At 73.7% G+C, this 55,087-nt stretch carries 52 protein-coding genes and 2 pseudogenes (2 of these 54 only partly in view); 22 read left to right on the top strand and 32 right to left on the bottom strand.

Annotation, left to right across the window (positions count from 1 at the left end; translation table 11 throughout):
- On the top strand, positions 1-358 hold the final stretch of the coding sequence (locus ACFQ8C_RS01180) for a serine/threonine-protein kinase (protein ID WP_383450857.1). The gene continues 1,163 nt to the left of window position 1, outside the view; the window shows 358 of its 1,521 coding nt (coding positions 1,164-1,521); its start codon lies off the left edge, out of view; its stop codon occupies positions 356-358.
- Between the two features lie 60 nt (positions 359-418).
- On the opposite strand, the gene ACFQ8C_RS01175 is transcribed toward ACFQ8C_RS01180, so the two are convergent.
- From ACFQ8C_RS01175 to ACFQ8C_RS01165, 3 genes are read right to left on the bottom strand one after another with little or no spacing between them, the layout of a single operon-like run.
- Positions 419-1,237 (bottom strand): ABC transporter permease, encoded by an 819-nt coding sequence (locus ACFQ8C_RS01175; protein ID WP_383450854.1) that lies wholly within the window; start codon positions 1,235-1,237, stop codon positions 419-421.
- Positions 1,234-2,787 (bottom strand): ABC transporter permease subunit, encoded by a 1,554-nt coding sequence (locus ACFQ8C_RS01170; protein WP_383450851.1) that lies wholly within the window; start codon positions 2,785-2,787, stop codon positions 1,234-1,236. The genes ACFQ8C_RS01175 and ACFQ8C_RS01170 overlap by 4 nt, the downstream gene beginning before the upstream one ends.
- A complete protein-coding gene (locus ACFQ8C_RS01165; RefSeq protein WP_383450849.1) occupies positions 2,784-3,776 on the bottom strand; it encodes an ATP-binding cassette domain-containing protein in 993 nt (330 codons plus the stop codon). The genes ACFQ8C_RS01170 and ACFQ8C_RS01165 overlap by 4 nt, the downstream gene beginning before the upstream one ends.
- Positions 3,777-3,912: 136 nt before the next feature.
- Here ACFQ8C_RS01165 and ACFQ8C_RS01160 point away from each other — a divergent pair, with 136 nt between their 5' ends.
- On the top strand, positions 3,913-5,172 hold the full coding sequence (locus ACFQ8C_RS01160; protein WP_383450846.1) for an ATP-binding protein: 1,260 nt from the start codon (positions 3,913-3,915) through the stop codon (positions 5,170-5,172).
- Positions 5,169-5,849 (top strand): response regulator transcription factor, encoded by a 681-nt coding sequence (locus ACFQ8C_RS01155; protein WP_383450844.1) that lies wholly within the window; start codon positions 5,169-5,171, stop codon positions 5,847-5,849. The genes ACFQ8C_RS01160 and ACFQ8C_RS01155 overlap by 4 nt, the downstream gene beginning before the upstream one ends.
- 80 nt (positions 5,850-5,929) lie before the next feature.
- Here ACFQ8C_RS01155 and ACFQ8C_RS01150 read toward each other — a convergent pair whose 3' ends face one another.
- A complete protein-coding gene (locus ACFQ8C_RS01150) occupies positions 5,930-7,360 on the bottom strand; it encodes a polysaccharide lyase 6 family protein (protein WP_383450841.1) in 1,431 nt (476 codons plus the stop codon).
- A gap of 236 nt (positions 7,361-7,596) precedes the next feature.
- On the opposite strand from ACFQ8C_RS01150, the gene ACFQ8C_RS01145 reads away from it, so the two are divergent.
- Positions 7,597-8,916, top strand: a complete 1,320-nt coding sequence (locus ACFQ8C_RS01145; protein ID WP_383450838.1) for a hypothetical protein — start codon at positions 7,597-7,599, stop codon at positions 8,914-8,916.
- A 21-nt stretch (positions 8,917-8,937) separates the two neighbouring features.
- Here the strand turns inward: ACFQ8C_RS01145 and ACFQ8C_RS01140 are convergent.
- Positions 8,938-9,168: pseudogene (locus tag ACFQ8C_RS01140) on the bottom strand (MerR family DNA-binding protein); the annotation flags it as partial.
- Positions 9,169-9,385: 217 nt separating this feature from the next.
- On the opposite strand from ACFQ8C_RS01140, the gene ACFQ8C_RS01135 reads away from it, so the two are divergent.
- The 4 genes from ACFQ8C_RS01135 to ACFQ8C_RS01120 all read left to right on the top strand — a co-directional run bounded on the left by ACFQ8C_RS01135 (position 9,386) and on the right by ACFQ8C_RS01120 (position 12,079).
- A complete protein-coding gene (locus tag ACFQ8C_RS01135) occupies positions 9,386-10,198 on the top strand; it encodes an isocitrate lyase/phosphoenolpyruvate mutase family protein (protein WP_383450835.1) in 813 nt (270 codons plus the stop codon).
- A gap of 149 nt (positions 10,199-10,347) precedes the next feature.
- On the top strand, positions 10,348-10,902 hold the full coding sequence (locus tag ACFQ8C_RS01130) for a GNAT family N-acetyltransferase (RefSeq protein WP_383450832.1): 555 nt from the start codon (positions 10,348-10,350) through the stop codon (positions 10,900-10,902).
- Positions 10,903-11,154: 252 nt separating this feature from the next.
- Positions 11,155-11,493, top strand: coding sequence for a hypothetical protein (locus tag ACFQ8C_RS01125; RefSeq protein WP_383450830.1), 339 nt, complete (start codon positions 11,155-11,157; stop codon positions 11,491-11,493).
- 82 nt (positions 11,494-11,575) lie between these two features.
- Positions 11,576-12,079, top strand: coding sequence for a DinB family protein (locus ACFQ8C_RS01120; protein WP_383450827.1), 504 nt, complete (start codon positions 11,576-11,578; stop codon positions 12,077-12,079).
- A 40-nt stretch (positions 12,080-12,119) separates the two neighbouring features.
- Here the strand turns inward: ACFQ8C_RS01120 and ACFQ8C_RS01115 are convergent, their stop codons facing one another.
- Positions 12,120-13,100: a DUF2804 domain-containing protein gene (locus ACFQ8C_RS01115; protein WP_383450825.1), complete on the bottom strand. Its 981-nt coding sequence runs from the start codon at positions 13,098-13,100 to the stop codon at positions 12,120-12,122.
- Positions 13,101-13,268: 168 nt separating this feature from the next.
- Here ACFQ8C_RS01115 and ACFQ8C_RS01110 point away from each other — a divergent pair, with 168 nt between their 5' ends.
- On the top strand, positions 13,269-14,516 hold the full coding sequence (locus ACFQ8C_RS01110; protein WP_383450823.1) for an NADH:flavin oxidoreductase: 1,248 nt from the start codon (positions 13,269-13,271) through the stop codon (positions 14,514-14,516).
- Between the two features lie 22 nt (positions 14,517-14,538).
- Here the strand turns inward: ACFQ8C_RS01110 and ACFQ8C_RS01105 are convergent, their stop codons facing one another.
- The 3 genes from ACFQ8C_RS01105 to ACFQ8C_RS01095 are packed head-to-tail and all read right to left on the bottom strand — an operon-like array spanning position 14,539 to position 16,996.
- On the bottom strand, positions 14,539-15,612 hold the full coding sequence (locus tag ACFQ8C_RS01105) for a sensor histidine kinase (protein ID WP_383450820.1): 1,074 nt from the start codon (positions 15,610-15,612) through the stop codon (positions 14,539-14,541).
- Positions 15,605-16,303 (bottom strand): response regulator transcription factor, encoded by a 699-nt coding sequence (locus ACFQ8C_RS01100; RefSeq protein ID WP_383450817.1) that lies wholly within the window; start codon positions 16,301-16,303, stop codon positions 15,605-15,607. Before ACFQ8C_RS01100 ends, ACFQ8C_RS01105 begins: the two co-directional genes overlap by 8 nt.
- A gap of 9 nt (positions 16,304-16,312) precedes the next feature.
- Positions 16,313-16,996: a VanZ family protein gene (locus ACFQ8C_RS01095; protein WP_383450814.1), complete on the bottom strand. Its 684-nt coding sequence runs from the start codon at positions 16,994-16,996 to the stop codon at positions 16,313-16,315.
- A 214-nt stretch (positions 16,997-17,210) separates the two neighbouring features.
- Between ACFQ8C_RS01095 and ACFQ8C_RS01090 the strand changes: the two genes are divergently transcribed.
- Positions 17,211-17,366 (top strand): hypothetical protein, encoded by a 156-nt coding sequence (locus ACFQ8C_RS01090; protein WP_383450811.1) that lies wholly within the window; start codon positions 17,211-17,213, stop codon positions 17,364-17,366.
- A gap of 24 nt (positions 17,367-17,390) precedes the next feature.
- Here the strand turns inward: ACFQ8C_RS01090 and ACFQ8C_RS01085 are convergent, their stop codons facing one another.
- On the bottom strand, positions 17,391-17,663 hold the full coding sequence (locus ACFQ8C_RS01085; RefSeq protein WP_383450809.1) for a hypothetical protein: 273 nt from the start codon (positions 17,661-17,663) through the stop codon (positions 17,391-17,393).
- A complete protein-coding gene (locus ACFQ8C_RS01080) occupies positions 17,660-17,968 on the bottom strand; it encodes a hypothetical protein (protein ID WP_383450807.1) in 309 nt (102 codons plus the stop codon). The genes ACFQ8C_RS01085 and ACFQ8C_RS01080 overlap by 4 nt, the downstream gene beginning before the upstream one ends.
- Positions 17,969-18,164: 196 nt before the next feature.
- Here ACFQ8C_RS01080 and ACFQ8C_RS01075 point away from each other — a divergent pair, with 196 nt between their 5' ends.
- The 4 genes from ACFQ8C_RS01075 (at position 18,165) to ACFQ8C_RS01060 (ending at position 22,661) form a co-directional block, all read left to right on the top strand.
- The gene (locus ACFQ8C_RS01075) at positions 18,165-18,728 is read left to right on the top strand and encodes a dihydrofolate reductase family protein (protein WP_383450805.1); all 564 of its coding nucleotides are present in this window, start codon (positions 18,165-18,167) and stop codon (positions 18,726-18,728) included.
- 160 nt (positions 18,729-18,888) lie between these two features.
- Positions 18,889-19,998, top strand: coding sequence for a hypothetical protein (locus ACFQ8C_RS01070; RefSeq protein WP_383450947.1), 1,110 nt, complete (start codon positions 18,889-18,891; stop codon positions 19,996-19,998).
- Positions 19,999-20,073: 75 nt separating this feature from the next.
- Positions 20,074-21,423 carry a GH1 family beta-glucosidase gene (locus tag ACFQ8C_RS01065; RefSeq protein WP_383450802.1) on the top strand — a complete coding sequence of 450 codons (1,350 nt, stop codon included), beginning with the start codon at positions 20,074-20,076 and terminating at the stop codon, positions 21,421-21,423.
- Positions 21,420-22,661, top strand: a complete 1,242-nt coding sequence (locus ACFQ8C_RS01060; RefSeq protein ID WP_383450799.1) for an MFS transporter — start codon at positions 21,420-21,422, stop codon at positions 22,659-22,661. Before ACFQ8C_RS01065 ends, ACFQ8C_RS01060 begins: the two co-directional genes overlap by 4 nt.
- Positions 22,662-22,998: 337 nt before the next feature.
- On the opposite strand, the gene ACFQ8C_RS01055 is transcribed toward ACFQ8C_RS01060, so the two are convergent.
- Positions 22,999-23,715, bottom strand: coding sequence for a flavodoxin family protein (locus ACFQ8C_RS01055; protein WP_383450796.1), 717 nt, complete (start codon positions 23,713-23,715; stop codon positions 22,999-23,001).
- 615 nt (positions 23,716-24,330) lie between these two features.
- Here ACFQ8C_RS01055 and ACFQ8C_RS01050 point away from each other — a divergent pair.
- Complete coding sequence (locus ACFQ8C_RS01050) at positions 24,331-24,786, top strand: hypothetical protein (RefSeq protein WP_383450793.1); 456 nt, start codon at positions 24,331-24,333, stop codon at positions 24,784-24,786.
- Between the two features lie 528 nt (positions 24,787-25,314).
- Positions 25,315-26,343 (top strand): LacI family DNA-binding transcriptional regulator, encoded by a 1,029-nt coding sequence (locus ACFQ8C_RS01045; RefSeq protein WP_383450790.1) that lies wholly within the window; start codon positions 25,315-25,317, stop codon positions 26,341-26,343.
- Between the two features lie 14 nt (positions 26,344-26,357).
- Here the strand turns inward: ACFQ8C_RS01045 and ACFQ8C_RS01040 are convergent, their stop codons facing one another.
- The 13 genes from ACFQ8C_RS01040 to ACFQ8C_RS00980 are packed head-to-tail and all read right to left on the bottom strand — an operon-like array spanning position 26,358 to position 38,175.
- Positions 26,358-27,482, bottom strand: coding sequence for an NADase-type glycan-binding domain-containing protein (locus tag ACFQ8C_RS01040; protein WP_383450788.1), 1,125 nt, complete (start codon positions 27,480-27,482; stop codon positions 26,358-26,360).
- A complete protein-coding gene (locus ACFQ8C_RS01035) occupies positions 27,482-28,030 on the bottom strand; it encodes a phage tail protein (protein ID WP_383450785.1) in 549 nt (182 codons plus the stop codon). The genes ACFQ8C_RS01040 and ACFQ8C_RS01035 overlap by 1 nt, the downstream gene beginning before the upstream one ends.
- A 5-nt stretch (positions 28,031-28,035) precedes the next feature.
- Positions 28,036-30,015 (bottom strand): putative baseplate assembly protein, encoded by a 1,980-nt coding sequence (locus ACFQ8C_RS01030; protein ID WP_383450782.1) that lies wholly within the window; start codon positions 30,013-30,015, stop codon positions 28,036-28,038.
- Entirely contained in the window at positions 30,012-30,416 is a 405-nt protein-coding gene (locus tag ACFQ8C_RS01025) for a GPW/gp25 family protein (RefSeq protein ID WP_383450780.1), read from the bottom strand. Before ACFQ8C_RS01025 ends, ACFQ8C_RS01030 begins: the two co-directional genes overlap by 4 nt.
- A 7-nt stretch (positions 30,417-30,423) precedes the next feature.
- Positions 30,424-30,705 (bottom strand): PAAR domain-containing protein, encoded by a 282-nt coding sequence (locus tag ACFQ8C_RS01020; RefSeq protein WP_383450777.1) that lies wholly within the window; start codon positions 30,703-30,705, stop codon positions 30,424-30,426.
- A 19-nt stretch (positions 30,706-30,724) separates the two neighbouring features.
- Positions 30,725-32,566: a VgrG-related protein gene (locus ACFQ8C_RS01015; RefSeq protein ID WP_383450775.1), complete on the bottom strand. Its 1,842-nt coding sequence runs from the start codon at positions 32,564-32,566 to the stop codon at positions 30,725-30,727.
- Positions 32,566-33,372, bottom strand: a complete 807-nt coding sequence (locus ACFQ8C_RS01010; RefSeq protein ID WP_383450772.1) for a peptidase M23 — start codon at positions 33,370-33,372, stop codon at positions 32,566-32,568. The genes ACFQ8C_RS01015 and ACFQ8C_RS01010 overlap by 1 nt, the downstream gene beginning before the upstream one ends.
- 5 nt (positions 33,373-33,377) lie before the next feature.
- The gene (locus ACFQ8C_RS01005; protein WP_383450770.1) at positions 33,378-33,818 is read right to left on the bottom strand and encodes a phage tail protein; all 441 of its coding nucleotides are present in this window, start codon (positions 33,816-33,818) and stop codon (positions 33,378-33,380) included.
- A 17-nt stretch (positions 33,819-33,835) separates the two neighbouring features.
- On the bottom strand, positions 33,836-35,596 hold the full coding sequence (locus tag ACFQ8C_RS01000) for a hypothetical protein (protein ID WP_383450767.1): 1,761 nt from the start codon (positions 35,594-35,596) through the stop codon (positions 33,836-33,838).
- 18 nt (positions 35,597-35,614) lie between these two features.
- Entirely contained in the window at positions 35,615-35,761 is a 147-nt protein-coding gene (locus ACFQ8C_RS00995; protein WP_383450944.1) for a DUF6760 family protein, read from the bottom strand.
- Positions 35,758-36,186: a hypothetical protein gene (locus ACFQ8C_RS00990; protein ID WP_383450765.1), complete on the bottom strand. Its 429-nt coding sequence runs from the start codon at positions 36,184-36,186 to the stop codon at positions 35,758-35,760. The genes ACFQ8C_RS00995 and ACFQ8C_RS00990 overlap by 4 nt, the downstream gene beginning before the upstream one ends.
- On the bottom strand, positions 36,186-36,629 hold the full coding sequence (locus ACFQ8C_RS00985) for a phage tail protein (protein ID WP_383450763.1): 444 nt from the start codon (positions 36,627-36,629) through the stop codon (positions 36,186-36,188). The genes ACFQ8C_RS00990 and ACFQ8C_RS00985 overlap by 1 nt, the downstream gene beginning before the upstream one ends.
- A gap of 10 nt (positions 36,630-36,639) precedes the next feature.
- Complete coding sequence (locus ACFQ8C_RS00980; protein WP_383450760.1) at positions 36,640-38,175, bottom strand: phage tail sheath family protein; 1,536 nt, start codon at positions 38,173-38,175, stop codon at positions 36,640-36,642.
- A gap of 236 nt (positions 38,176-38,411) precedes the next feature.
- Here ACFQ8C_RS00980 and ACFQ8C_RS00975 point away from each other — a divergent pair, with 236 nt between their 5' ends.
- Both ACFQ8C_RS00975 and ACFQ8C_RS00970 read left to right on the top strand, forming a co-directional pair.
- On the top strand, positions 38,412-42,029 hold the full coding sequence (locus ACFQ8C_RS00975) for a hypothetical protein (protein WP_383450757.1): 3,618 nt from the start codon (positions 38,412-38,414) through the stop codon (positions 42,027-42,029).
- 45 nt (positions 42,030-42,074) lie between these two features.
- Positions 42,075-42,773, top strand: a complete 699-nt coding sequence (locus tag ACFQ8C_RS00970) for a hypothetical protein (RefSeq protein WP_383450754.1) — start codon at positions 42,075-42,077, stop codon at positions 42,771-42,773.
- A 3-nt stretch (positions 42,774-42,776) separates the two neighbouring features.
- Here the strand turns inward: ACFQ8C_RS00970 and ACFQ8C_RS00965 are convergent, their stop codons facing one another.
- The 4 genes from ACFQ8C_RS00965 to ACFQ8C_RS00950 all read right to left on the bottom strand — a co-directional run bounded on the left by ACFQ8C_RS00965 (position 42,777) and on the right by ACFQ8C_RS00950 (position 48,217).
- Positions 42,777-44,750, bottom strand: coding sequence for an ATP-binding protein (locus ACFQ8C_RS00965; protein ID WP_383450941.1), 1,974 nt, complete (start codon positions 44,748-44,750; stop codon positions 42,777-42,779).
- A 29-nt stretch (positions 44,751-44,779) separates the two neighbouring features.
- A complete protein-coding gene (locus tag ACFQ8C_RS00960; protein ID WP_383450751.1) occupies positions 44,780-45,364 on the bottom strand; it encodes a DUF4255 domain-containing protein in 585 nt (194 codons plus the stop codon).
- Positions 45,365-45,371: 7 nt separating this feature from the next.
- Positions 45,372-47,444, bottom strand: a complete 2,073-nt coding sequence (locus ACFQ8C_RS00955) for an HYR domain-containing protein (protein ID WP_383450749.1) — start codon at positions 47,442-47,444, stop codon at positions 45,372-45,374.
- Positions 47,445-47,587: 143 nt separating this feature from the next.
- Positions 47,588-48,217 carry a response regulator transcription factor gene (locus ACFQ8C_RS00950; protein ID WP_383450746.1) on the bottom strand — a complete coding sequence of 210 codons (630 nt, stop codon included), beginning with the start codon at positions 48,215-48,217 and terminating at the stop codon, positions 47,588-47,590.
- 222 nt (positions 48,218-48,439) lie between these two features.
- Here ACFQ8C_RS00950 and ACFQ8C_RS00945 point away from each other — a divergent pair, with 222 nt between their 5' ends.
- Positions 48,440-49,786, top strand: a complete 1,347-nt coding sequence (locus tag ACFQ8C_RS00945; RefSeq protein ID WP_383450744.1) for a hypothetical protein — start codon at positions 48,440-48,442, stop codon at positions 49,784-49,786.
- A 3-nt stretch (positions 49,787-49,789) separates the two neighbouring features.
- On the opposite strand, the gene ACFQ8C_RS00940 is transcribed toward ACFQ8C_RS00945, so the two are convergent.
- Positions 49,790-50,659: a DUF4157 domain-containing protein gene (locus ACFQ8C_RS00940; protein ID WP_383450741.1), complete on the bottom strand. Its 870-nt coding sequence runs from the start codon at positions 50,657-50,659 to the stop codon at positions 49,790-49,792.
- 255 nt (positions 50,660-50,914) lie between these two features.
- Between ACFQ8C_RS00940 and ACFQ8C_RS00935 the strand changes: the two genes are divergently transcribed.
- Together ACFQ8C_RS00935 and ACFQ8C_RS00930 are read left to right on the top strand one after the other, a co-directional pair.
- Positions 50,915-51,322, top strand: a complete 408-nt coding sequence (locus ACFQ8C_RS00935) for a YciI family protein (RefSeq protein ID WP_383450739.1) — start codon at positions 50,915-50,917, stop codon at positions 51,320-51,322.
- A pseudogene (locus ACFQ8C_RS00930) lies at positions 51,319-52,462 on the top strand (RNA polymerase sigma factor). The gene ACFQ8C_RS00935 and the pseudogene ACFQ8C_RS00930 overlap by 4 nt, the downstream one beginning before the upstream one ends.
- Before the next feature lie 256 nt (positions 52,463-52,718).
- On the opposite strand, the gene ACFQ8C_RS00925 reads toward ACFQ8C_RS00930, so the two are convergent.
- Entirely contained in the window at positions 52,719-53,021 is a 303-nt protein-coding gene (locus tag ACFQ8C_RS00925; RefSeq protein WP_383450737.1) for a hypothetical protein, read from the bottom strand.
- Between the two features lie 200 nt (positions 53,022-53,221).
- The gene (locus ACFQ8C_RS00920) at positions 53,222-54,067 is read right to left on the bottom strand and encodes a GntR family transcriptional regulator (RefSeq protein ID WP_383450734.1); all 846 of its coding nucleotides are present in this window, start codon (positions 54,065-54,067) and stop codon (positions 53,222-53,224) included.
- 317 nt (positions 54,068-54,384) lie between these two features.
- Here ACFQ8C_RS00920 and ACFQ8C_RS00915 point away from each other — a divergent pair, with 317 nt between their 5' ends.
- Positions 54,385-55,087, top strand: partial view of an extracellular solute-binding protein gene (locus ACFQ8C_RS00915; protein WP_383450731.1) — the 5' portion only. It continues 560 nt past the right edge of the window; the window shows 703 of its 1,263 coding nt (coding positions 1-703); its start codon is at positions 54,385-54,387; its stop codon lies off the right edge, out of view.

Genomic DNA, 55,087 nt, shown 5'->3' with positions numbered 1-55,087 from the left:
CGACCGCCCGCCGGCGCCGGGCCCGTCCGGCAGCACCTCCTCGACCTCGGTCACGTACCGCTCCGGCGCGGCCTCGGCCGACGTCGGCTTCTCCTTCTCCGGCGAGGGCACCCTTCGCCTGGTGGCGGGCGTCAAGCCCCCGGGCGGCAAGGGCTTCGGCTACACCTCCCGCCCGGTACGCCTGGGACCGGCGGGGAAGTCCCTGACGTACCCCGGGGACTTCCCCGGCGCACCGCCCGTCACCTCGAAGGCCGGAGACTGGACGGTGGTCGTCTACCACGCCGCCGACGACGACAGGGCCGGATGGGAGCGCTTCGGCTGCACCGGCTTCCGCGCGGGCTCCTCCCCGGGGACGTAGCCCCCGCCGTCGAGCCGGCCGCGGGCCGGACGGCGGAGGACGGAGGGCGGCCCGGGGCCGCTACGCGTCGCGCCCGCGCAGCAGCAGGCCGCCCGCCAGAAGCGCGGCCGCGGCCCACGCGGCGAGCACGCCCAAACCGCCCCAGGGGCCGATCGGCAGGGTGTCCAGACCGATCGTGGCCTGGACCGCGAGGCCGGCGGGCATCGGCGCGATCTGCTGGAGGAGACGCTGCCAGGCCGGGTCGTGGACCACCTGGGCGACGACCGGGAAGAGGTAGAGCAGCCCCAGCACGAGCCCGATGGCCGTCGCCGCCTCCCGCACCGCCGTCGCCACGCCGAGGCCGATCAGGGCGATCAGACAGAGGTAGAGGACCGAGCCCGCGGCCGCGCGCAGGGTCGGGCCGTCGGCCAGGGAGAGCGGGGCGTAGCCGTGCGCCTCGGTGAAGCCGTTGCCGGGCAGGACGAAGCGGCCGACGAGGACCGAGGCCAGGACGGCGGCCGTTCCCGAGGCCAGGACGACCGCGGTGAGGACCGTCGCCTTGGCGGTGAGGACGGTGAGCCGGTTCGGCACCGCCATGAGCGTGGTCGAGAGCAGGCGGGTGCCGTACTCGCCGCTGACGGCCAGCACCGCGAGGACGGCCACGACCGCCTGCCCGACCGTGACGCCGCTCAGGGTGAGCCTGACGGCGTCCTGGCCGCACCCCGTCTCCGGGCACTTCACCGCCTTGGCGGTGCCGCAGCCGACGGCCACGGTCAGGACGACGGCGAGGAGGAGCAGCCATCCCGTTCCCCCCGCCGTGCGCAGCTTCGTCCACTCCGCGCGCACGGCGCGCCCGAAGTCCCCGCGCCCCGCGCGCCGCGCCGCGCCGAGGGGACTCATACGTCCCTCCCGCGCAGCCGCACCGCGGCCAGACCGATGGCCAGGACGGAGTAGCCGCACAGCACGGCGAAGCCGGCCCACGGAGCCAGCGGGTAGTACCCGGTCGACGGCTCGTACACGCTGAGCACCTGCGGGTGGTACGGCAGGGTCTGCCGGATCGCGAAGCCCGCCGCCGGGGTCAGCCGCAGCAGCCACTCCGACACCCCCGGCGGCAACACGCCGGAGGAGGCGAGGAGGAAGGGCGGCACGATCGACGCGATGACGAGGGCGACCGCCGTGGCGCCGCGCCGCAGCAGTGTCCCCACGCCGAGGGCGAGCACGGCGGTGGCCGCGCAGAGCAGTCCCGTGCCCACCACGACGCGCACCTCGGTCGCCGACGTGACGGGGAAGACGGAGAAGCCCCTCTCCCGCGCGCCGAGTTCGCCGGCCGGGACGGCGACCGCGGCGGCGGCCAGGCCGACCGCGAACGCGACGCCCCCCGCCACGAGGGCCTTGGCACCCAGCACCCTGCCCCGCAGGGGGGTCGCCGCCATCGTCGTGCGCAGCAGACCGCGCTGGTACTCGCCGGTGATGAACAGCGTGCTCACGGCGATCACCACGACGAGCCCCGCGAAGGTGCCGACGAGGAAGTCCTCCATGGCGTAGCCGACGCCCATGACGGGCCCGCCGACGACCGGCGCGATGTCACCGGCCCCGGTCACGGTGAACCCACCGCCGGCCGTCGGCGCGAAGCCGCCCTGGAGGGTGTTCGTGTAGCTGCCGGAGGTGCCGGCGCCGCCGCCCACCTGCGTACCGCTCCAGTCGCCCTCCGACCAGCCGCCGGTGAGGCCGGGACGTCCGAAGGTTCCGGTGGCCACGGCGGGGCTGAAGCCCGCGCCCGCCCCGGTTTCCTCCATGGCCTCCGGCGACGTGGCGAAGAGCCCCGCGCGCACGGTGCGGGGAAGCCCGGGCAGCCTCGCGGAGCCGATCCTCGTGAAGCGCGAGCCGTCGGCGGAGGCGTAACCGGTGAGGGTGTCGCCGGAACGGACCAGGCGCAGCCAGCTCGGCGAACCCCCGGAGACCGCGCCGGCGGGGCCGGCCGTGTCGTGCGTGTAGTCGTACTGCATCCGCACGCCGTGGCCGCCGGTGGCCATCACCGCCGCGTAGGGCGATCCCTGGGCCAGGCTCTCCTTGACGATGATCCCGGCCTTCGCCCAGGGCTGGACCTCCTCGGCCGGCCTGTCGCCGACCCCGGTGGCGGCCAGTCCGGTCAGCGCACGCAGGGGGACGGTGAGGGTGCCGTCGCCGGTGAGCGTCCGGTGGACGAAGTAGAAGCTGTCGTTGACCGCCTCGCCGCCGGGACCCTTCGGGTACGTGACGGTGCCGGGCCCCGCGGGGGCGGCGGTGCCGAGCAGCCCGACCAGGACCGTCAGCAGGAAGGCACCCGCCATGCCGAGGATCCAGCCGCGTACGGTGCGGAACTTGGTCCACTCGGCCCGCACCGTCCGGCGGAGGCCGCCCCGTTCGGCGCGCGCCCCGGCCGGGGGACGGGGGACGGGGGTCGCCCTCATCGCGTGGCCTCCCCGTGCGGGACGCCCCGGTACTCCACCGCGTCCCGGGTGAGTTCCATGTACGCCTCCTCAAGGCTCGCGCGGTGTGCGGACACCTGCGAGAACGGCACCGCGTTCCGGACGAGCAGGCTCACGACCTCCTCGTCCGACAGGCCCAGGACGCCGAGACGGTCCCGGCCGTCGGCGCGCACGGTGGCACCGGCGGCCCCCAGGACCTCGGCCGCGCGCGGAGCCTCGGAGGTACGCAGCACGACCCGGCCGCCGGACGCCTCGGCGAGCAGCTCGCGCACACCGGTGTCGGCCACCACCCGGCCGCGTCCGATCACCAGCAGGTGGTCCGCCGTGCCTTCGAGTTCGCTCATCAGGTGACTGGAGACCAGGACGGCGCGGCCCTGCCGGGCGAGCGACACGAGGACACCGCGCATCCACACGATCCCGTCGGGGTCGAGGCCGTTGAACGGCTCGTCCAGCATGACCGCCGGCGGATCGCCGAGGAGTGCCGCCGCGATCCCCAGGCGCTGGCGCATGCCCAGGGAGAAGCCGCCCGCCCTGCGCCGGGCCGCCGTGCCCAGCCCGGCCTGTTCGATGACCTCGTCCACCCGCCGGGCCGGCAGGCCCTGCGAGTGGGCCAGCCAGAGGAGGTGGTTGCGGGCGGTGCGGTGGGGCTGCAGGGCGGAGGCGTCGAGGAGTGCCCCCAGACGCAGCAGCGGGCGGCGCAGCGTCCGGTACGGAACGCCGCCGACCAGCGCCTTCCCCTCGTCGGGCGCGTCCAGGCCCAGGACGACGCGCATGGTGGTGGACTTTCCCGCGCCGTTGGGGCCGACGAAGGCGGTCACCCGGCCCGGACGCACGGTGAACGTCATCCCGTCCAGGGCCACCCGGGGCCCGAAGCGCTTGCGGAGACCGACGACCTCGATCGTCGCCCGCGTGTCGTGGTCGCCGTTTCGGCGCTCGTGGCCGCCGCTGCCGGCGGCGCTCTCATCCGTCATGGACCCCACCGTGGGGCGACACGGGTCACAGGGGCCGAACGGGCGCTGTCATCTCGCTGTTATGCGCCCCGGCCTAGCCTGGTCACGGGAGCTCGGGGCGCGGCCCCGGGACGAGGCGGAAGAAGGGAGCGGGCGGATGACATGGGGTCCGTCACGACGGCTCAGGGGCCTGACCGCCCGGCTCGGACCGCGTGGGGGGACCGCCCGCGCCCGCTTCACCGCCCTGTACGTCACCCTCTTCCTGCTGTCCGGAGCGGCGGCCCTCGCCCTCGCCGCCGTGGTGGCCTCCGCCGGATCGAGGGAGAGCGAGGCCGCGCCCGGCGGCGGCGGACGGCCCGCCACGGCGGCGCAGGCCCAGGCCCGCGTCGGCGAGCTGGAACGGCGGCTGGCCGAGGCGCACGACACCCGGTCCCAGCAGATCCTCCTCGGGTCCGCCATCGCGCTCGGCGTCATGACGGTGGTCTCGGTCGGCCTCGGCTGGTTCGTCGCCGGCCGCGTGCTGCGCCCGTTGCGCGTGATGACGGAGGCCACCCGCCGGATCACCGCCGACAGTCTGCACGAACGCCTGGCGGTCGCCGGCCCCGGCGACGAGGTGAAGGACCTCGCCGACACCATCGACGACCTCCTCGGTCGCCTGGAAGGCTCCTTCGACGCCCAGCGCCTCTTCGTCGCCAACGCCTCCCACGAGCTGCGCACCCCGCTCACCACGATGCGCGCCTCGCTCGACGTGGCCCTCGCCAAGCCGGGCCCGGTGGCCGAGACCACGGCCACCCTGGCGGCCAGGATCCGCGGTGGACTCGACCAGGTGGACCGGCTGCTGGAGGGCTTCCTCGTCCTGGCACGCACCCAGCACGGCGGGTTCGCCGACTCGGAGCGACTCGCCCCGGGCCGGCTCGCGCGGACGGCGCTGGCCGGACGGGCCGGGGACGTCGACGCCAAGGGCCTGACGGTGCGCGAGGGGACGATCGACGACGCCGCGTGGGTGTGGGGCAGCCGGACCCTGCTGCGCAGGGTCGTCGACAACGTGATCGACAACGCGATCACGCACAACGAGCCCGGGGGCTGGATCACCGTCGCGGTACGGGCGGAAGGAGGCGAGGGGGACGAGGGGGGCGGTTCCGTCTCCCTGGTCGTGGAGTCCGGCGGCCCCCTCCTCGACCCGGCGCGGGTGGCCGAGCTCGCGCGGCCCTTCCGCCGCCTCGCCGCCGACCGTACGGGCGGCGGCCGGGGCAGCGGCCTCGGACTCTCCATCGTCGCGGCCGTCACCGAGGCCCACCACGGTACGTTGGACCTGCGTGCCCGCCGTGACGGCGGCCTGCGCGTCACCATCACCCTCCCCCGCCGGGCCGACGGTCCGGCAGCGGGCCCCGGCACGGAGACGGACGTGACACGGTGAGAGTCCTGGTGGTCGAGGACGCCCGCGACCTGGCCGAGGTCGTCGCCGAGGGACTGCGCGACCAGGGCATGGCCGTGGACGTGGCCCACGACGGCCTTGAGGCCGCGGCCAAGCTGAACGTCAACGCGTACGAGGTCGTCGTGCTCGACCGGGACCTGCCGGGCATCCACGGCGACGTCCTCTGCGGGATGATCACCGAGCGGGACGACCGCGTGATGGTCCTCATGCTGACCGCCGCCGACTCGCCCGGTGACCGGGTCAGCGGTCTGACCCTCGGCGCCGACGACTACCTCGCCAAGCCCTTCCACTTCCCCGAACTCGTCCTGCGGATCCGGTCCCTGGCCCGCCGCCGCCCCGCGGCCCGCTCCCGCGTCCTGCGCGCGGCGGACGTCGAACTCGACCCGACGCGCCGCGCCGCCACCCGCGCCGGTCGCCGACTCGACCTGTCGGTAAAGGAGTTCGCGGTCCTCGAAGCGCTCCTGACCGCGAGCCCCGCCTTCCTCAGCACGGAGGAGCTCCTCGAACAGGTCTGGGACGAGCACGCCGACCCGTTCACCAACACGGTCACGGTGACCATCAGTCGACTGCGCCGCAAACTCGGCGAACCCCCGGTCATCGCGACCACCCCCGGCGTCGGCTACCGGATCACCGGCCCGGCCGCCCCGCCCCGCCCCTGAGCGGGTCGGGGCGGCCGGGCCCGGGGCCGGCGACGCGCCGACCCCGGGCGTCACCGGTCAGGGGGCGAACCGCCGTCGGCTCAGGCCGCGTCCGGCCCGACGTCGGCCGTCGTCAGCGGCGCGCGGACCGGCGCGAGGGTGGAGTACTCGTCGGCGCCGACGTCCCGGGCGGCGGCGCGCGCGTGCCCGTCGGCGTCCTCGGCGAGGGCCAGCGCGGTGTAGGTGGCCGCGTCGACGGCCGGGCTGCCGGCGGTGAGACGGCTGACGCCGTCGGCGTCCTTCCGGAGCCGGGGGTCGACGCGGCGGAAGCCGCCGGACGGGATGGTGCCGTTGGAGGCCGAGCCCCAGAGGATGTTGCCCTGCCAGGTGAAGCCGCTGGTGGCGCCGAGGTCGACCAGGCTGCCGCTGGAGGCGACGAGGATGTTGTCGGCGACGACGACGTCACGGGGCTCGTGGGCCCGGCTCTCGCCGGAGATCGTCGCGGAGTTGCCGACGAGCGTGTTGTGCGCGATGACGGCCCGGTCGCAGGCGTCGTTCCCGCGCCGCTCCTCGGTGCTCTCGCCGGCGTGGTGGTCCCGGGTGGTGCCGCTGCCGATGACGATGCCGCGCGAGGTCGTACCGGAGATGTGGTTGTTCACGACGAGGTGGTCGTTGCCGTACAGGCGGACGCCGTTCTCGCCGCCGAGGACGTGGTTGCCCGCCACCGTACCGGCGTTGCCGTGGCGCAGGACGATGCCGCCCTTGCCGTCCCGGAGGGTGTTGTAGCGGATGGTGTTGCCGGAGGACTTGACCGAGATCGCCTCGGGGTCGCCGTCGCAGCGCTCGAAGAGGTTGTACTCCACGACGGCGTCCGCGGTGGACAGGGCGCGGTGGCTGACGCCGAGGCGGATCGCCTCGCCGCCGTTGGCGCCGGTGTAGGAGTGGTCGGCGAAGTAGTTGCGGAAGATGTGGGTCCGCTGGGCCATGGCGGTGGTCCCGGGCCCGTCGACGACGAGGAAGATGCCCTGCGAGCTCCGGTGGTGGAAGGAGTTGCGGTCGATCTTGGCGTCGTCGCCGCGCACCGTCACCCAGTCGAGCCCGGCGGTGTCGGCGAGCTTGAAGTCGTTGCGCGTCAGCCGGATGCGGGAGCAGTCGGCGGGGATGGCGAACGTGCTCGTCTGCCGGAAGGCGAAGCCGCTGATCGTGATGTTGCCGGAGCCCGAGAGCAGGAACCCGACCGGCCCGTTGAGCACGGCGCCACCGCGGCTCGCCGACACGATGGTGATCGGCGCCGCGGTCGTGCCCTGCTTGCCCGTGATCCGGATGCCGGCCGAGGGGACGGTGTAGGTGCCGTCCGCGAGGACGATCCGGTCGCCGGGCACGGCGGCGTCGATCGCGCTCTGGAGCGCCGCGATGCCGCTGACGTTCACGGTCCCGGCCGCCGCGGCCGTCCCCTGCGCCGGCGTGGAGAAGGACACCGCCGCAGCGGCCGAGCCCATCAGGCTCCCCTTGAGAAACGTACGTCGTCGCATGATGCCTCCTGGTGTGGTCCACCCCACCTTCACCGCACCCCCTGCCGTCTCGCTGACGCGGCGCTAACGCCGGTCGGCCGGACGGCCGCAGGCCCGATCCCGCGCCCCCGCCGTGCCCGATGCCGCGCCCCCGTCCGCGCCCGATCCCGTTCCCCGCCGGCACCCGCGCCCGCGCCCCCGTCCGTGCCCGGGCGGCCCGGCGGCGTTGTCGGTGGCCGGGGCTAGTGTGCCGACGTATGAAGACCGATTCTCCGCACGACCACCCCTTCCCCGAAGCGCTGCCGGAAGCCCTCCTCAAGGACCTGGGAAGCGACGACCCGGCGCGCGCCGAGGCCGCCGCCGAGGAGTTGACGGCGCGGGCCGGGAGCGTGGTGCCGGCCCTGCTGGCCGGGGCCGTCGGGGTGCGGGCGTCGTCCGGGCTCAAGCCCTACCTGCGGGCCCTGGGGCTGATCGGGCCGCCCGCCTTCGACGCGCTGGTGGCGGCATGGCGGCGCGAGGAGGTGACGGACTGGCTGGCGGGACGGCTGCTCACGGCGTTCGACGAACGCTGCGCGGACCGGTACGCGCAGTTGGCGGCCTCTCCGCGCTACGGCACCTCCGGCGACGGGTTCTCGGGGCTCCTGCGGCTGGGTACCGACTCCGAGGCCGGGCTGCGGGCGCTCGTGGAGTGTTACGCGCGCGGCCGCACCGTCCCGTACCGGGCGGACGACTACGCCCGCGCCCTGCACGACTCCTTCCGGCCCCGGCTGCGCGCCCTGCGCCGCGACCCGGACGCGCCGCCGCGCGTCCGGCGGGGCGCGATGGCGGCCCTGGTCGCGGGCGGCGGGACCGACGCGCTCGACGACCGCGACCGCGCCGCGATCGAGCGGCTGATCCGGGTGAAGATCCCGCACGAGACCCCTACCACCCCCTCCAACGTGCTCAGCGGCTGGTGGATGGCCGTGCCGGCGGCCTCGTACGAGGGGCTCTTCGACGCCCTGGACCTGCACGACCGGCGCCCCGTGACCTGTGCGGCGGGCATCGCCGCGTCCGAGGGACGGCAGGTCCGGGTGCCCGCAGGGGAGGAGGGAGGCCACGCCCGGTCCGTGGGCCGGGTCTTCGTCACCCCGGAACTGAACGGCTGGCGCCTCGTCTTCGGCGACTACGACCTCCTCGTCGGCGACGACTGGGACGACATGGTCGACACGGTGGAACGGCTCAGCGCGCACTGTGGCCAGGCCCAGTTCTTCTTCCTGGACGACGCCGGCGGCTCCGACGTGTGGATGGCTGCCGAGAACGGCCGGGTGATCCGCCGGTTCGCCGCCGAGAGCGACCCCGAATGGGAGGGCGACCCGCTGCCCTGGGAGACCCTCGCGGTCGACGAACCCGACTTCGACCCGGAGTACGACGACACCCCGCCCGACGCGGGCACCCTGGGCGCCCGTTCCGCCTGCGCCCACCTCTCGGTCGACCCGAACGAGGTCGGCCCGGACACCGAGGTCCGCGGCCACGGCTGGCTGGCCCTCACCGCACCGGACGTCGGCCACGGCGCCTTCCCGGGGCGGCTGCCCCTCTGACGGCCCCTGGAGACCTCCGCCTCAGGACGTCGGGTCCCAGAGCCCGCCGGCCTCGCCGCGCGCCAGGTGGTCGGCGTAGACACCCACCTTCCAGGCGATGACGGACCGGCACTCCTCCAGCGCCCGGATCCGGGCGTCGACGCGCCGCTGGTGGGCGTCGAGGAGGCGGAGGCGCTCCGCCTCGTTGCCCTGACCGCACCGCACCAGCGCGGCGAACCGCTTCAACTCGGCGAGGGGCACGCCGGATTCGCGCCCGACGCGCCCATGGACGACGGCGGCGTCAGGGAGTACGCCGTCGACGCCGAGGAGGCCGCCCGGCTCTGGGACGTCTCCCTGGCGGCGACCGGAGCCACTCCGATCGGCGCCTGAGCGCCCGGGCCGGCGTCGTCTGCCGGGAACGCCCGCCTGCCGAGCGTCCCTGTCGGATTCCTGCCGGACGACGGGGCTCGTCTCTGGTTGGCTGGGGGCCATGACCAGCAGCCACGGAGCCTCGCTCTTCCGTTCCCTCCACACCTCCGCCCGTCCGCTCGCGCTCGCGAACGCCTGGGACGTCGCCAGCGCCCTGATCGTCGAGGCCGCGGGTGCCCCCGCGATCGCCACGACCAGTGCCGGCGTCGCCTGGTCGCTCGGCGCCCCCGATGGCGACCGCGTCTCCCGGGACCTCGCGGTGGACGCCGTCGCCCGCGTCGCGGCGGCGGTCACCGTGCCCGTGAGCGCCGACATCGAGGGAGGCCACGGCCAGAGCCCCGCCGAGGTCGCCGACACCGTCACCCGCGTCCTGGAAGCCGGTGCCGTGGGCATCAACATCGAGGACGGCACCCGCCCGCCGGGCATCCTCGCCGCCCGGCTGGAGGCCGTCCGCGCCGCCGCCGACCGGGCGGGCGCCGACCTCTTCGTCAACGCCCGCGTCGACACGTACCTGCTCGGCCTGGGCGACCCCGCCGGCCGCCTGGGGGACACGCTGGCGCGGGCCCGCTCGTACGTCGACGCCGGGGCGGACGGCATCTTCGTCCCCGGCGTCACCGACCCCGAGCTGATCAAGGCCCTGGCCGACGCCCTGACCGTCCCCCTCAACGTCCTGGCCGGCCCCGGCGCCCCGCCGGTGGTCGAGCTGGGCGCCCTCGGCGTGGCCCGCGTCAGCCTCGGTTCGAGCGTCGTCCAGTCCGCCTACGCGGCGGCGCGGCACGCGGCGCGCGAACTGTACGGCGCGGGCACGTACGAATCCCTCCAGGGCGCACTGGACTACCCGGAACTCAACGACCTCTTCGCCAAGACCGGTTGACGGGGCACGGGCGGTACGGCCCGGCTCGGAGGGGCGGCGGGAGCGGCGCCGGCCCGCCGCGGAATGCGGACGCGGGAACCCGGTCATCGGATGGACCGACGATCGCCCCGATATGCTTCCTCGTCCCGGTGACCAGGAAGGAACCCCGTATGAGCAGCGCCGCCCACCCGTTCCCCGCTCGGATCGAGCTGACCGGAGAAGGGCTCGTCCTGCGTGACTGGACGGAGGCCGACCTCTCCGCGATGCCGGACCTGTTCGAGGATCCCGACGTCGCCTACTGGACGCCGATCGTCTCGCCCTTCGACGAGAAGGCCGCCACCGCGAGGCTGGAGCGGGCCCGGACGCTCCGGTCCGAGGGCACGACCATCCTGCTCGCGATCACCGTCGACGGCGGCGCGCCGCTCGGCGAGGTGATGCTGCGGCGCCTCCCGGACGGCGTGGAGCTCGGCTACGCCGTCGGCCCGGCCCACCGCGGGCAGGGCCTTGCCGGCCGCGCGGTGCGGATCATGGCCGGCTACGCCTTCGAGCAGCTCGGCGTGGAGCGGGTGGTCCTGGAACTGGAGGCCGAGAACGCCGCCAGCATGGCCGTGGCCACCAAGGCGGGCTTCACCCTGCTCGACGTCCCCCTGATCGAGGGGGAGGAGAAGGGCCGCCCCTTCGTGCTCCAGACGTGGGGACTCTCCCGGAGCCCCGAGGCCTCCTAGGGTGCGGGGGAGCCGTCGCCAGGGTGGCGGGACGGCTCTTCCTCCCGACGACACGGCGCTCGACAGGCTGGACGCGTACCTGGAGGCGCTCTGGGACGGGGCCTGCGGGCGGACCGGCGAAGTGCCGGGGTGCCGCGCAGGGGAGGGAGCGCCGGACGAGCGCGCGTCCGGCGACCCGACGTCCGCCACGCTCTCCCCGCGTACCCCTTCGACCCTCCGGCCGCGTCCGGCCTCCCCGCCCGCCTGTACCCCGTGGGGGCGGACGCGGCGGCCGGCGCGCTCGCCGTCATGGCCGAGGAATGGCAGGGGGAGCCCGCGCCGGTCCGGACGCGCCCGGACCGCGAGGGCGTCCTGGCGGACGCCCGGACCCTGCTCGACCGGTACGGTCCCGACGCGCGGTACTGGACCAACGCGGCCGCGGCCGCCGGAGACGCCGGCCCGGACTTCGTCGCCGCGGGGCTCGCGGGCACCCGGTTCCACCGCTTCGTCACGGGCGCGTACGTCGACGGCCTGGACCTCTTCGACGACCTGGGCCTGATCGCGGTGAGCGCCGACGAGGTGGGCGTCTTCTGGTCGTTCGGCGCGTCCTGACGGCGCCCGCCCGGGCCGTACGCCCCGAGGCGTGGCGAAAACACGTCGACAGCGGCCGTACGGATCGGAGAGGCTTCGGGCGATGACCAGAATCGATGACACACCGCCCGCGTGGGACGAGCGCACCCAGCTCGCCACGTTCCTCGACTACGCGCGGGACACCGCCCTCGCCAAGTGCGAGGGGGTCTCCGCGGAGAACGCGCGCAAGGCGCTCCTCCCCGGTTCGCCGCTCATGACCATGAACGGTCTGATCAACCACCTTCGCTGGGTCGAGTACTACTGGTTCCAGGTCGTCTTCCTGGGCGAGGAGGACGAGGGCCCCTGGACCGAGGACGACCCCGACCGCGAGATGCGCGTCGCGGTCGACTTCCCGCTCCCGCGACTGCTCGACGAGTACGCCGAACACAGCGCCCGCTACCGCGAACTGGCCGCCGCGCACCCCCTGGACACCAAGGCCAAGCGCGCCGTCCGCGACGGCGTCCACGTCGACCTGCGCTGGATCCTCCTCCACCTCACCGAGGAGACGGCCCGCCACAACGGCCACCTGGACATCCTGCGGGAGATGCTCGACGGCACGACCGGCTAGGCCGGGACGGCAGCCGGAGTGCCGTGGTGAGGGCCGTGCCCTACCAGCGGTTGCGCGCCTCCTCGGCCCAGCCGACCAGGCCGTCGAGGCTGATCTCCGTGCCGTCGTCGGCGGCGGCGCGACCGGTGAACCGGCCGAAGCACTGGTGGGTCTCGTTCGCCACGACGACCAGGTCGGTCCGGGCGGCCTTCTCGTGGAACGGGTGGAAGCGCGCGTCCACCCGTTCGCCGGTGATGTGCCAGGGGCGCAGCCAGTCGGACCGGTCGTAGCTCCACCGGAGCTCCTCGCCGATCTTGTGCAGGCGGCCGTCCAGGAACAGCGCGTTCTCCGTGACGCCCGTCCCCTCGGTCCACTTCCCGCCGAGCTGGACGGCTCGCCCGGGGGCCGCGCCGGCGGCCCAGTTCCAGGTGACCGCGTAGGGCCACTTGCCGCGGCCGTGGTCCAGTACGGCGAAGGAGTCCGGCCCGCCCACCTCGTACGTCCGGCCGCGCAGCTCCAGAGTGCCGCGGACCGGGCGGCCCACGTCCTTGACCGTGTACTGGAACCGCCGGCCGCTCCACGGCACGACCACGCCGAGCGACTCGTGGTCAGGGGGGTACGGCACCTCGACGTCGAGCCGCACGTCCTTCGCCGCCGCGTGGATCGTCGTGCCGTCCGGGCGCTGCCGGATCAGGACCGTCAGGCCGGAGCCGCGGGCCGTGACCTCCCCCTCGCCGCTGCGCGCGGGGAAGCGGGCGCCACGGGCCAGCGGCACCACGACGTCGGTGGCGGTCTCGCGGCCGGTGGCGCGCTCCAGCACGTAGACACCGTGCACGCCCGCGTAGTCGAGCGAGGAGGCGACGAGGCCGACGATGTGGTCCGGCGTGACGATGCCCCAGTACTCCCAGCGCTTGGTCCGGCCCCAGCCGCGCAGGTTGGCGGAGTGGAGGGGGCGCCGGGTCCAGCCGACGGCGGCCGGGTTCAGCCGTCCTCCGGGAAGGCACAGGTCCACGGGGGAGGTCAGTTCCGGCTCGTGTGTCATCCGCGCAGGATAGGCCCGCGGTCGCGGGACCGCCGCCCCTGCCGCCGTTCCCTCCCCTGTCCCGACCCTCGCCCCTGTTCCGGCCCTCGCCCCGTCCCCGTCCCCGCCCTCGCCCTCACCCTCGCCCCGAGAGCTGACTGTTCGTCAGTTCTGTGCGATGCTCCGCGCATGACCGCAGCCAACCGGCCTCCCGGCCCCTCCGGTCCCGCACCCGACGCGCTCGCCCCGGCCCGCCTCGGGCCCGTACGGCTGCGCAACAGGGTGATCAAGGCGGCGACGTTCGAGGGACTCACGCCCGACGCCCTGGTGACCGACGGGCTCATCGAGTACCACCGCCGGCCCGCCGCCGGGGGAGTGGCGATGAGCACGGTCGCGTACTGCGCCGTCGCACCCGAAGGCCGCACCCAGCGCGCGCAGTTGTGGATGCGCGACGACGTGCTGCCCGGCCTGCGCCGGCTCACCGCCGCCGTCCACGGGGAGGGCGCCGCCGTCTCCCTCCAGCTCGGGCACGCCGGGCCGGTGGCCGACGCCCGGTCGAACCGGCTGCCCTCCCTCTCCCCGACGGGCGGATTCAACCCGGTCAGCCTGCGCCGCGACCGGGCCGCCACGGCGGAGGACCTCGACCGGGTGGTCAGGGCCCACGCGTCGGCGGCCCGGCTCGCCGTGGCGGCCGGGGCCGACGCGGTGGAGCTCCACCTCGGCCACAACTACCTGGCCAGCGCCTTCCTCAGCCCCCGGCTCAACCGGCGGACCGACGGCTACGGCGGCCCGCTGCGCAACCGCGCGCGCCTCGCCCTGGCCCTCGCCCGCGCCGTGCGCGAGGAGGTCGGGGACCGGATCGCGATCACCGCGAAGCTGAACATGACCGACGGCGTGCGCGGCGGCCTCTCCCCGGACGACAGCCTCCAGGTCGCGCGCTGGCTGGAGGAGGAGGGCTCGGTGGACGCGCTCGCCCTGACCGCCGGCAGCTCGCTGCTCAACCCGATGTACCTGTTCCGCGGCGACGCCCCCCTCAAGGAGTTCGCGGCCCGGTTCCCGCTGCCGCAGCGCCTCGGGCTGCGCACGGTCGGCCGCTCGTTCCTGCGGGCGTACCCCTACGAGCCGCTGTACCTGCTGGAGGAGGCCCGGAGCTTCCGCGAGGCGCTCGCGCTGCCGCTGATCCTCCTCGGCGGGGTCACCGACCGGGAGGGGATGGACCGGGCCATGGCCGAGGGCTTCGAGTTCGTCGCCATGGCCCGGGCCCTGCTGCGCGAGCCCGACCTGGTCCGCCGCCTCGGCGACGCACCGGAGACCCGCTCGCTCTGCATCCACTGCAACCGCTGCATGCCCACCATCTACACCGGCACCCACTGCCCGGTCCTCGGCCCCGGCCCCGCCCACGACCCCGCCCCGGGCCCCGGCCGGCCGGCCCGGTGAGCGCGTCCGCCACCGCGCGGGGTCAGTCGGGAAGCAGGACCGTGACGAGGAGCCCGCCGGCCGGCCGGGCGACGAGGTCCAGGGTGCCGCCGTGGGCGCGGACGACGCTCTGCACGAGCGCGAGGCCGAGTCCGACGCCGGCGTGTTCGTCGGTCCGGACGCGGTCCGTGCCACGCCGGAAGGGCTCGGTCAGGGTCGGTACGAGCTCCGCCGGGAGCACGGGCCCCGTGTTCTCGACCCGCACCACGCCCGCGCCGTCCCGCGCCTCCGTGTGGACCGTCACCGTGCCGCCGGCGGGCAGGTTGTGGACGATCGCGTTCTGGACGAGGTTCGTCATCATCCGCAGCAGGAGCTCCGCCGAGCCGCCGGTCCGCGTCGCGCCGCCCGTGACGTCGAGCGCGACCCCGCGCTGCTCGGCCAGGGGAAGCAGGGTCTCGGCGGCCTCCTCCGCGACGAGGGAGAGGTCGACCGGCTCACGGGCGAAACCCCCGCGGTCGCTGCGGCTCAGCAGCAGCAGGGCCTCCGTGAGGTCGATCGCCCGCGCGTTGACGACCCGGAGGCGTTCGATGAGCTCGTCCCGGTCCCGCGCGGGGTCCTCGCGGGCGACGTCCAGCAGCGCCTGCGAGATGGCCAGCGGTGTCCGCAGCTCGTGCGAGGCGTTCGCGGCGAACCGCCGCTGCTCGCCGACGTGCGACTCCAGCCGCCCGAGCATCGTGTCGAAGGCGTCGGCGAGTTCACGGAACTCGTCCTGGCGCCCCTCCATCCGGATCCGGTGCGACAGCGATCCGCTCCCCGCCGTCCGCGCCGCGGCCGTGATCCGGTCGAGCGGCGCGAGCATCCGGCCGGCCAGGAACCAGCCCCCGACGAGCCCGAACACGAGCAGGAAGGCCATCGCCACGCCCGCGGCGGGGAAGAAGGTCCGCACCAGGAGGTAGCGGTTGGGCGAGACCCCGAGCAGCCCCTGGTCCTTGTCGGGTACGTACCGCAGCAGGTACCCCCACACCACGGCCAGCAGCAGACCACCGGCGACGGCGAGGAACCCGGCGTAGCTGAGCGTCAGCTTCAGCCGGACGCTGACCCCCGGACGCCTAGGCATGCGCGCGACCGGCACCCTCGGGCGCGCCGGGCCCGGCGTCGATGCGGTACCCGACACCCGGCACCGTGGCGATGACCCACGGTTCGCCGAGCCGCTTGCGCAGGGCCGAGACCGTGATGCGCACCGCGTTGGTGAACGGGTCGGCGTTCTCGTCCCAGGCCCGCGCCAGCAGCTCCTCGGCGCTGACGACCCCGCCCTCCGCGGCGACGAGGACCTCCAGGACCGCGAACTGCTTGCGGGTGAGCGCCACGTACCGCCCGTCGCGGAAGACCTCCCGGCGGAAGGGGTCCACCCGCAGCCCCGCGATCTCACGGACCGGCGGCCGGGTGTACGCCCGCCTGCGGTCGAGCGCGCGCAGGCGCACGACGAGCTCCCGCAGCTCGAACGGCTTGGTCAGGTAGTCGTCGGCACCGAGGGCGAACCCGGACTCCTTGTCGTCGATCCGGTCCGCGGCCGTCAGCATGAGGATCGGGATGCCGCTGCCGGAGGCCACGATGCGCCGCGCGACCTCGTCACCGGACGGTCCGGGGACGTCCCGGTCGAGGACCGCCAGGTCGTAGGAGTGGAGGCGGAGCAGCTCCAGGGCGGTGTCCCCGTCGCCGGCGATGTCGGCGGCGATCGCCTCCAGCCGGAGCCCGTCCCGGACGGCCTCGGCGAGGTACGGCTCGTCCTCCACGATCAGTACGCGCATGCCCGCAGCCTAAGCAACGCGGGTCGCCTCCGGTGTGAGCGAGGCCGCGGCCGCGGACCCGCCCGTACGCGCCCGCCACCAGCGGCGCGACGCCAGCCCGGCCAGTACGGCTCCGGTGGCGTTGACCAGGACGTCGTCCACGGACGACACCCGGTCCAGCCGCAGCACGTACTGCGCGGTCTCCACCAGCGCCGAGCACCCCGCCCCCAGGGCCAGGATCCGCGGCAGGGAGGTCAGCGCGGCGAACCGGACCGGGGCGAAGAACCCGAGCGAGGCGAAGACCAGGAGGTTGCCGACGATGCCGAGCGGCCCCATCACGACCAGGTCCCGCAGCGGCACCAGGCTCACCCGGGGCGGTACGACACCGGCCCCACCGCCCGGGATCATCGTCATCCACAGGAACGGCAGGGTCCCGTGCACCATGCCCACCTCGGCCAGCGACAGCCGCCACGCCGACGCGACCCCCGCCGCCCGCCGACGCCAGGCCAGCCCCCACGCCACCAGCACGGCGGCCGGCAGCGTGACCAGCGTCATGAGCACCACGCCGTTGAACGTCCCGAAGCACCCCTGCCACCGCCCGGACAGGCACATCGGCGCGGACATCAGGAGCGGCCCCCGCACGACGAACAAGCCGCCCGCCGACGCGAGGACGGCGAGGCAGAGAAGGACGATCCTGCGTGTGTCGCTGTACATGTCGCCCAGGGAACACGGCGGGCGGTTGCGGCGGCGTATGCGATTTCCGATACACGGGCGATACACGGCGTGCGCCCCGCCGTGCCGAGCGGGAGCGTCCCGTGCTTCGGCGTGCGCCTCCCCGCGGCCTTCGGATGCTGGAAGGCTGAGCCCGTCCGCAGGTCACCGGCACCGAGGGGGAAGCGTGGCGACGACACAGTCCAGGTGTGGAGCGATGACGGAGAAGAACACCAGGTGCCGGCGGCTGGCCATGATCGGGGCCTCCCGCTGCAACCTGCACCGCGGCGACTGGTCCCCGTACACGATCGAGAGGCGCAAGGAGGCCGAGCGCAGGGCCAAGAGGAAGTCGACGGCGCAACGCGCCAGGTGACGGCCCGCCGCCGGCACGCGGCGTCTACGGGGCGGCTTCCAGCCAGGTGATCCGGGTGAACGTCACCGACTCCGGGTCCCCGGCGAACCATTCGACGAGCACGGGCCGGCCGGGGACGTCGAGGTCGAACACGTCGCCCCACTGGTCGACGGGGCTGGCGCCGGACGGCACGGTGCCGCGTTCGTGCGCGGCCGTGATGGCGGTCAGGGTCCGTACGGTCGCGGTGAACGTCCCGGGGGCCCCGGCGGACATGGCCGCGAGGACGGCGGCGGCCTGCTCGCTCAGACCGTGGTTCACCAGGGCCCGTTCAGCGAGGCGAGGACGTCGTCGAGCGGACGGACCCGCGCACCGCCCCCCTCCCCGACGCGCAGCGCGCCCGCCTGCGCGCGGTCCGCCTCGCTCCGCCGCGTGTCGGCGACGGCCCGCAGGTGCCAGCGCTCCATCACCGCCAGCTGCGCCTCCCCGGCCTCGGCGGCGAGCAGCTCCTCCAGGAACGGCCCCTTGCGTCCAGGGGCGAGCGCCGCGGCGATCGCGTTGGCGGTTCGGGGAAGGCCCGGCCCGGCGGGTCCGTCGGGTCCGCCGCTTCGGGGCAGGGCGCCCATCGCACCTCTTCTCCCTTGCGCACACGGTCTTCTGACCAGGCGTCGGCTCCCACGGTAGAGCAGCGACCGCTCCGCGCGGGAGCGCGCGCGGGCGCGTCGCCGCCGCCGGGAACGCCCCCCGGACTGCCAGAATGGCGTGGCCCGGAGTGGCCCGGCGTGGAACGACGACCGAACCCGTGACTGAGGTGGACTTCTGATGCGCAGTGTGACCTACTCGATGGGCGTCTCGCTCGACGGTTTCATCGTGGACCCGGAAGGCGACATCGACTGGGGAGACCCGGACGAGGAGGTCTTCCGCTTCGCCATCGAGGAGACCCGCGGGGTCGACGTCCACCTGCTCGGTCGGCGGCTGTACGAGACGATGCTGTACTGGGAGGGCATGGAGGAGGATCCGACGCTCGACGCCCCGACGCGCGAGTGGGTCGAGCTCTGGAACCCGCTCCCCAAGGTCGTCTTCTCCAGGACCCTGACCGAGGTGAAGGGCCACGCCCGGCTCGCCACCGGCAGCCTCGCGGAGGAGATCGAGCGGCTGCGGGCGGAGCCGGGGCAGGGCCAGATCGCCCTCGGCGGCGCGGCCCTCGCCGCCGAGGCGGCCGCGGCGGACCTGATCGACGAGTACCGCGTCAGGATCTCCCCGGTCCTGCTCGGCGGCGGCATCCCCTTCTTCGCCCGCGACGAGCGCCGGGTGAACCTCGAACTCGTCGAGTCCCGCACCTTCACGTCGGAGGTCGTCTACCTCCGCTACCGCGTGGTGCGCTGACGTTCCGGCGGACGCGAGGCCGCGCTGACCTGACGTGCCGTCCGGTCGACCCGCCGGTTTGTCGTACGCGCGTGCGATCATGCGGTCCGAGTCATCGACCACGGGGCGAGCGAGAGCGGGAGTGCGTGTGAGCAGGGCCGGGGGGCAGGACGGATCGTCCGTGCCGGACGAGGAGTGGGAGCGGTTCCTCCGCGATGCCGAGGCCGGGGCGGGCGACGCGCCCGTCGAGCCTTCGGCGCGGGCCCGTGAAGTGGAGCGGCGGCTGCGGGACGGGGGAGGGCAGCCGGAGGGGTGGCGTACGTACACACCCGCGGCGCGGCCCCGGCGCAGGACGGGCTGGTACGTGACGGGGCTGGTCGCGGCGGTGACGCTGCTGGTGGTGGCGCTCTTCCCGCAGCGGATCGTCGGCTGGTTCGGCGGGGGTGACGGCGGCGGACAGGACAAGCCGCCCCTGGCCGCCGAGTCCGAGAGGCCGCAGGAGGCCCCCGGGGCCGAGCCCGCCGGACGGGCGACCCTGGCCGAGCCCTTCCGGGGCTCGCCCGCCGCCCGGTGGGCCGACGGCGCGGCCGGGATCACGGTGCCGGGCGCGAAGGCGACCGGCTGGATGGACGCGGCCCAGGTCGAGCGGGCCCTCCGGCGGAGCCGGGACTTCCTGGTGGCCGCCGGACTCGACTCCGACGTGCTGCGCGGTAAGCGGCCCGCCAAGGCGATCGCGCTGCTGAACCCGCACCAGCAGGACGTGCGGCAGTACCTGCGTACCGCCCTGTCCACCAAGGCGGCGCCCACCCCCGATACCGACCCGCTCCTCCTCTTCAGCCGCTTCCGGCCGGAACAGGCCCGGCTGGTCGGCGACGTCGTCAAGACCCGCGGCCGGCTCACGTACCGCGAGGGCAGGCGGGGCGCGGTCGAGGTGACGGCGGACGTCACCTTCGTCTACCCGGTCACCCCGGCCGCCGGCGACGCCGGGAGCGACGCCGAGGTCATCCGTACGATCGTGCGGCGCCAGATCGTCATGAGCTGGGACGACCCCGACAAGGTCGTCACCGAACCCGGCACGATGTCCCTCGTGTCGTACGCGCTCGACATGACCAACGGCGGCTGCGACGCGCCCACCGGCTACTTCGTGCCGCCCTTCGGCAGGGACGCCGCCGACGAGGGGTCCGCCGACGCGTCCCGTCAGGTCGACCCGTACGACCGCACCACGCCGCTCGACCCGAGCGGCGGGACGGGCGCGGCGGACGACGGGTGTGCCACCGCGACCCGTTCCTGAAGCGCGCAACGTGAGGAATTCCGGAGACAATTCACCTCTGTGACCAGGGTGTTGACTTCCTACTGACCGGTACCGATGATCGCGGCCATGGCAGCTACCACGGACGCGCTTCCGAAGTTCCCGCCCGGTTTCCTCTGGGGTGTCTCCACCTCGGCCCACCAGATCGAGGGCGACGTCGCCGGACGCCGCCCCTCGGTGTGGGACGCCTTCGGCGCCGAGCCCGGACGGATCAGGGACGGCTCCACGGCGGACGTGGCCTGCGACCACGTGAACCGCTACCGCGAGGACGTCGGCCTCCTCCACGACCTGGGCGTGGACGCGTACCGCTTCTCGATCTCCTGGCCGCGCGTGCTCGCGCCCGGCGGCCTCGACTTCTACGACCGGCTGGTCGACGAGCTGTGCGCGCGGGGCGTGCGGCCGGTGCCGACGCTCTTCCACTGGGACCTGCCGCTGGAGGTCGAGGAGGCGGGCGGCTGGCTGGAGCGGGACACCGCGTCCCGCTTCGCGGCGTACGCGGCGACCGTCGCCGAACGGCTCGGCGACCGCGTCACGAAGTGGATCACCCTCAACGAGCCCGCCGAGCACACCCTCCTCGGCCACGCGCTCGGCGCCCACGCGCCCGGCAGGAAGCTGCTGTTCGACGCGCTCCCCGTCGCCCACCACCAGCTCCTCGGCCACGGCCTCGCCGCCGGCGCGCTGCGCGCCGCCGGCGTCACGGACATCGGGATCGCCAACTCGCACGGACCGACCTGGCCCGCCTCCGACAGCCCGGCCGACGCCGAGGCCGCCGATCTCTACGACCTCATCCTCAACCGGCTCTTCTCCGACCCGCTGCTGCTCGGCCGCTACCCGGACGGATTCGGCGAGCTCATGCCCGGTGGGGACGTGGACGCCGACCTGAAGACGATCTCCGAGTCCACGCTCGACTGGTACGGGATCAACTTCTACCAGCCGACGAGGGCGGGCGCGCCGGTCGCGGAGGACGTGGAGTTCTCCGGACTCACCCTCCCCGCCGGACTGCCCTTCTCGGTGCGCCCGATCGACGGGTACCCGGTCACGGACTTCGGCTGGCCGGTGGTCCCCGACGCGTTCACCGAACTCCTCGTCTCCTTCCGCGACCGCTACGGCGACCGCCTGCCGCCCCTGGTCGTCACCGAGAACGGCTGCGCCTACGACGGCCTCGACGACCAGGCCCGCATCGCCTACCTGGACGGCCACCTGCGGGCCCTGCACCGGGCCATCGAGGCGGGCGTCGACGTCCGCGGCTACTTCCACTGGTCGCTCATGGACAACTTCGAGTGGGCCGAGGGCTACACGAAGCGGTTCGGCCTCGTGCACGTCGACTACGCCACCGGGGAGCGCACGCCGAAGGCCTCCTACGCCTGGCTGCGGGACGCGCTGAGAGCACAGCGGGCACGGGCATGACGGCGCTCGCCCTGGAGGAGCCCGCCGAGCGGGTCGGGCGCGGCTGGACGGCCGCGCTGTCGCTGGCCAACGGCGCGATCTGGGTCGGCTGGTACGGGCCGCTCCAGATCCTGCTCGCGCAGCAGGCCGAGCGGTTCGCGCCCGGCGCCGGCCTGTCCAAGGAGGCGCTGCTCGCGTGGGTGACCGGCGTCGGAGCGGTGGTGTCGCTGGCCGCGAACCCGCTCTTCGGCGCGCTGTCGGACCGGACCGTGTCGCGGTTCGGGCGGCGTACGCCGTGGATCGTGGCGGGGTCGGCGGGAGGGGCGCTGGCCCTGCTGCTGCTCGGCACGGCGGACACGGTGTGGGTCCTGTTCCTGGGCTGGTGCCTGGTGCAGCTGACGCTGAACGCGGCCTTCGCCGCCGTCACGGCCGCCGTACCGGACCGGGTGCCGCGGGGCCAGCGGGGCGCGGTGGGCGGCTGGTTGGGCGCCGCGCAGATCCTGGGCGTCGTCGCCGGCACCGGGCTCGCGACGACGGCCGGGGGAGTGGGCGCGGGGTACGCGGCCTGCGCGGTGTTCACCCTGCTCGGCGTCGCGCCGTACGTCCTGCGCCACCCGGATCTGCGCCTCGCCGCCGCCGACCGCCCCGCCTGGTCGTGGAGGCGCTTCCTGGCCGGGTTCCGGCTGAGCCCCCGCGCCCACCCCGACCTCGCGTGGGCCTGGCTGACCCGCTTCCTCATCAACCTGGGCAACGCGCTCGTCCTCCTCTACCTCTTCTACTACCTGCGCGACCGGCTGCACCACACGGACCCGGAGACCGGTGTCCTCGTCCTGACGGCGGTCAACGGCGTCACCCTCCTCGCCACCGTCGTCGTCGGCGGGATCTGGTCGGACCGCGTGGGACGGCGCAAGCCGTTCGTCCTCTGGTCCGGGATCCTGATGGCGGCGGCCACGGCCCTCCTCGCGGGCTGGCAGACCTGGCCCGGAGCCCTCGTCGCCGCCACCCTCCTGGGCATCGGCTTCGGCGTCTTCACCTCCGTCGACTTCGCCCTGATGACGGACGTCCTCCCGAAGGCCGCCGACCGGGGCAAGGACCTGGGCGTCATCAACATCGCCAACTCCCTCCCCCAGGTGGCCGCCCCGGCCCTGGCCGCCCCCCTCGTCAACCACCTGGGCGGCTACCGCACCCTGTACGCGGTGGCGGCGGGGGTGGGGCTGCTGGGGGCGGTGCTGGTGCGACGGATCAGGGCGGTGGACTGAACCCGGCGGACAGGCCGTCCGGCCTCGGACCCCGTGGCAGGACCTGGCGGTGGTGCCGTCGGGGCAGGCCTCCCGGCGGATGACCGGGCGCCGGGCGAGGACCGTCCCGGTCGAGGCGGTACGAGCCGCCCCGCTCCGGACGGGCGGAACACTCGGGCACCCCACCCGAACCGCGGCGCCCCCGCGCGCTTACGCTGTCCGCGGCAGTCGCCCCTGGGGCAGCGCCCGCCGCCGGTCCGGCTACGGACGGCTGCCGCACCGCGGCTCGGACCGCGTCACCGATCGACACCCCAAGCCGGGACCTCCTCGGCCGCGTTCCCAGGTCCGCGCTCATCGCTCAACGATGCTCGGGGTTCTCGAAGTCGAATCGGCAGCCGGCGTCCCACCCGGAGCGCTGGTTGCCGTACGCCGGGATGCCGCCGGCGTCCTTGAGCATCCGGGCGAGGTGCAGCAGGTTCCACGTCATGAACGTGGCGTTGCGGTTGGTGAAGTCGTTCTCCGGGCCACCCGAGCCCTCGTCCAGGTACGACGGGCCCGGCCCGGCCGGGCCGACCCAGCCGGCGTCCGCCTGCGGCGGGATCACGTACCCCAGGTGCTGCAGGCTGTAGATCACGTTCATCGCGCAGTGTTTGGCGCCGTCCTCGTTACCGGTGATCAGACAACCCCCGACCCGGCCGTAATACGCGTACTGGCCACGGTCGTTGAGGACCGACGAGCATGCGTACAGGCGCTCGATCACTTTCTTCATGACCGAGGAGTTGTCTCCCAGCCATACGGGTCCGGCCAAGGTGAGGATGTCCGCGGCCATCACCTTCGAGTAGACGACGGGCCACTCGTCGGTCTCCCACCCGTGCTCGGTCATGTCCGGCCACACACCGGTCGCGAGGTCGAGATCCACCGCCCGCAGCACCTCGACCTCGACGCCCTGGCGCTCCATGATGCCGGTGCTGATGTCGATCAGCCCCTGCGTGTGGCTGCGCTCCGGCGACCGCTTGAGCGTGCAGTTGATCACCAGCGCGCGGAGATCACGGTAGGACGAACTGGCGTCGGTCATCGATGCATCCCTTTGTGAGCGAGTGGGTGGTCGGACGAGCGGCCGCGCCCGGCCGCCGACGTCGACAGGGCCCCGGGTCGGTCCGGCCGAAAATCCCGTCCACTGTCTCGCCTCGTCGAGCGGAATGACCGAACGCCGCGCCCACGGCAGCGAGTCGCCCTTCCGATCACCCGCGTGGCCCGCACCGATGACCTGTATCGCCGACTCGGATCGGCGGGACACCCCGGCCCCCTGTCCGACCGGCACGTGCCCGACTGGGCGGACGGCATCTGTGCGACGGCCCGGCTTGCGGCGACGATCATGATGAATCCCGCTGCGGCAAGCCCCACGGCCCCGGCCCGGCGCCGACTCGCTCGACCCGGTATGAAATCCCACCCACGCATTCGCATTCATTGACCGATCCACTGTGGATCGCATTCATCATTGAATCGTGTGCGAAATGCTTAATCCCGTCGACTTGCGATCAGGATTGCGGAGTGCTGCTCTGGAATAGGCAGGGGGTAAAGGGTGAAGTGATCCGGGCCGGAATGAGTGGCTTTCAGCCGAAGTAGGGGGGACTGCGCGTCGTGTGGCGACGGGATGCCCCGCGCTGCGACCCGCTATCGGAGGTTCACGATGACACAGGTCTTCTCTGCCCGTAATCCGCTACGCCAGATCATGGCCGTGTTCTTGACGGTCGCCCTGACGTTCTCCCTCTCGGTGGTGCTCACCGTCACCTCGGCGAAAGAAGCAGCCGCCTCGTGCTCCGCCAGCCAGTTCAACGGAAAGTGGCTCTCGTCCCACTGGAGGCTGAAGCGTATCGACGTATGGCAGGGAGGGGACTGTCACCTGTACGCCAAGGCCTGGTTCGCCTGCGAGAACGACTCGGCACATATCTGCAGCTGGGGAGGCAGGAGAACGGGAGACAGCCCCGATCGGAACTTCCAGTTCGTCACGTACAACTGGAGCGACTCCAATGAGGTGCTGCAGCTGCGGATGCAGGACCGATCGCACATCTCGGTGTGGGACGGCATCACCTACCACAACGGCAAGAAGGTCAGCTTCACGATCCCGATGTACAAGAGCCGTTGAGCCCGCGAAGGGCGGCGACTCCGCCCGCGCCGCTCCTGGACGAGGCCCCCACCAAGACGGGTGGGGGCCTCGCCGCCGGTCCCCGCCCCCACCTCCGGCAGGAGGTGAACCGCGCCGGGGTGGGCCCCTGTTCGCGGCTGCCGTGCCGGCTTGACGGGCGAACGGAAGCGCCGGGCGATTCCGTCGGGGATCTCGGAGTCGCTCGGTGCGCCGGGGTGATCGGTGGGCACGCTCGGGTTCCGGGAGCCTGTGCGGTTGTCGAGGTGTTTGTCGTCGCCCCGTCCTCGTTCCGGTGGGCAAGTGGTGGGCAAGTCCCGTCTCTGACGGCGCGGATCGCGAGGGCGGGCAACCCGGGCGGTGCGGCGGCGATGTGGGGGAGAGGCCGTCCGGACGGGTTGTGGCGTGACGAGGACTTCGCGGACCGGTATCCGCGTGAGGGGCGTCCGAGTCCGTCGCCCGCCCGGCTGGCCACCGAGCGCGCCGCGGGCGGCCGACCACCGCCCGCGGCCCGCCGACCCCAGAGGAACGATGACCCCTCGACAGGTGACCATCGAAGACGTCGCCCGCACGGCGGGAGTCTCCCGTCAGACCGTCTCGAACGCGCTGAACGCCCCGCACCGGCTGCGCGCGTCCACGCTCGACCGGGTCACCGCCGCCATCGAGGCCCTCGGCTACCAGCCCGACCAGTCCGCCCGCAGCCTGCGCACCGGCACCCGCAAGGTCATCGGCTACCCCGCCCCCGCGGACGACCCCGCCGACCCCAACCCGCTCATGGGCGGCTTCCTCCAGGCGCTGGTGAGCGCCGCCGACACCGTCGGCCACCGCGTCCTGCTCTTCCGCTGCGACCCCCGGCGGGGCGCCGACGCGGTCGCCAGGTCCTTCCACGGACTGATCGCGGCCCGCCAGGTCGACGGTTTCGTCCTCTCCGACGTCGTGCACGACGACCCCCGGGTCGACGTCCTCGCCGAGGCCGGATTCCCCTTCGCGGCCTTCGGCCGCACCGTCCCCGGCCGCCCCCAGAACTGGGTGGACATCGACTCCGCCGCCGCCACCGCCGACCTCGTCGGCCTGCTGCTCGCCCAGGGCCACCGCCGGATCTGCTACGTCAACTCCGCGGCCACCCTGCCCTGGATGGCGGACCGGAGGGCCGGCCTCCTGGCGGCGGCCGCCGCCGCGCCCGACGGCGCCTTCGAGGTCGGCGTCCCCGACGACGACCCCGTCGCCCTCTCCCGTACGCTCCAGCGGCTGCTCGCCGGTCCCGACCGGCCCACCGCCCTGGTCTGCGCGAGCGACTGGCTGGCCCTCACCGCCTACCAGGCCGTCCGCGCCGCCGGTCTCGCCGTCGGCACCGACATCGCGGTCACCGGCTTCAACGACCTGCCCGTGTGCACCTTCCTCCAGCCCACCCTCACCAGCGTCCGGCTGCCGCTGCCCGCCATCGCCCACGCCCTCGTCGACCGTCTGATCGCCGCCGTCGAGGGCCGCGACGTCACCCCGCCGGAGGGCCTGCTGCTCGCGGCGGAGCGGGTCGTCCGCGGCAGCACACCGGACCGGTAGGAGAGCCGGGTCCGTCAGCCCCGGTGGCCGAAGAACTCGACCTCGGCCACCGCCAGAAGGCGGCCGCGTCCCGAGCCGTACGCGGTCTCGGGGGTGACGCGGATCCGGGTCACCCCCGAGCCGCGCAGGTCGAAGGTCTGCTGGCCCGGCTGGTCCTTGAGCGTGATCCGGCGGGTCGAGACGTCGCCGTCCGCCGCGACCACCTCCACCACGACGCGCGCCGGGCGGGCCTGCGTCAGGAACTCGTCCTTCTTCGCCGACACGCCCGCGAACACCACCAGCTTCGTCACGCGCACCCCGGGCGCCTCGAACTCCGCCTCCAGCGTGGCACCGGGCGCGGGAACGGCCCAGTACCGGTTGGTGAACCCGTCGAACGCGGCTGTCGCGGGATGCCCCTCCAGCGCGGCGGAGGCCCGTGCGGCGGTGGGCGGCAGCGACTCGGGCGGGCTGGTCTCCTCCCGGGCGAGCCCGAGCAGCCGTCCGGCGTGCGGCAGGCCGAACCAGATGCCGCAGGCGAGCAGCGCGAGGACGACCGGCAGCACGATCCGCGGTCTGCGCCAGCCCCGGCGCGGGCGCGTCCCGGCGAGCGGAGCCGGCCGTCTCCCCGGGCGCGTCAGCCGGCGCCACCACGACGGCGGCGCCTCGGGCGCCGGGCCCGGGGCCAGCGTCAGGGCGCACCGGAAGCAGAGGGTGCGGTCGGCGGTGTTCTCGCTGCCGCAGCCCCGACAGCGGACGACCGGGGGAGGCGGAACCGACGGCCCGGCGGGCCGGGACGGCGGGCCGTCGGTCGCCGGGCCGGGCACCGGCGCCTCGGTCTCCGCCCCGGGCCGCCGCGGCCCCGCGACGACCGGTCCCGCCACCGGCGGGGCCACCGGCGGAGGCACGGGCGCCGGTACGGGAGCGGGCGGGCGCACGGGGCCGGGCGGAGGCGCGGCCGACGCCGGAGGATTCGCCGGCTCCCCGGCGGCGGCGGTTCCCGCACCGGAAGCGGTACCGGAAGCGGTACCGGTGCCGGCGCCCGTCCCCGGCTCCGTACCGGAGGTGACGTCCTCGTCCCCGTCCCAGTCCAGGAACGCCCCGCACGAGGCGCAGAACGGCGTCCCCGGCGTGTTGCGCAGGCCGCAGGTCGGGCAGGTCATCACGCACCCCCGGGCCGGAGTTCCAGGGTGAAGCCGACGTGCGCCGGGATCTCGGCGGCGATGAGCTCCTCCAGACGTGCCCGGTCGACCCGCCCCGGGTCGGGCAGCGCGAGCCGGATGCCCACCCACGGCCGCCGGGTGCCCGGCAGCGGGGTGCCCGGGGTGGCCGACCAGACCGTGCCGCCGCTCTCGGTGATCTCGACCCGCGCCCCGCCCGTCTCCAGGCGCAGCGCCTCCGCGAGGCCGTCCAGGGTGCCGCGCGTCCGGTGCCGCTCGACCGCGCCGAGGACGGCGGCGCGGCGGCGTTCCGGCGGGCTGTCGTCCCGCGGTTCCACCGCCACCCAGGCGGCCAGCATGTCGAGGAAGTCCTCGGGCGCCGTGCGCGGGTCGAAGTGCGCGGGCAGGTTGTCGAGGCTGAGCAGCACGGGGGCCAGGACCTCGTCGAGGGCGGCGAGGAAGCGGGCCAGGAAGTCGTGCTCCAGGTAGACGGCGGGCAGCAGCTCGATCAGCGGGTGCGGGCTCGGCAGCCCGGGGACGTCGGTGCGCACGGCGGTCAGACCTCCCGGACCCGCAGCTGGTGCTCGTACGAGAAGACGAGGGCGTGCCGGTCGAGGGGGATCCGCCCGTCGGGCACCTCGGTGCGCTGCCCGGTGACCGGGTCGGCGCGGTAGAGCCGTACGTCGTCGACGAGGTCCACGCCGGGGACCCGCTGGAGCACCGCGTACGCCTCGCCGGTCTGGACCGGGCGGCCGAAGGGCCAGCCGGTGCCCTCCGGGCCGCCGGTGAGCGCGTTGAAGTAGCCGTCGAGGGCCGCGAGGGCCTCCTCCCGGACCCGCTCGGCGGCGGCGCCGCGGCTCGCCTGCACGGTCGCGACGAAGGTGACGCCCTGGTAGAAGGGCGGCTCGACGACGACCCGGGCCCCGACGGGGCGGCGCGCGTCCAGGTACTCCGCGATCCGCGCGAGGGTCCGCGGCGGGGGGATCAGCTCGTCGAAGGCGATCCGGCCGCGGGCGTCGCCGCGGCCGGACGGCACGATGAGGAGCCGCACCCCGCCCTCGGCGTCCTCGGGGACGCAGTGCACGCGGGCCGCGTCCGGGGCCTGCTCGCGGGCGAGGAGCTCGTAGTCGCGCGGCACGACGGCCCGTTGGAGCGTCCGCAGGGTGAGCGGGCCCCGGACCCGCGCGCTGTCGACGGTCTCGGCGTCGACACCGCCGAGTGCCCGGCGGCGGTTCTCCACGCGTGCCACGAACGGCACCGCGCCGCGCAGCACGCGGAGGGTGGAGCGGGCCACGTTGCCGCGCACCCCGCCGCCGGTGCGGTAGGCGCGGACCCGTACGGCCGCTCCCTTGTCCGGTACGGCACCGAAGTTCCGTACCGTGCCGTCCCGTTCGCGGACGGCGGGACCGAACTCGACGCGGCCGGTGCCCTCGTCGAGGGTGAAGTGCCGGTCGGCGGGCCCGGAGTGGGCGAAGTCGTCCACCCGGGTCCATGGGGTGTCGGACCGGTCGGCGGCCGACTCCGGGGCGGTGACCTCCAGGGCGAACTCCCCGGGGACCACCGGGGTCCGGGCGACCGTGAAGGTCTGCCCCGCCACCCCCTCGGCCGCCCCCAGGACCTCGTCGGTGATCCGCTCGGCGTGCTCGGCGGGAACCGTGGCGCCGATGGTGAAGGCCGTGATCCCGCGGACGACGGGGGGCGACACGTACGTCGGCTGGTCCGGCGCCGCCGCCACGAGCCGGCAGCGCAGCCAGCCCCCGGTGCGCCGGACGATGCCGAGCGCGGTGTGCGTGGCCGGGAGGTGGAGGATCAGTTCGCCGGACCGGTTGAAGCCGCCGGTGTCGTCCTTCTCCACCTCGCAGGCCGTCCAGCGGCGCCCGTCCCACGCCTCCCACAGCAGCGGCGGCCGCAGCGGATCGACGCCCACGCCCTGCACGTCGCAGTCGAGGCGCAGCACCACGACCCCCGCCGGCACCGCCGCCGACAGGCCCACGTAGAGGGCGTCGCCGGGGGTGGGCGAGGGGGAGAAGCAGGGCACGTCCCGGCGGAGCGCCAGCTCCTCGGTGCGGTCCACGGCCGCCGCGTCCGCCCCGGGTCCCGCGCCGGCCCCGGCCGCGGGCAGGGTCGCGAGCGCCGCGTACGCGCACGGCACGATCGTCAGGTCCCGGGTGGTGCCGAAGACGACGGCCGGCTCGGTCTCGGTGCGGACCGTCGCCACCTCCGTACCGGCCCGGACGAACACCGGCTCCGGCTGCGGCGCCGACAGCCGGAAGGTGACGTCGGTGCCGGCGGCGGTCGGCGGGTGGAGCCGTACCCCGATGAGGTCCAGAAAGGTCAGGTAGCTCTTTTCCGGCACCCGGTTCACCCGGTACACGAGCTGGTCGACCATGGTGGCGAAGGCCTCGATGAGGGTGACGCCCGGGTCGGAGACGTTGTGGTCGGTCCACTCCGGGCAGCGTCGCTGCACCAGCCGTTTGGCCTCGTCCACCAGGCTCTGGAAGTGCCGGTCGTCCAGATGGGGGCTGGGCAGCGTCATGCGCGGTCCTCCTCCGGGATCACGTAGAACGGGAACACCAGGTTCCGGGGGTCGTTGGCGCCGCGCACGGTGTAGCCGATGTCGATGTACAGCACGCCGTTGTCGACCTCGTCGAAGCGGACCGCGACCTCCGTCACCTCGATCCGCGGCTCCCACCGCTCCAGCGCGAGCCGCACCTCGTAGGCGAGCTGCCCGGCGGTCCCCGCGTCGGCCGGCGCGAAGACGTAGTCGTTGATCGCGCAGCCGAACTCGGGCCGCATCGGCCGCTCCCCGGGCGAGGTCGCGAGGATCAGCCGGATCGACTCCTCCAGCTCGCGCTCGCCCCGGACGAGCGCGATCGACCCGGTCGCGTCCGTGCGCGGCGGGAAGGCCCAGCCCGCGCCGATGAACTCCTGGCCCATGGTCCCCTCAGCCTCCGATCAGCACGGACGGGCAGCCCGACACGACCGCCGAGCCGCACGCGGACAGGTCGCCGACCCGGGCGGCCGGCCGGCCCCCGATCAGCACCGTGGTGGAGCCGGGCGGCGCGAGCGCGGCCGGCGGATGCGCCGCCGGCGAGGAGCACTGGTGCGCGGTCCCGACGGTGGCGGCCGGCCGGCCGCCGATGAGGACGGACGCCACCCCGGGCGGGCCGATCACCCCCGGGTGCGCGGTCGGGTCGCCGACCCGTGCGGCGGCTGCCTGTGCCATGTCCCTGTTCCCCCGTCCGTCAGTTGATCTTCACCAGGGGCGCGCTGACCGAGAGCGTCGTGCCGCCCTTCAGCTCCGTGCGCTGGGTGCCGTCCACCGTGACCGTCGCCCCCTGGACGTCGAGCGCGCCCCCGGTCGCGAGTCTGACCGCTCCCTGACCGCCGTCCACCCGAACACCCTGACGTGCCGTCACGGACACGCTGTCGCCGCTGAGTTCGAGCGCCCCGCGCTCGGCGGCGACGCTCACCCCGCCCGTGGCCGTGATCGACACCTTCTCCTTCGCGGTGATCCGCACCGATCCGTCGCTGCCGATCGTGACCGCCGTGCCCGACTGGTCGAGGTCGATCGTCAGCTTCCCGTCGCCGGTCCGCAGCCGCACGCCCTGCGCCCCGCCCGCCGCGTCGAGCAGCTCCAGCTTGTGCCCGCCCTTCGAGGCGAAGGCGCGCCGGTCCACCGCACCCGACGTCGGGTCCACCGCACCGCCCCCGGACGGCCGGTCCTGGCCGTTGTAGAGCCCGCCGAGGACGTACGGCCGGTCGAGGCGCCCCAGCTCGAAGCCGACCACCACCTCGTCCCCGACCTCCGGGATGTAGGGCTCGCCGCCGCCGGTGCCGGCCGCCTGCGCGGTCCGCGCCCAGTCGCTCGCGTACTCGTCCGACAGCCACGGGAACATCACCTTCACCCGCCCCGAACCCTCCGGGTCCTGCGTGTCCGTCACGGTCGCGTTGACGAGACCGCCCGGGCGGTGACCCGCCGCCGGACCGCCGCCGGTCAGCCCGTACAGCGAGCGCTCCTGCTGCCCCGACACGGTGATCCAGGTCTCGTACCCGCGCAGCGCGTCGAAGACGTGCCGCGAGGAGGTCACCGTGTACCGCCCCTCGAAGGGCGCGCCGACCGCGTTGAGCGCCACCGCCGTGCCCGCCCGCACCTCCGGATTCCCCCGGATCACCGCCTCCAGCTCCGCGAAGGAGCCCGCGATCCGCTCGGCGAGCGCCTTCGCCGCCCGGTCCACCCGCTCCTGCGTGCCGTACCCGCCGTCCGTCACCACGTGCCGCGCCTCGCCCAGCGGCGCCGTCACCTGCGCCGCCGTCACCCCGAGCGCCAGCGTCGACGACGTGCCCGCCGGCGCCCTGCCGACCAGCGCCCGCTTCCCCCGCACGTCCCAGCCCCGCACCTCCACCTCGGAGACCTGCTCGGCAGCCGACACCGACGCCCGGCAGCGCAGCAGGTTCGCCCCCCGCTCCAGGACCAGCGGATCCCGGTCCGCCCGCGCCGAGGCGTCCGGTGCCCCGCCCGCCTCGGCCGGCCTCACCACGTGCAACCGCCCGTCCCGTACGTACGCCTGGGCACCCGCCTCCTCGGCGAGCCCGCGCACGAACTCCCAGTCGCTGACGTTGGCCTGGGCCACGTGGTCGAGCACCGGCCCGGCCACGTCCACCGTGCCCGGCTCGAGCCCCGCCCGCCGGGCGACCTGGGCGACGACGTCGGAGAGCGTCATGTTCCGGTAGGCCGCCACCCGGGCCCCGCGCAGCAGCCTGTAGGTCTCGTCGAGGCCCCGCACCACCGTGTACGTACCGGACTCGTCCAGCTCCAGTTCGAGCGCCGTCACCACTCCGCTGAGCAGCGGCCGGGGCTCCGTGCCGCCGCCACCGCGCGCGAGCAGCGAGATCTCCGTGCCGACCGCGAGCCCGCCCTGCGCGAGCAGCGTCCGGTCCGGGTCGCGGAACCGCAGCAGGAACAGGTCGGGCAGCGTACGGCTGTCGTCGACGTACCCCTCCACGAGGGTGTTCGTCAGCCGGGCCGGCAGGGACTTCCCGCCGACCTCGACGACGAGCGCGGAGGCGACACCGGGCGCCGCCATCACAGCCCCCGCCGGTGCGGGTCGGACTCCGTGCGCGGCCGCCCGAGTTCGTCCGGCGCGGGCAGCAGCAGCCGCGTACCGGGCGTGAGCCGGAGCGGATCGTCGATGCCGTTGGCCTCGGCGATCACCCGCCACGCCGCCGGATCGCCGTACTCGCGCTGTGCGAGCGAGGGCAGCGAGTCCCCGGCCGCCAAGCGGTGGGTGCGACGGGCGGTGAGCGCCCCCGACGTCGGGTTCTGCCCCGGCGTCTCCCCGCTGATCTCCTCCATCGTCACCAGGCAGACCGCCCGGATCGGCACCCCCGAGGTGGTGAACAGCGTGTACTTCGCCTGCACTTGGCTCACGTAGCCGGGAAATCCGGTCAGCCCGCCCCAGTGGAACACCACCCACGGCGGCGACGACCGCTGCTGCTGCCGGGTCTCGCTCGTCGGCACACAGCACGCGAACAGCTGCTCCACCGAGGTCACCACCCGGGTGTCCTGCGTGTCGCCCGCGTCGAAGAACATCTCCACCGTCAACTTGCTGGGCTGCGGCCCCTGGTACTCCGGCGGACCCGCGCTCTTCGCGCCCTTGGCGGGCGTGCGCTTCCACGCCGCCGCCTTGGTGAGGCTCAACTCCTTCGGGTTGAACTGGAAGTCGATCCGCCCGCACGGCGCCCCGGGCGTCAGCCCGCCGCCCGACGGAGGGGTCCGCAGCTCCAGATAGGCGTGCTCCAGCTTCGGCCGGGCCGACCGGCCCTTGCCGGCGGACGCGACACCCGAGGTGCCGGCCGCGCTGAAGGCGATCGGGGAGCCGGGTGGGGTCATGGCGCTCAGCCCTCCATCACATAGCCGTGGTGGGCGATCTCGATCGTCTCGATCGCCACCTTCGGCGACTCGGGGGTGAAGGACGGCCCGGTCCACCGCACGGGAACCACTTCGAGCAGCCCCCACTGCGCGACCTTGCGCCCGTCCCCGGTGCGCGCCTCGATGTGCGCGGTCTTGCGCGTGAACCCGGTCGTCATGCTCGCGAACCAGCGCGCCACCTTCTCGGTCTCCCGGGTGAGGGGCCGCGAGAGTTTGACGTTGGAGTACTTGAGGCGGGTCGGCAGCTGCCAGACGTGCCCGTTGTTGCCGCCCTCCTCCCGGGTCTCCAGGACGACCTCGCAGCCCAGCCCCTCACAGGTGTTGAAGGAGCCGAGCTCGATGTCGTCGATGGTGACGACGAAGCAGACGCTGACGGCGGGCTCGTCGCTCTGGGCGGCGGTGGCCATGGGGTTCGCTCCTTCGTTCAGAACCGGGTGTCGATGAGCCGGCCGGCCCGCTCGCGCTCCAGCCGCAGCTCCGCCTTGAGGAGCCGGGCGAGCGAGGGGTAGAGGGCGCGGACGAACTCGTCGGTGACGGGGGGAGTGGCGCCGGACGGGGCCGTGGGACCGGTGGCGGACGCGGCGTGCGGTGCGGCGGTCGGGGGACCGCTGTCGTCCTCAGCCGCCTCCTGATCCGGTACGGGATCGGGCACGGCCGCCGGAGGGTCGTCCGGGGGCGGCGGCGGAGGTTCCTCGGTCGCCACCTCGCGCTGGACGAAGGCGGCGGGCGGCAGGGGCCGGGGTGGGAGCGGGAGCGGTGACGGGGGTCGCGGCGCGAAGACGACGCTGCCGTCGGCCATGCGCTGCGCGATGCCGGCGGCGACGGCCACGTCGCCGGCGTCCCGTGGCGGACGCGCGGCGGCGGGCGCGGGGCGGTCGGCGGGGTGGGCGGTCGCACGCTGGACGGGTGCGGGTGCGGGTGGGGGTGCGGGAGAGGGCGCCGTCGGCACCTGGCTCCGGCGTTGCACGGCGGGCGCCTCCCACCGCACCGGGACGGTGTCCGGGGGAGCGGCGTCCGGCACGGTGGCGCTGAGAGCCGTCTCCGGGGCGACGGAACGGGTCACCACCGGCCGGTCGGCGAGCAGCGGGACCACCGGGCCGGGATCCGGTACGGGAACGGGCGCCGGGACCGGGGAGAGGGGAGCCTCCGTCTGTACGGGAAGGGGCTCGGGCCCGCGCCCGGGCGACGGCACGTTCGCGGAGGCCGCGCGCTGGGCCGTCGGCGGTGGACCGGGGAAGGGCGAGGCGACGGGAGAGGAGGCGGGGGAGGGCGCGGGCCCGGACGGGGGAACGCTCGCGGGCGTCGCGCGCTGGGCCGTCGGCGGAAGGCCGGGAAGCGGCGCGCCGAGACCGGGGGCGCGTCGGGGTGCCGGGGCCGGGGCCGGGGCCGGGACCGAGCCCGAGGCCGGGGGCCGCGGCGCCACGGAGGGCGGCAGGGACCGCTGGACGGGACGGACGCCACCGGGTGCGGGGAGCTCGACGACGGAGCTGGAGCCCGCCCCGGGACCCGCCTCGAAGCCCGTCCCGGAGCCCGTCCCGGATCCCGCCTCCGCCTCCGGCGGATCCAGCAGTCGCTGCTCGCCGACCAGGGGCCGTACGGAAGGAGTGGCGGCGGCCTCGACGGAGCCGGGTTCCCCGGCCGTCGGTTCCGGGAGGTCCGCCGCCCCGGGGCCCTCCGGCGTTTCCGGTGCGTCCGCCGACCTCTGGACCCCCACGCCCGGCTCCGGACCCAGGACTTCGGGCGCCGACCCCCTCGGGACGGGTGCGGGTACGGGGGCGGTGGTCGCCCGCTGTACGGGCCCCGGCGCGACGGGAGCGCCCGGCGCGGGTGTCACCGGCCCGTCCGCGGCCGGCCGCGCTCCCTCCCGTACGGGAAACTCCACCACCGACCGCTGGACGGGGGCCGTCACGCCCTGGACGAGCCCGCTCGGGGCCTCGGCGCTGACCAGGTGGCCGAGGGGGGTGGAGAGGGCCGTCGGCCGCCGGGTGGGCAGCCCGCGCTCGAAGGAGGACGGATCGGTGACGAGGGTCGGCGCGGTCAACGTCCGCTGGATCGGCGGGAGTTCGACGACGTCGAAGAGCTCGGCGCGGTCCGGGCGGGTGGCGGGCGCCGCGTCCGCGGCCTGTGCCGGGCGCTCCGCCCCCCGCCCGTCGCTGCCGCCGCGCAGCCAGGACAGCAGTCCCATCGTTCCGCTCCCTCCCCGTCATCCTCCGCCGAGGCGGGCCACCTGGGCGACGAACCTCTGACGTTCCGCGTGCTCCAGGTCGAGGAGCTGATCCAGTGGCCAGTGGAAGTGGTAGGCGAGGTACGCGACCTCCTCGTACAGCTGGTCGGCCGCGTACGTCGCTATTCCCCCAGGCGGCCACCGGCGAGGTCGACCGCGAACTCCTCCCGGCACGACGGGCAGGTGACGGCGGCCCGGGTGTGCCCCTCGGCGTTGACGCGCCGGTAGAAGTCCTGGAGGAAGGCGAGGTCGGAGGCGAACAGGTCCTCGACGACACCCGGGTGGATGTCGTCGACGGTGCCGATGCGCGTGACGACGCGGGAGATCAGGACGACCGACAGGTACGCGGAGTTCTCCCGGACCCGGTCGTCCCGCAGCGGCAGCAGCTCGTCCCGGGCGGTCGCGAGCCGCATGACGCCGTCGCGGTGGACGGTCCCGTGCTCGTCGACGTACCCGCGCGGGAGCCGGAACGGGAACTCGGTCCGCAAGCCGACCCCGGCTCCTCCGTCGTGATCGGCGGGGGCGGCGGCGGCCGCCGTCGTACGCCGCATCAGTCGACTTCCATGCTCTCGTACGTGATCACGAGCTTCTCCGTCAGGACGGAGGTGTCGCCGGCCTTCAGCGCGCCGATCTCCAGCGACTTGGGCCAGGCGTTGATCAGCTTGTAGCGCTTGATGGGAAGGCCCTCGTAGTCGTAGACGATGATCGCGCCGTTGCGGCGCGCGTCGCTCATCCGGCCGAACCGCGAGTCCTTGATCCACCGCTCGAAGCTGGCGTCCTCGGTGAGGCCCCGGGAGACCGTGACCTCCCCGGCCTTCGGCCGGCCGGGCAGCTTCTTGACGGCGTACTTTCCGTCCGCGGTGTTCTGCTTCAGCTCGATGACGTCCTGCTCCATCTTCAGACCGCTGACCTCGGTGATCTGCCTGATGATGACGCTGTCGAACTCGAGGCCGAAGGAGTGTCCGACGGAACTGTCGAGATCGGGAAGGGGCACGAGGGTCTCCTCACTCGTCGACGGCACCGGTGCCGCTGGTCAGCTGGGACAGACGGAAGACCACGAACTCGGCCGGCCGGACCGGCGCGACGCCGATCTCGCAGACCACGTGGCCCGAGTCGACGCTCTCCGCGGGGTTGGTCTCGCGGTCGCACTTCACGTAGAACGCCTCCTCGGGACTCAGCCCGAACAGCGCCCCCTTGCGCCACTCGTTGACCAGGAACGCGCTCACGGTGCGCCGGATCCGGGCCCACAGGGCGTCGTCGTTCGGCTCGAACACCACCCACTGGGTGCCGGCGAGGATCGACTCCTCCAGGTAGTTGAAGAGCCGGCGCACGTTGAGGTAGCGCCAGGCCGGGTCGGAGGAGAGCGTGCGCGCGCCCCAGATCCGGATGCCGCGGCCGGGGAAGGCGCGGATGCAGTTGACGCCGATCGGGTTGAGCCGGTCGTGCTCGCCCTTGGTCAGCTGCGTCCGGAGCGAGACGGCACCCCGGACGACCTCGTTGGCGGGCGCCTTGTGCACCCCGCGCTGGTCGTCGTTGCGCGCCCAGACGCCGGCGACGTGCCCGCTCGGCGGGACCGGGGAGACCCGGCCCGTGGAGGGGTCCGCGACGTCGATCCAGGGGTAGTAGAGCGCCGCGTACCGGGAGTCGTACCCGGCCCGCCCGGAGCGCCAGCCGGCGACCTCCTGCGGGGAGAGCCCGGGCGGCGGGTCGAGCACGGCGACCCGGTCGCCCATCAGCTCGCAGTGCGTGATGAGCCCCTGGTGGACGGCGAGCACCCCGTCGAGGTCGATCAGCCCGCGTTCGTACGCGCTCATCAGGTCCGGCACCGCGACGGTGGTGACGTCCTCGACCGCCTCCAGGCCGCCGATGCCCGAGCGCCGGTCGGCGTCGCCGACGTACACCTCGGGGGTGAACGGCGCGCCGCTCCCCGCCGGAACGGGCAGCGCCGGGGCGAGCGTGACGGTCTGCGGCGCGGGCCGGGCGGGCGCGGCGCCGGTGCCGGGCTCGGTGATCTCGATGAGCGCGGAGGCGGCGTTGACGCGGGTGGCGACGTTCTCCTTGCTGCGCTTGGTGGTGACGGAGGGGTACGTCTCGACGGCCTGCCCGTTCTCCGAGACGATCAGCCGGAACGCGTCGGACGGCGGGTCGTCGCCCTCGACGTCCGCGACCTCGACGGTGACCGTGCCGGTGACGCCGGGCCGGGCGACGACGGAGTACGCGCCGAGGGCGGTGGGACCCCCGGACCCGGTGGGGCCGTCGCTCCCGGCCGCGGAGGGGCCGTCGTCGACGCGGACGACGTAACAGCTCCCCCCTCCGTTGGCGAAGAAGCCGTACACCGAGGCGGCGAGGTACGTGCCCTCGACGAAGTCGCCGAAGCGGCTCACGAACTGGCTCCAGTTCGTGATCAGCGTCGGCTCGTCGAAGGGCCCCTTGCGGGCGAAGCCGACGAAGGCGGCGACGGAGGTGCCCACTCCCTCGATCGGACGGGAGCCGGACTGGACCTCTTCGACGTAGACGCCCGGTGACAGATACGACGGCATACGGTGCTCGCTCTCCTCTACGTCACTCCTCGACCGGGGAACCGCTCCCGCTGAACCGGGCCATTCTCACCACCGGTCCGATCACCCGGAACGGATGATCGGCCGCCCACCTGGGCACCGTGAACTGCCCGAAGGTGCAGGGGAGTCGGCGTCGTACGGCTCCCCCCGCGCCCTCCGTGCGGCGCCGGGGCGCCGGGCAGCCTGGCCGTGCGGCCACGGATACCGGGAGGGGACGGATGAAGGAGGTCCCGGAGCGGAAACCGACCGGCCGCACGCCCGCCGCCCCGACCCCGGCCCCCGCGCCCGCCGTCGGCCTGTCCCCGCACGGCGTGCAGCGACTGCAGGGCGCGGTGGGGAACGCGGCGGTGGCCCGGCTGGTGGCCCAGCGCCACACGGCTCCGGTGAAGACGCCGCCGAACGCGGCGCCGGGTTTCCGCAGGGTCGGCGCGGACGTGGCGGCGAAGAAGCGCACGATGGCCGCCCATGCTCCGGCGGCCGCCGAGTCGAGGTCCGCGCAGGACGCGGCCGTCGCGCCCCCCGACGACAAGGAGGCGCAGGGCAAGGCGGCCAACGCGGAGAAGATGGACGCCGCGAAGCCGGGGGAGTTCGACAAGGCGGCGTTCATCGCGGCGGTCGACAAGGCGATCGAGGCGCAGGCGCCCAAGAACCTCGACGAGGCCGACAAGTTCTCGAAGTCGGGCAAGGCCGACAAGGTGAAGGACGAGGTCGACGGCAAGGTCACCGACGGCAAGAACACCTCCGCCAAGGACATCGAGACGACGACGAAGGCCCCGCCGGACACGTCGGCGGCCAAGGACAAGCCGGTCACCCCGATGACCCCGGACCACCCGCCCGGCAACCCGGGCGCCCCGAGCGCCACCGACGCGGTCCCGGAGAAGCAGCCGCCGGCGGTGACGGACTTCTCCCAGGGGCCGGCGGAGAACGACCAGGCGCTGGCCGACGCCGAGGTCACCGAGGAACAGCTGGCGAAGGGCAACGAGCCGGAGTTCGACGGCGCGCTGAAGGCGAAGAAGACCGCGGAGACGGACTCCGCGAAGGCCCCCGGCAAGGCGCACACGGCCGAGGACCAGCAGCTGGCGACGGCGAAGGCGGGCGCGGCGGCGGTCGGCGCCCAGGCCATGAACACCCTGACGGCGACCCGGGAGTCCGCGGGCAGGTCGGTCGACGGCGGCAAGGGCGAGACGAAGTCGAAGGACGAGCGGAAGCGGGCCGAGGTCACCGCGAAGCTCCAGAAGGTCTTCGACGCGACGAAGAAGGACGTCGAATCGACCCTGACCGGCCTGGACCAGAAGGTGGACACCGCCTTCACCGGCGGGGAGAAGGCCGCGCGGGACGCCTTCACGGCCGACCACAAGGCCCGCATGAAGAAGTACAAGGACAAGCGCTACTCGGGCTTCCTCGGCAAGGGCCGCTGGCTGAAGGACAAGTTCGCCGGCCTGCCGAAGGAGGCGAACGACCTCTACCAGGAGTCGCGCAAGCTGTACGTGGCCCGCATGCGCACGGTCATCTCGCAGGTCGCGGACATGATCGGCGTGGAGCTGGGCCGGGCGAAGACGAGGATCGCCCAGGGCCGCACGGAACTGAAGGCGGAGGTCGACAGACTCCCCGCCGACCTGAAGGCCTTCGGCGAGGAGGCGTCGAAGGACTTCGCGGGCAAGTTCGAGGACCTGGAAGCCACGGTCGACGAGAAGTCGGAACAGCTGGTCCAGGATCTCGCGAACAAGTACACGGCCGCCCTCAACGCCGTCGACGAGGAGATCAAGAAACTCCAGGAGGCCAACAAGGGCCTCATCGACAAGGCGAAGGACGCGATCGCCGGCGTCATCAAGACCATCAACGAGCTGAAGAACCTGCTGCTGGGCATCCTGGCGAAGGCCGCCTCGGCCATCATGAAGATCATCAAGGACCCGATCGGCTTCCTGGGCAACCTGGTGAAGGCGGTGGGCGCCGGCCTCGACCTCTTCGTCGCCCACATCGGCGAGCACCTGAAGAAGGGCCTGGTCTCCTGGCTCCTGGGCACGGCCGTCAAGGCGGGCATCGACCTCCCCCAGAAGTTCGACCTCAAGGGCATCATCCAGCTCATCGCCTCCCTCCTCGGCCTCACCTGGGACAACATCCGCACCCGCATCACCCGCAAGGGCGTCCCCGACGAAGCCATGACGGCGGTCGAGTCGTCGGTCCCGGTGGCCCAGTCCCTGGCCAAGGAGGGCCCGGCGGGCGCGGTGAAGGAGATCCAGGCGGAAGCGGGCGACCTCAAGTCGACGATCCTGTCCAAGCTGACGGAGTACCTGGTCCCCACCGTCATCATCGCCGGCGTCACCTGGATCCTCTCCCTCCTCAACCCCGCCTCCGCCTTCGTCCGCGCGGTCAAGGGCATCATCGACATCGTCACCTTCGTGGTGAACCAGGGCGCCCAGATAGCCGACTTCGTCAACGCGGTCCTGGACGCGGTCGTGGAGATAGCCAACGGCGGCGCGGCCGGCGTCCCGAAGATGGTCGAGACCGCCCTGGCCGCCAGCATCCCCCTCCTCATCGGCTTCCTCGCATCCCTCCTCGGCATAGGCAACCTCGCCAACAAGGTGAAGTCCGTCTTCCAGGCGGTCTCGAAACCGGTGAACCGCGCCATCGACAAGATCGTCGACTTCATAGCCAAGAAGGGCAAAGCCCTCTGGCAGAAGCTCAAGTCGAAGGCCCGGCCCGGAAAGGAGGGTCCGGACGGCAAGAAGGGGAGTGGCGAGAAGGATGCCTCGGCGTTCCCGCTTCCCAAGAAGGGGTTCCAGTCCCTCGACAAGGAGAGCCACAAGGTTCAATTCGACGGGAAGAGCGCCGGGGCCAGGTTGGTCGTGCACAGCAGCCCACAGGACATCGAGAAGTACCTGACAGGCTGGGAAACCGAGCTGGAGACCGTCGACGACCCTGGAGGAGTGTCCCGCGCCGCTTTGACGGCTGCCAGCCAGCAGAGGGACGAGGTCAAGAAGCGGCACGACGCCTTCCACGCCCTGCCCGCGGGGGCTAGCACCGGCCAGAAGGCGTACGACGATCTCCTCGCCGCCCTTGCCCAGCTCGCGGGGCTCCTAGCGAACCGCCCGGGTGCCACACCCCCACTGCCTCCGCCGGTGCTTCCTCCGATGGTCCACGGGGTCCTGGCCAGCCCCTTCAAGGCGAGCTACATCGACAAGGGCATCAAGAAGGGGACCGAGGCGAATTCGTACGACGGCGCGACCCTGATCGGCTGGGCCACGGCCAAGACCTACAACACTCCGAGGCGGGGCCACCCGGACAGCAACGCCTGGGTCAAGATGCATCTGCTGCCCGCCTTCCTCGGTGGTGACGCGGTCGATTCGAACCTGGTTCCGGCGCGAGGTTTCGTGAACAATCCGATGTTCTACAGCGGCATCGAGAACCCTGCCCGCAAGTCACTCGGCAAGGCTTTGTCGGATCCGGCGTTCGAGCGCATGGTCTGGTATCGAGTGGGTGTCACCTATCTTTCGGGTCACCCCGGATTTCCGGAGAAGCTCGAGGTCGAATGGGGTGGATACGATCACTCGAACGGAACGTGGAGCGAGCGTGCCCCCCGGGGCGGCGGCGGCTCGTTCTCCGACAAGCAGGATCCGCCAGAGCCCCTGCACAACGATGTGTTGCGTATAAACGCGCGTGGGGTGAAGTTCAGCGTCTTCGCCTCCCTCGGGATAGCGCGGCCGGAGGCGGAGAGGATCAAGGCGGAGGCGAAGAAGAGAGAGTTCAGAGACCTCACTGACGCCATCGGGAGATTTCCGAACCTCGCGACGGAGCTCACCAATGCCGCCACGGCCGGCCGACTCAGGTTCGACTGACTTTCATCTGAATGAGTAATCGCACGAGCGTGATCCGGAGGAGACATGGAAACCGACTACGAACGCCGACTCCGAGAGATGGTGGAGCAGGTCCAGGCATGTGGATCCCTGCGTGTCGATACCTATGACCGGGGCCCGCTGGCCGACTACATGGAGCGTTCCGAGGACGCCTTCGACATCGTGCGAGCCGTGGAGAAGGCCCCACTGCCCGCAGCGCTGGCCCGAAACTTTCACCGGTACTCCGGTCTCGTTCTCGCCTGGCGAGCTCTGGAACCCTTCCAGGCGATCGCCGGGGAATTCCATCTGAGGCATATCGGTGAGGCGCTGCTCCTCGGAGCCGGGAAGAAGCCGGTCGCGGCGACGGCATCCGAAGAGGAACGGCTGATCCATGGGTTCCGGATCTTCGAGACCCATCCTGTGGGTGGAACGGGTACTTACACCGCGATGCGACTCGTCCCCGACCAGGCTCCGCCGGAGCTCTGGTACTTCGACCTCAGGCAGGGGCCCACCAGGATCGACCTCGACTACGGGGACTACCTCGACGTGATGCTGCGGACCAAGGGCCTCTACGACTGGCCGTACTTGTTCGCGGATCCGGATCCGAACAACTACGGCATGCGTGTCTCCCTGCCGTATCTGAGTGAGGGGCTCGCCTTTCTCGGCCGTGAGTTCCCTGATGACGACCTGTCGGACCTCCGGGCCAGGTTGGAGGAGCGCATGAGCGTGCTGGGCAAGGATGCGTGACCCTCACGCCAACAGGTCCGCGTACCGGCCGAATTCCGAGGTCAGGGTCAGCCGCCCCAGTTTCTGGTACTCGCGTTGGACCGCGTGGATCAGCATCGGCATGGTCACGGGGCCGGCCGCTTCTGCTGCCAGGTAGGCGGCCGTCACCGCTATCGAGCGGATGTTGCCGCCCGACAGTTCGAAGGCCTCGGCGCAGAAGTCCAGGTCCAGGTCGGTGGCGCGGGGGAGGTGGGGGCCCAGGGTGCGGTCCCAGAGAAGGAGGCGGCGGGGGGCGTCGGGGACCGGGAAGTCGACGATCAGGTCCAGGCGGCGGGTGAAGGCGTCGTCGAGGTTGGCCCTCAGGTTCGTCGCCAGGATGGCCAGGCCGTCGAAGGACTCCATGCGCTGCAGCAGGTACGCGGACTCCACGTTGGCGTAGCGGTCGTGGGCGTCCTTCACGTCCGAGCGTTTGCCGAAGACGGCGTCCGCCTCGTCGAAGAGGAGGACGCCGTTGACGCCCGCCGCCTCGGTGAAGATGCGTTCGAGGTTCTTCTCCGTCTCGCCCACGTACTTGTCGATGACCGTCGCCAGGTCGACCGTGTAGAGGTCCAGGCCCAGGTCGGCCGCTATCACCTCCGCCGACATCGTCTTGCCCGTGCCCGAGTCGCCGGCGAACAGGGCCGCCACGCCCCGACCCCGTCCGCCGCCCGGGCGCATCGACCAGGTGCCCAGGACGTGGTCGCGGTGGCGGGCCCGGGAGGTCAGTTCGCGGAGTTGGGTCTCCGTGTCCGGGGGGAGGACCAGGTCGGTCCAGGTGACCGTGGGTTCGATGCGGCGGGCCAGGCGGTCCAGGCCGGCCGCGTTCTGCGCTCGGGCGCCTTGGCGGACGTGGTCGGCGGTGAGGGGGGTCGCCTCCAGGCGGGCCTTCTGGGACGCCGCCTTCGCCGAGCGCACGATCTGCTCCGGGGTGAGGAGGAAGGGGGCCAGGAGCTCTTCCACCGGGAGGGGGGTCTCTTCGTCCGCGGTCTCGCGCCACAGGGCCGCCCTTGTCTCCGGGTCCAGCCTCGGCGCCTTCACCAGCAGCGGCGGGGACGCCGACCAGGCCGCGTCCCAGGGCGGGCGGCCCACCAGGGTCACCGGGACCGGGAGGTCCGTCAGCGCGCGCAGCAGTCCGGCGCGCTCGCGGGCCACCGCGTCGACCGGCGCGCACACCAGGCCCGCGCCCGTCAGACGGGCCTCGCGCAGCAGCAGGCGGACCGCCTCCGCCGGTGCCGGGTCCTCCGCCAGGCGGGAGAGGTCGACGCCCAGGATCCCGCGGCCCGCGGCCTCCAGCGCCGAGGCCGCCAGGGCCGTGCCCGCTCCGCCCTGGTCCTCCTGGAGGTAGACCAGCGCGGCCGACTCCGTCAGGAACCGGGCCAGGGGCGCCGGGTCGCCGACGCCCCGTACCGCCTCCCAGGGCGCCCGGACGTCCGCCAGCCGCGGGTCCGGGGTGTCGTCGCCCAGCAGGTAGGCCGTCACCCGGTCCGGTACGCGCAGCGCCCTGCCGAGGAAGGGTCGGTCCCGGTCCTCCACCAGGAGGAGGCCGCCCGCCCGGAGCGGGGCCCGTTCGCCCAGGCGCGCCCTCGCCTCCCGGTCCGCGTGCGGCATGCCGCAGAGGCCGAGGGCGAGGCCGATCGAGGGCCTGCGTCGCGTCACGTCGTCGTTGAGGTAGCCGTAGAACGACTCGAAGCGGTCGTCCAGGTCCGGGAGCAGCGCGATCAGCAGGATGTCCACGTCCAGGGCGGAGAGGGCGAACTCCCTCGCCAACGACCACAGGCGGGAATCCGGGCGTCCCCGCTGCCCCGTCCCCGTCGGTTCCGGAGGGGGCGGGAAGGTGTGCGGCCCCTCCAGCAGGCGCTCCACCGCCTCCTCCGTGAGGTACAGCCCCCGGAACGCGTCGTCCGGGTTCGGGTCCACCGCCCGGCGCGCCTCCACGGCGCGCCGGATCCGCAGTTCCATGTCCCTTGCCCTGGCCAGGAGTTCGGCCGTCACGTGCCGAGCCCCTCGCCGAGGCGGACGTCCAGGCCCGCGTCGCCGACCGGCGGGCCCGCCGCGTACCTGGGGGAGGCCGTCACCGGCACGCTCACCACCAGGTCGAGCGACGGCTTCAGCTCACCGCCCAGGGCGCTCCAGACGTCGGCGAACGAGCGGTCCTCGGGCGGCGGCAGCGCGATCGACAGCGGCACCGCCGCGCCGATCTCCGCGAGCGTGCCGGTGAGGCGCGCCGGCGGCAGGGCCTCGTACTTCAGCAGGCAGGCCAAGAGGGAGGAGAGCAGGCGGTGTTCGTCCTCCGGGCGCTTGGTCCAGGCCGTGATCAGGTACGACAGTTTGAAGTAGCGGGGCGGGCGGCGGCGGGCCACGACCACGCCGCGCTCGTCGTACTCGTTGTGCAGTCCGCGCTCGCGCCGGCGCATGTCCTCGCGGATGTCGTAGAGGTACAGGTTCACCATGGGCGCGTTGACCTTCGCCGCCCACTCGCGCGTGGGCGCGTCGAAGACCACCGCCACCTGTCCGCCTTCCAGCACCTCGGCGCGGATCAGGGAGCGCAGGACGTCGTCGACCTCGTGGATCAACGGTCCCTCACCCCCGGCCCGCGAAGTCCGGCGGCTGGAGCGCGTGCCGGACGACCAGGACCGGCTCCTCCGGCGGTTCCAGGCGCGGCACCTCCGCGCGCAGGAGGCGCGGGCCGATCCGGTCCTTGCGCAGGACGAGGACCTGGGCCTCGAAGCCGCCGGCGCGGTCCGCCGTCAGCGGGGCGGTGTCGGCGGTCAGGCCCGTGGACCAGACGAGCCGGACCGGTTCGCCGGGCGGGAAGTCCGTGCCGCGTACGGTCACGGGCTCGCCCGGCCTGATCACCCGCGGAGTGACGTCCAGGCGCGGCTGGACCACCCGGAGCGGCGCCGTCGCCGTGTTGTCCTCGGGCTCCGGGTCGGGGAAGAGCCCGCGGACGGTCGCCCGGACCGTACCGGACAGCGCCTCCTGGTAGGTGGCCGACTGGGTCACCACGATCCTGCCGCCGGGCGGGAGGGAGCAGGGCGCCGCGGCGGTGCAGCGGTCGGTGCGGGAGAGGGCGCGGCCCGTTCCGGAAGGCCAGGCCGCGTCGACGGTGACGTGCGCCGCGGTGTCGGGGCCGGCGTTGGTGAGCGTGTAGCGGGCGACGGCCGCCCGGCCCGTGTACGTACGGGTGGGAGCGAGGGAGACGGACACGGCCACGTCCGCCGACGGCGGCACGGGGCGCGGCGGGTCCGTGTCCGGCGGTGGCGCGAGCGGCGGCAGCACGCGGAAGGTGGCCGTGTCCGTCCCGGTGTTGCCGGCCCCGTCGGTGGCCGTGCAGGTCACGGTGGTGGTGCCCACGGGGAAGACGGAGCCCGAGACCGGGCTGCAACTCGGCGTCAGCGGACCGTCCTTGGCGTCCACGGCGGTCGCCGTGTAGTCGATGGCGGTGCCCGAGTCGCCGCCGGCGCGCGCGATGCGGTCGTCGAGGGTGACGACCGGCGCGGTCACGTCGTTGACGGTGATCGAGATCCGCTGTTCGTACGCCGGGTCGGCGGCCGCCGCACCGATCGCCGCGGTGTCCGGTGCCTGGGTGCCGAGCAGGAACTCCACGGTGCACGTGAGCGTCGCGCCCTGGGGTGCGTCCGGTGAGACGGTGATCGTCTCGGCGAAGGAGGCGGTCTCGCCGCTGACGACGTCGCGCGTGGGCGGGTCGAGGGTCACGGTGAGGCCGGGGTCGCAGGCGTTCAGGCGGTGGCCGACCCTGGTGGGCAGGTTGCCCAGCCCCTCGACGATGGCTTCGGCGACCCGGTCCGGGTCGATGCCGCCGAGTTTGCGGCCGCCGGTGGCCTCGATGATGCGGGTGGCCTGGCCGGGGGTGGTGCGCGGGTTCTCGACCTGGCCCGGCTGGCCGGCGTCGCCGGTGCCGTCGAGGCCGTCTCCCACGTTGGTGGCCACGTCGATGCCGAGGACCCGGGCGTTCTTGTCCTGGAGGGCGAAGATCGTGTCCTCGATGGTGTGGCCGTTGCTCGGGTTGTGGCTGGAGGCGTCGCTGACGAGGACGATCACCGGGCTGGAGTTCTCCCGGAAGACCGTGCGGCCGCCCGCCCCGGCGGCGATCTGCCAGAGGCCGTTGATCCAGTCCTCGGACGGCCCCATGCTGCCTCTGCCGAGACCGGTGCCGAGCTTGCCGACCCCGGTGACCAACCGGTCGTCGTCCTGGGTGAGTTCGGCGGTCACGTCGAAGCCCGCGCCCGGGTCGACCTGCTGGTCTCCGAAGGTCGTCACCGCGAACCTGGCGTCGGGCTGGTTGGTCCGCACCTTCTCGATGATGCTCGACAACCCCTCCCGTACGTCGCCGATGACGTCGTTCATGCTGTACGTGCCGTCCACCAGCAGCACCACCTCCGGCCTCGGCGGCACCACCGGGGTCCGGACCAGCTTGTCGACCTGGAGCGACGCGCCGGGATCCAGCGCCTGCGACACGCTCGCCGGCGTGACGGGCTCTTCCGGGACCGGCACCGCCGAGGCCGACGTCGACGCGGGGACGGCTCCGGCCGCGAGCAGCAGCAGGGCGAGTCCGGCCCGGGCGGGCGTGCGGCGACCGGACCCGCGGGGTGCCGACGGCTCCGTACGCCCGGACGACTGGAACCAGCGCACGGCACAACCCCCTCGGCCTCACGTCGCTCGACGGCCCGAGGATGCCGCACCGCGGCGCCTCCGTCCTGGTGCGACAAGTCACCCTGAGGGGAAGGGAGTTCTGCCCCTACGGGCACCCGGCCTCGGTGCCCCGCCCCCTCCCCTCAGATCAGCCCCTGTCGCATCGCGTACGCCACCGCGTGGGACCGGTTGCGCAGTTGCAGGCGGGTGATGACGGCGTGCAGCACGTTCTTGATGGTGCGTTCCGAGTAGGAGAGCTTCGCGGCGATGTCCGCCGTGTCGTAGCCCTCCGCCACCAGGCGCAGGACGTCCACCTCGCGGGCCGCGAGCCCGGTGAAGTGGAGCCCGCGCGGGCCGAGGACCTGGCCCTGGAGTCGGCCGACCTCCTCCAGGAGGCGTCCCACCAGGTCGGCGGGGAGGTGGCCGGCGCCCTTCGCGACCGTGCCGATGACGTGCACCAGGTGCTCCGGGGTCGCCTCCGCCCGCCGGATCACCCCGGCGACCCCGCACTCCGCCGCGCTGACCAGCTTCTGTTCGTCGATGTCCGTCGTCACGAGGACGGGGCGCGAGGTGCTGGTGCGCCTGATGTGGCGCAGCAGCCGCAGCACGTCCTCGTCGACCGTGTCCACCACGAGCACCACGACCTCGGGCGCCGGGTCGGCGGTCTCGCTCCATTCCGTCACGCTGATCTCGGGCCGGGCCCGTAACTGACTCGTCACCCCGGCCTGCGAGATCGGGTCCTGCGCGCGCAGCGCGACAGCCGTCCGTTCCATGGTCAAGCTCCCCCCGGGCAAGCGGCGCCCACGCCTGTCGCACGGGCCCCGTGGAAACCATCGAAGACGCCGACAACGCGCGTCCCGCTGGTAGTTCGGCGCACGGGAGATGCCCTGACAGTCCGTCAAGAAACCAGAATCATTGCTTCGGGCACTGAATCTGCCCGAAAGTGTTCCTTCTCTGACGATGCTGTGGAGAAGCCCGGATCCTACGGTGCGCCCATGAGTCTTACGGCAAGCCTCGACGCATCGCACGTCACCGCCGTACCGGGCGGAGAGACGAGCCTCCCCCTTCAGGTGCGCAACTCCGGTACCACCGTGGAGGAGTACCGCTTCGAGGTGGCCGGAGCCTGCGCCGCCTGGACGACGGTGGAACCGGCGACCCTCTCCCTGTACCCGGGCAGCACGGAGACCGTCTCCGTCACCTTCCGGCCGCCCCGCGACCCGTCCGTCCCGGCGGGCGAGACGCCCTTCGGCGTCCGCGTGGTCCCCACCAGCGACCACGCCGAACCCGTCGTCCCCGAAGGCCGGGTGACCGTCGCGCCGTTCGTCGAGGTCACCGCCGAACTGGTGCCCCGGGGCTCGCACGGCGTACTGCGCGGCACCCACAAGGTCGCGGTCGACAACCGGGGGAACGCCCCGCTCACCGTCGCGCTCACCGCCCGCTCCGGCACCGAGCGCACCGGGATCACCTTCACCCGGCCGGAGCTGCCCGTCGAACCGGGCCGCGCGGCCTTCGCCGAACTGCGCGTCAAGCCCGCCAGACGCCTCTGGCGCGGCACCCCGGTCGTCCACACCTTCCAGGCCGTCGTCGCGCCGCCCGCACCGGAGGGCGAGGAACCGCCCGCGCCGGTCGTGCTCGACGGCTCCTACCAGCAGGAAGCGATCCTGCCGCGCTGGCTGCCGCGCGCCCTCGTCCTCGCCTGCGTCCTCGCCCTGATCCTCACCGGATTCTGGTACGGGATGCTCCGGCCGGCCGTGAAGTCGGCGGCGCGCGAGGCGATCACCCCCGAGGTCATCGCCTCCGCGACGTCCGGACCCGACCAGGGCGGAGGCCAGAGCGGCGGTCAGACGGGCGGCGGCTCCGGCGGAGCGACGTCCACGCCGACGCCGACGCCCACCCCCACCGCGAGCGCCACGCCCAGTGTCAAGCCCAGCCCCAAGCCCAGCGCGAAGGCCACCGCCAAGCCGCTGCCCGCCCCCGTGCCGACCAGCGCCCAGGTGCAGGTCAGGGACGGTGTGGGCGGGGGACCGAGGAGCGGTACGGCGCTGACCGTGCCGGCCGGGAAGGCCTTCCGGCTCACCGACATCGTCGTGCAGAACCCGCAGGGGGACGCCGGCACCGTCGTCGTCACGGTCGACCGGGGCTCCCGCGTCCTGACCCTGGCCCTGGAGAACTTCCGCGACTCCGACTACCACTTCGTCACCCCGATCATGGTCCCCGCCGGCGGCGAGGTGACGATGACCGTCGACTGCCGCAAGATCGGCCGCCCGGTCAACGCCCCCGCTCCCGGCCGGTGCGCGGAGTCCCTCTTCCTCGGCGGCACCCTGCAGTCCGTCAAGCCCTGAGACCTACGCCGACGGGGCCTCTTCCTCTTCCTCGGCGCCCGCCTCCGCCGCCCGCTGCACGAACGAGCCCTGCACGTCGGCGGGCTGCTCGTCCTCGTCCTCCGTCGCCGCCCGCTGCACGGCGGGCGCGGCAGGAGCGGAGGTGGCGGCGGGCGCCGCCGGGGCGGCGGGAACGGCCGGGGCGGCCGGCTCCGCCAGCACCCGCTCCGCGTTCGCGACGGCCTCCCGCTCGAAGCGGTCGGAGGGGTCGCTCACCCGGATCCCGCCCGGCGCCTCCGTCCCCTCGACGGGCCCGCTGCGCTGCTGGATCACATGGGTCAGCTCGTGCGCCAGGGTGGTCCGGCCCCGCGGCGACGCCGGGTCGTACGCCTCCCGCTGGAACACGACGTCGTTGCCGACCGTGTACGCGTGCGCGCCGATGCCCTTCGCGGAGGCGTCCGCGGCGGCGTCGGTGTGGATGCGCACGTCGGAGAAGTCGGCGCCCATCCGGGTCTCCATGTCCCCGCGGGTCGCGGAGTCGAGCGGCTGCCCGCCGCCCGAGGCCAGCACGTCGTGCACGGGCGAACGCGCGCCCTCCTCGGCGGTCGCCCCGGCCCCGGCCCCGGCCTCGGCTTCTGCCTCCGCGCTCCGGCTGCGCTGCACCATCGCCCCGACCGCCCCGTTGCCCACCGCCCGCTGGAGCGCGCCGAGCCCGGACGTCCCCACCACGTCGGTACGCCCGGCCGCCGCGGCCTCGAAGAGCCGGGCCGCGCCGGGGCCGCCGTCCTGCGCCCGGTCGTCACGGAGCCGGTCGTCCCCGGCGTGCCCGGCGTCGTGCTCCTGGTGGTGGTCGTGGCCGTGCTCATGGTCGTGCTCGTGCTCGTACGCACTCATCGTCAGCTCCCCGAACGGTCCCCGATGACGTCCCTCACGGGGGCGCGGCCCGGCCCCCGGCCCCCAGCCTCCCCACCGGCCCGTGCCCCGTCCAGGCCCGCCCCCGGCCGCCGGGGGCACGAACCGCTGCCCGTTCGCGCAGCCCCTCGACACGCCGGGAAAAAACTTCGCGCGGGATGTCGAGAACCGGCGCGTGGCTCCGTCCCCGGTGCGAACACGGCCAAGAATGGGCCGTAGCCCACCGAGGAGACCACCATGGCCAAGTACCTGCTGCTCAAGCACTACCGGGGCGCGCCGACACCGGTGAACGACGTGCCGATGGACCAGTGGGAGCCGGACGAGGTGTCGGCCCACATGCAGTACATGCGCGACTTCGCCGCGCGACTGGAGGGGACCGGCGAGTTCGTGGACGCCCAGGCGCTCTCCCCGGAGGGCACGTTCGTGCGGTACGACGGCGAGGGACGGCCGCCGGTCACCGACGGGCCGTTCGCGGAGACCAAGGACCTGATCGCCGGCTGGATGGTGATCGACGTCGAGACCTACGAGCGGGCGCTCGAACTCGCCGGCGAGCTGTCCGCCGCACCGGGCGCGGGCGGGAAGCCCCTCCACGAGTGGCTGGAGGTGCGCCCCTTCTACGGCGTGCGGCCCTCGGCCACCGAGTGAACGAGTCGCTGCTCCGGCAGCTGGTGCCGGAGGTGATCGCCGTCCTCGTCCGCCGCGGAGCCGACTTCGCGGCGGCCGAGGACGCCGTCCAGGAGGCCCTGGTCGAGGCGGTGCGCGGGTGGCCGGAGCCGAAGGACCCCCAAGGGGTGGCTCGTCACCGTGGCCTGGCGCAAGTTCCTCGACGCGGTTCGGGCCGACACGTCCCGGCGGCGCCGGGAGGAGCTCGTCGAGGCCGAGCCCGCGCCCGGACCGGGCGCCGCCGTGGACGACACGCTCCTGCTGTACTTCCTCTGCGCGCACCCGTCCCTGACGCCGTCCTCCGCCGTGGCGCTCACGCTGCGCGCGGTCGGCGGTCTCACCACGCGGCAGATCGCCCGGGCGTACCTGGTGCCGGAGGCGACGATGGCCCAGAGGATCAGCCGCGCCAAGCGGACCGTCTCCGGCGTCCGCTTCGAGCGGCCGGGTGACGTCGCCACGGTGCTGCGCGTGCTCTACCTGGTCTTCAACGAGGGGTACTCGGGGGATGTCGACCTCTCGGCCGAGGCGATCCGGCTCACCCGCCGGCTGGTGGCGAGGACGGACCACGAGGAGGCGGCGGGGCTGCTGGCGCTGATGCTGCTCCACCACGCGCGGCGCCCGGCGCGGACCGGGCCCGGCGGCGAGCTCGTCCCCCTCGCGGAGCAGGACCGGAGGCTGTGGGACACCCGGATGATCGCCGAGGGCGTCGAGCGGCTCCGGACCGCCCTCGCCCGCGACCGCCTGGGCGAGTTCCAGGCCCAGGCGGCCGTCGCCGCGCTCCACGCCGACGCCCGGACGGCCGAGGAGACCGACTGGCCGCAGATCGTGGAGTGGTACGACGAACTCGTGCGGCTCACCGACAGTCCGGTGGCCCGGCTCAACCGCGCCGTCGCCGTGGGCGAGGCCGACGGCCCGCGCGCCGGGCTGGCCGCCCTGGCGGAGCTCGACCCGTCCCTGCCGAGGTACGCGGCCGTCGCCGCCTATCTGCGCGAGCGCGACGGCGATCCGGTGACCGCGGCGCGGCTCTACGTCGAAGCGGCCCGCTCGGCGCCCACGGTCCCCGAACGCGACCACCTCACGCGCCAGGCCGCCCGGCTCCACGCACGGCCGCGCCACGGCTGAGCGCGGTGGTCCCGGGCCCGGACGCGACTGTGCCCCACACCCGAGGGTGTGGGGCACAAGCGGGAGCGGGAACCAACGACCAGTCGGCCCTCCCTCCGTACTGCCCACCGTAGCGGCCGCGCGCCCCGGACAGCCCGATTCCGGGAGTACATGACCGGATCGAGTGACAGCCGGAGCAGGCAAGGCCGGAGCGAGGCCGGGTGGAGCGAGGCAGGTCGGAGCGAGGGCGGGTGGAGCGAGGGCGGGTGGGGTGGGGTCAGGCGGAGAAGGAGCCCAGGCCGCCGGGGACGTGGGTGCCGTAGCCGGGCTGGACGACCAGCGAGGGGCCCAGGCAGAACGGGTTGCCGTAGATCCGCACGGGCCCGTCCGTCTGGTTCGTCAGCACGTGCGCGACCGTGGGCAGCCGCTGGCAGCCGGCCGGGTCCCGGTACACGTCCAGGGGCTGGGCCTCGGTGGAGAAGACGACGACGTCGCCGGACGCGGCGGCCTGGGCGGGCCCGGCCAGGCCCAGCACCGCGCCCGCGGCGACCAGCGACATCAGAACGGCTCGTGTACGCATGGGACATCCTCATCGCAGAAGATCCCGCATCGGCGCGGGCTCGCTCCACAGCTACCGGGGCACCGGGCTCAAGATCCAATCGATCCGGGGGGTTTCACTCTCCAGGGTGAGCGGAACCCGCCTGGCGGAGTCGGCGCGTGACGCACCGGACGCCGGGGAGGGGCACGTCCGCCCGCTGACCCGGCACCGCCGGCGGCGGCTCAGGTGTGGTGCTGGACCACGCCGCGGGTGGAGAAGGGGACCGGGTCGCCGGTCGTGAAGTCGCCGGGCGGGATGCCGGGGTGGTGGCCCTGCTTCGAGTCGGGGTGGTCGGCGGCGGGGCTGAGGGTGAGGCGGGAGACGATGCGGTAGCGGTCGCCCCGGTAGAGCGAGTGGACGTACTCGACCGCGCGGCCCTCGGAGTCCGTGGTGAGGCGTTCGAAGAGGAGGGCGGGGGAGAACTCCGGGACGTCCAGGAGGTCCGCTTCGGCGCGGGTCACGACGGTGGGTTCGATGGACTGGACCGCCTCGCTGACCTGGATGCCGTGGTGGTCGCGGAGGTGCTCGTAGAGATCGCCCTGTTCGAGTTCCTCACTGGTCAGGCCGGGCGCGAGGTCGGCGCGGACGTGCAGGTGCTCGATGGCCATGGGGGAGCCGTCCACGAGGCGGAGGCGGGCGACGTAGAGGATCTCCGCGGCGGGGGAGACGCGGAGCTTGCGGCTGACGCGGGCGCCGGCCGGGAGGGTGCGGAACTCCAGGAGCCTGCTGGTCCACGCGCCGCCGGCCTGCGGGAGGCTGAAGGAGTTCCGGTCGGAGATCAGCTCCTGGGTGATCTTCTCCGCCGCCACGAACATGCCCCGGCCGTGCTCGCGGACCAGCAGTCCCGCGACGACCAGCTCGTCCACGGCCGCGCGCAGGGTGGGGCGTGACACGCCGAGCCTGGCGCAGAGGGTGCGCTCGGAGGGGATGGCGTCGCCCGGGCGCCTCGCCTCGATGAGTTCGAGGATCGCGTCACGGACCCGCTCGCGCTTGAGCATCGCGCCGGAGGCTGCCGCGTCGATCTCCATGTGGCTCTCGTTCGTCGTCGGGACGTTTGTGTTCGCTGGTCAACCATAACTGGTCTACTGGTCAGCTTTCAACGGGCGCCGCCGGTCCGGTGCCCGCTCTCCCTTCCGGTCGATGTCGGCGAAAAAGGCTCTGTGTTGCGGGGGTTGACGACGTCATTGGTCCATGCCACCTTCATCTCGCGCCAACTGGTAAACCTCTGACAGGTCAAGTGGTCAACTCGGGGTTTGCCTCTGTCTCCCTCCGTCTCGCTCTGTTCCCTCTGTCTCCCTTCGCTCTCCCTCCGTTCCCCCTGCTCCCCTGCTCCCCGAGGTGAATCGTGAAGCACCGCCCCCTTGCCCTGCTCGGCGCCCTGCTGCTGAGCACCGGCCTCGTCGCCTGCTCCTCGTCCGGTGACGACCCGGACGTCGGCGGACCCACCGTCCTCGACGTCTGGCTGATGCGCGACAGCGTCTCGGACGCCTTCCAGAAGGAGTTCGAGGCCGGCTTCGAGAAGGCTCACCCGGAGATCGACGTCAGGATCCAGATCCAGGAGTGGGAGGGCATCGGCGAGAAGGTCACCGCGGCCCTGGCCAGCAACGACGCCCCCGACGTCATCGAGGTCGGCAACACCCAGGTCGCCCAGTACGCGCAGAGCGGCGGACTGACCGACTTCACCGGCAGGGTCGACGACCTCGACGGCGACTTCTGGCTCGACGGCCTCGCGGAACCCGGCGCCTGGGACGGCAAGCAGTACGGCATCCCCTACTACGCCGCCAACCGCGTCGTGATCTACCGCACCGACCTCTTCCGGAAGGCCGGCGTCGACGCCGCCGCGATCAAGACGCGCGACCAGTGGCTCGCCGCCACCGAGAAGCTCGACGGGGACGGCGTCCAGGGCATCTACCTCCCCGGGCAGAACTGGTTCGCCCTCGCCGGCTTCATCTGGGACGAGGGCGGCGACCTCGCCCTCCAGGAGGGCGGCGGATGGAAGGGGGGCCTCGACAGTCCCGAGGCCACGCGGGCCATGGAGTTCTACAAGC

This window comes from Streptomyces sp. NPDC056503 (genome assembly GCF_042794995.1).
GTDB lineage: Bacteria > Actinomycetota > Actinomycetes > Streptomycetales > Streptomycetaceae > Streptomyces.
The sequence above is the reverse complement of the archived record's forward strand: the minus strand, read 5'-3'. Positions and strand labels throughout refer to the sequence as shown.

Coding starts and splice junctions, on each gene's coding strand:
- ACFQ8C_RS01175 (WP_383450854.1), bottom strand. CDS start 1,237: ATGAGTCCCCTCGGCGCGGCGCGGCGCGCGGGGCGCGGGGACTTCGGG.
- ACFQ8C_RS01170 (WP_383450851.1), bottom strand. CDS start 2,787: ATGAGGGCGACCCCCGTCCCCCGTCCCCCGGCCGGGGCGCGCGCCGAA.
- ACFQ8C_RS01165 (WP_383450849.1), bottom strand. CDS start 3,776: ATGACGGATGAGAGCGCCGCCGGCAGCGGCGGCCACGAGCGCCGAAAC.
- ACFQ8C_RS01160 (WP_383450846.1), top strand. CDS start 3,913: ATGACATGGGGTCCGTCACGACGGCTCAGGGGCCTGACCGCCCGGCTC.
- ACFQ8C_RS01150 (WP_383450841.1), bottom strand. CDS start 7,360: ATGCGACGACGTACGTTTCTCAAGGGGAGCCTGATGGGCTCGGCCGCT.
- ACFQ8C_RS01145 (WP_383450838.1), top strand. CDS start 7,597: ATGAAGACCGATTCTCCGCACGACCACCCCTTCCCCGAAGCGCTGCCG.
- ACFQ8C_RS01135 (WP_383450835.1), top strand. CDS start 9,386: ATGACCAGCAGCCACGGAGCCTCGCTCTTCCGTTCCCTCCACACCTCC.
- ACFQ8C_RS01130 (WP_383450832.1), top strand. CDS start 10,348: ATGAGCAGCGCCGCCCACCCGTTCCCCGCTCGGATCGAGCTGACCGGA.
- ACFQ8C_RS01120 (WP_383450827.1), top strand. CDS start 11,576: ATGACCAGAATCGATGACACACCGCCCGCGTGGGACGAGCGCACCCAG.
- ACFQ8C_RS01115 (WP_383450825.1), bottom strand. CDS start 13,100: ATGACACACGAGCCGGAACTGACCTCCCCCGTGGACCTGTGCCTTCCC.
- ACFQ8C_RS01110 (WP_383450823.1), top strand. CDS start 13,269: ATGACCGCAGCCAACCGGCCTCCCGGCCCCTCCGGTCCCGCACCCGAC.
- ACFQ8C_RS01105 (WP_383450820.1), bottom strand. CDS start 15,612: ATGCCTAGGCGTCCGGGGGTCAGCGTCCGGCTGAAGCTGACGCTCAGC.
- ACFQ8C_RS01100 (WP_383450817.1), bottom strand. CDS start 16,303: ATGCGCGTACTGATCGTGGAGGACGAGCCGTACCTCGCCGAGGCCGTC.
- ACFQ8C_RS01095 (WP_383450814.1), bottom strand. CDS start 16,996: ATGTACAGCGACACACGCAGGATCGTCCTTCTCTGCCTCGCCGTCCTC.
- ACFQ8C_RS01090 (WP_383450811.1), top strand. CDS start 17,211: ATGACGGAGAAGAACACCAGGTGCCGGCGGCTGGCCATGATCGGGGCC.
- ACFQ8C_RS01080 (WP_383450807.1), bottom strand. CDS start 17,968: ATGGGCGCCCTGCCCCGAAGCGGCGGACCCGACGGACCCGCCGGGCCG.
- ACFQ8C_RS01075 (WP_383450805.1), top strand. CDS start 18,165: ATGCGCAGTGTGACCTACTCGATGGGCGTCTCGCTCGACGGTTTCATC.
- ACFQ8C_RS01065 (WP_383450802.1), top strand. CDS start 20,074: ATGATCGCGGCCATGGCAGCTACCACGGACGCGCTTCCGAAGTTCCCG.
- ACFQ8C_RS01060 (WP_383450799.1), top strand. CDS start 21,420: ATGACGGCGCTCGCCCTGGAGGAGCCCGCCGAGCGGGTCGGGCGCGGC.
- ACFQ8C_RS01055 (WP_383450796.1), bottom strand. CDS start 23,715: ATGACCGACGCCAGTTCGTCCTACCGTGATCTCCGCGCGCTGGTGATC.
- ACFQ8C_RS01050 (WP_383450793.1), top strand. CDS start 24,331: ATGACACAGGTCTTCTCTGCCCGTAATCCGCTACGCCAGATCATGGCC.
- ACFQ8C_RS01045 (WP_383450790.1), top strand. CDS start 25,315: ATGACCCCTCGACAGGTGACCATCGAAGACGTCGCCCGCACGGCGGGA.
- ACFQ8C_RS01040 (WP_383450788.1), bottom strand. CDS start 27,482: ATGACCTGCCCGACCTGCGGCCTGCGCAACACGCCGGGGACGCCGTTC.
- ACFQ8C_RS01030 (WP_383450782.1), bottom strand. CDS start 30,015: ATGACGCTGCCCAGCCCCCATCTGGACGACCGGCACTTCCAGAGCCTG.
- ACFQ8C_RS01025 (WP_383450780.1), bottom strand. CDS start 30,416: ATGGGCCAGGAGTTCATCGGCGCGGGCTGGGCCTTCCCGCCGCGCACG.
- ACFQ8C_RS01020 (WP_383450777.1), bottom strand. CDS start 30,705: ATGGCACAGGCAGCCGCCGCACGGGTCGGCGACCCGACCGCGCACCCG.
- ACFQ8C_RS01015 (WP_383450775.1), bottom strand. CDS start 32,566: ATGGCGGCGCCCGGTGTCGCCTCCGCGCTCGTCGTCGAGGTCGGCGGG.
- ACFQ8C_RS01010 (WP_383450772.1), bottom strand. CDS start 33,372: ATGACCCCACCCGGCTCCCCGATCGCCTTCAGCGCGGCCGGCACCTCG.
- ACFQ8C_RS01005 (WP_383450770.1), bottom strand. CDS start 33,818: ATGGCCACCGCCGCCCAGAGCGACGAGCCCGCCGTCAGCGTCTGCTTC.
- ACFQ8C_RS01000 (WP_383450767.1), bottom strand. CDS start 35,596: ATGGGACTGCTGTCCTGGCTGCGCGGCGGCAGCGACGGGCGGGGGGCG.
- ACFQ8C_RS00990 (WP_383450765.1), bottom strand. CDS start 36,186: ATGCGGCGTACGACGGCGGCCGCCGCCGCCCCCGCCGATCACGACGGA.
- ACFQ8C_RS00980 (WP_383450760.1), bottom strand. CDS start 38,175: ATGCCGTCGTATCTGTCACCGGGCGTCTACGTCGAAGAGGTCCAGTCC.
- ACFQ8C_RS00975 (WP_383450757.1), top strand. CDS start 38,412: ATGAAGGAGGTCCCGGAGCGGAAACCGACCGGCCGCACGCCCGCCGCC.
- ACFQ8C_RS00970 (WP_383450754.1), top strand. CDS start 42,075: ATGGAAACCGACTACGAACGCCGACTCCGAGAGATGGTGGAGCAGGTC.
- ACFQ8C_RS00965 (WP_383450941.1), bottom strand. CDS start 44,750: ATGGAACTGCGGATCCGGCGCGCCGTGGAGGCGCGCCGGGCGGTGGAC.
- ACFQ8C_RS00950 (WP_383450746.1), bottom strand. CDS start 48,217: ATGGAACGGACGGCTGTCGCGCTGCGCGCGCAGGACCCGATCTCGCAG.
- ACFQ8C_RS00945 (WP_383450744.1), top strand. CDS start 48,440: ATGAGTCTTACGGCAAGCCTCGACGCATCGCACGTCACCGCCGTACCG.
- ACFQ8C_RS00940 (WP_383450741.1), bottom strand. CDS start 50,659: ATGAGTGCGTACGAGCACGAGCACGACCATGAGCACGGCCACGACCAC.
- ACFQ8C_RS00935 (WP_383450739.1), top strand. CDS start 50,915: ATGGCCAAGTACCTGCTGCTCAAGCACTACCGGGGCGCGCCGACACCG.
- ACFQ8C_RS00925 (WP_383450737.1), bottom strand. CDS start 53,021: ATGCGTACACGAGCCGTTCTGATGTCGCTGGTCGCCGCGGGCGCGGTG.
- ACFQ8C_RS00920 (WP_383450734.1), bottom strand. CDS start 54,067: ATGGAGATCGACGCGGCAGCCTCCGGCGCGATGCTCAAGCGCGAGCGG.